Origin of the sequence: Mycobacterium sp. JS623, from assembly GCF_000328565.1 — a bacterium.
Taxonomy (GTDB): domain Bacteria; phylum Actinomycetota; class Actinomycetes; order Mycobacteriales; family Mycobacteriaceae; genus Mycobacterium.
Map to the genome: position 1 here is coordinate 105,870 of NC_019958.1, position 56,966 is coordinate 162,835.

Annotated in this window: 51 protein-coding genes and 2 pseudogenes (2 of these 53 cut by a window edge); 20 read left to right on the forward strand and 33 right to left on the reverse strand. The window is 66.2% G+C overall.

Annotated elements, in window-relative coordinates:
- The 5 genes from MYCSM_RS37965 to MYCSM_RS33730 all read left to right on the forward strand — a co-directional run.
- Window positions 1–2,188, forward strand: partial view of a hypothetical protein gene (locus MYCSM_RS37965; RefSeq protein WP_015298021.1) — the 3' portion only. Its footprint begins 329 nt before the window's first position; 2,188 of the gene's 2,517 nt are visible here — the last part of the coding sequence; its start codon lies off the left edge, out of view; the stop codon is at window positions 2,186–2,188.
- Window positions 2,189–2,224: 36 nt separating this feature from the next.
- A complete protein-coding gene (locus tag MYCSM_RS33715; RefSeq protein ID WP_015298022.1) occupies window positions 2,225–2,839 on the forward strand; it encodes a hypothetical protein in 615 nt (204 codons plus the stop codon).
- A 37-nt stretch (window positions 2,840–2,876) separates the two neighbouring features.
- A complete protein-coding gene (locus tag MYCSM_RS33720) occupies window positions 2,877–3,209 on the forward strand; it encodes a nucleotidyltransferase family protein (protein WP_015298023.1) in 333 nt (110 codons plus the stop codon).
- Window positions 3,206–3,523: a HepT-like ribonuclease domain-containing protein gene (locus MYCSM_RS33725; RefSeq protein WP_015298024.1), complete on the forward strand. Its 318-nt coding sequence runs from the start codon at window positions 3,206–3,208 to the stop codon at window positions 3,521–3,523. The genes MYCSM_RS33720 and MYCSM_RS33725 overlap by 4 nt, the downstream gene beginning before the upstream one ends.
- A 215-nt stretch (window positions 3,524–3,738) precedes the next feature.
- Complete coding sequence (locus MYCSM_RS33730; RefSeq protein ID WP_015298025.1) at window positions 3,739–5,358, forward strand: hypothetical protein; 1,620 nt, start codon at window positions 3,739–3,741, stop codon at window positions 5,356–5,358.
- Window positions 5,359–5,397: 39 nt separating this feature from the next.
- Here the strand turns inward: MYCSM_RS33730 and MYCSM_RS36580 are convergent, their stop codons facing one another.
- Window positions 5,398–5,556, reverse strand: coding sequence for a HigA family addiction module antitoxin (locus MYCSM_RS36580; RefSeq protein ID WP_083906459.1), 159 nt, complete (start codon window positions 5,554–5,556; stop codon window positions 5,398–5,400).
- Window positions 5,557–5,849: 293 nt separating this feature from the next.
- On the opposite strand from MYCSM_RS36580, the gene MYCSM_RS33740 reads away from it, so the two are divergent.
- From MYCSM_RS33740 to MYCSM_RS33750, 3 genes are all read left to right on the forward strand, one after another.
- On the forward strand, window positions 5,850–7,193 hold the full coding sequence (locus tag MYCSM_RS33740; RefSeq protein ID WP_015298027.1) for an AAA family ATPase: 1,344 nt from the start codon (window positions 5,850–5,852) through the stop codon (window positions 7,191–7,193).
- Between the two features lie 85 nt (window positions 7,194–7,278).
- On the forward strand, window positions 7,279–7,599 hold the full coding sequence (locus MYCSM_RS33745; protein ID WP_015298028.1) for a hypothetical protein: 321 nt from the start codon (window positions 7,279–7,281) through the stop codon (window positions 7,597–7,599).
- Window positions 7,600–7,837: 238 nt separating this feature from the next.
- Window positions 7,838–8,092 carry a hypothetical protein gene (locus tag MYCSM_RS33750; RefSeq protein WP_041316013.1) on the forward strand — a complete coding sequence of 85 codons (255 nt, stop codon included), beginning with the start codon at window positions 7,838–7,840 and terminating at the stop codon, window positions 8,090–8,092.
- A gap of 263 nt (window positions 8,093–8,355) precedes the next feature.
- On the opposite strand, the gene MYCSM_RS33755 is transcribed toward MYCSM_RS33750, so the two are convergent.
- The 7 genes from MYCSM_RS33755 to MYCSM_RS33780 all read right to left on the reverse strand — a co-directional run bounded on the left by MYCSM_RS33755 (window position 8,356) and on the right by MYCSM_RS33780 (window position 12,159).
- Complete coding sequence (locus tag MYCSM_RS33755; RefSeq protein WP_015298030.1) at window positions 8,356–8,550, reverse strand: hypothetical protein; 195 nt, start codon at window positions 8,548–8,550, stop codon at window positions 8,356–8,358.
- A gap of 25 nt (window positions 8,551–8,575) precedes the next feature.
- On the reverse strand, window positions 8,576–8,926 hold the full coding sequence (locus MYCSM_RS33760) for a DUF2580 domain-containing protein (RefSeq protein ID WP_015298031.1): 351 nt from the start codon (window positions 8,924–8,926) through the stop codon (window positions 8,576–8,578).
- A 34-nt stretch (window positions 8,927–8,960) separates the two neighbouring features.
- Window positions 8,961–9,293, reverse strand: coding sequence for a hypothetical protein (locus tag MYCSM_RS33765; RefSeq protein WP_015298032.1), 333 nt, complete (start codon window positions 9,291–9,293; stop codon window positions 8,961–8,963).
- A 62-nt stretch (window positions 9,294–9,355) separates the two neighbouring features.
- Window positions 9,356–10,576, reverse strand: a complete 1,221-nt coding sequence (locus MYCSM_RS33770) for a PPE family protein (protein ID WP_015298033.1) — start codon at window positions 10,574–10,576, stop codon at window positions 9,356–9,358.
- Window positions 10,573–10,725 carry a hypothetical protein gene (locus MYCSM_RS38650; protein WP_232425888.1) on the reverse strand — a complete coding sequence of 51 codons (153 nt, stop codon included), beginning with the start codon at window positions 10,723–10,725 and terminating at the stop codon, window positions 10,573–10,575. Before MYCSM_RS38650 ends, MYCSM_RS33770 begins: the two co-directional genes overlap by 4 nt.
- Before the next feature lie 96 nt (window positions 10,726–10,821).
- Entirely contained in the window at window positions 10,822–11,124 is a 303-nt protein-coding gene (locus MYCSM_RS33775) for a hypothetical protein (protein WP_015298034.1), read from the reverse strand.
- A gap of 117 nt (window positions 11,125–11,241) precedes the next feature.
- Complete coding sequence (locus MYCSM_RS33780) at window positions 11,242–12,159, reverse strand: ESX secretion-associated protein EspG (RefSeq protein ID WP_015298035.1); 918 nt, start codon at window positions 12,157–12,159, stop codon at window positions 11,242–11,244.
- A gap of 99 nt (window positions 12,160–12,258) precedes the next feature.
- Here MYCSM_RS33780 and MYCSM_RS33785 point away from each other — a divergent pair, with 99 nt between their 5' ends.
- From MYCSM_RS33785 to MYCSM_RS38815, 3 genes are read left to right on the forward strand one after another with little or no spacing between them, the layout of a single operon-like run.
- A complete protein-coding gene (locus MYCSM_RS33785; RefSeq protein WP_041316016.1) occupies window positions 12,259–12,990 on the forward strand; it encodes a hypothetical protein in 732 nt (243 codons plus the stop codon).
- 26 nt (window positions 12,991–13,016) lie between these two features.
- Window positions 13,017–13,274 (forward strand): DUF6247 family protein, encoded by a 258-nt coding sequence (locus MYCSM_RS33790; RefSeq protein WP_051074014.1) that lies wholly within the window; start codon window positions 13,017–13,019, stop codon window positions 13,272–13,274.
- 16 nt (window positions 13,275–13,290) lie between these two features.
- Window positions 13,291–13,425, forward strand: a complete 135-nt coding sequence (locus tag MYCSM_RS38815; protein WP_257720774.1) for a hypothetical protein — start codon at window positions 13,291–13,293, stop codon at window positions 13,423–13,425.
- A gap of 155 nt (window positions 13,426–13,580) precedes the next feature.
- Here MYCSM_RS38815 and MYCSM_RS33795 read toward each other — a convergent pair whose 3' ends face one another.
- The 10 genes from MYCSM_RS33795 to MYCSM_RS33840 form a co-directional block, all read right to left on the reverse strand.
- The gene (locus tag MYCSM_RS33795) at window positions 13,581–14,543 is read right to left on the reverse strand and encodes an MPT63 family protein (protein WP_015298038.1); all 963 of its coding nucleotides are present in this window, start codon (window positions 14,541–14,543) and stop codon (window positions 13,581–13,583) included.
- Between the two features lie 53 nt (window positions 14,544–14,596).
- Complete coding sequence (gene eccE / locus MYCSM_RS33800; protein WP_015298039.1) at window positions 14,597–16,351, reverse strand: type VII secretion protein EccE; 1,755 nt, start codon at window positions 16,349–16,351, stop codon at window positions 14,597–14,599.
- Between the two features lie 76 nt (window positions 16,352–16,427).
- Window positions 16,428–17,816 (reverse strand): type VII secretion-associated serine protease mycosin, encoded by a 1,389-nt coding sequence (gene mycP, locus MYCSM_RS33805; protein WP_015298040.1) that lies wholly within the window; start codon window positions 17,814–17,816, stop codon window positions 16,428–16,430.
- Window positions 17,816–19,300, reverse strand: a complete 1,485-nt coding sequence (gene eccD / locus MYCSM_RS33810; protein WP_015298041.1) for a type VII secretion integral membrane protein EccD — start codon at window positions 19,298–19,300, stop codon at window positions 17,816–17,818. Before eccD ends, mycP begins: the two co-directional genes overlap by 1 nt.
- A 69-nt stretch (window positions 19,301–19,369) precedes the next feature.
- Entirely contained in the window at window positions 19,370–19,684 is a 315-nt protein-coding gene (locus MYCSM_RS33815) for a hypothetical protein (protein ID WP_015298042.1), read from the reverse strand.
- Between the two features lie 66 nt (window positions 19,685–19,750).
- Complete coding sequence (locus MYCSM_RS33820) at window positions 19,751–21,451, reverse strand: nucleotide-binding protein (RefSeq protein WP_015298043.1); 1,701 nt, start codon at window positions 21,449–21,451, stop codon at window positions 19,751–19,753.
- 70 nt (window positions 21,452–21,521) lie between these two features.
- Complete coding sequence (locus MYCSM_RS33825; protein ID WP_015298044.1) at window positions 21,522–23,717, reverse strand: hypothetical protein; 2,196 nt, start codon at window positions 23,715–23,717, stop codon at window positions 21,522–21,524.
- 5 nt (window positions 23,718–23,722) lie between these two features.
- Window positions 23,723–26,542: an ATP-binding protein gene (locus MYCSM_RS33830; protein WP_015298045.1), complete on the reverse strand. Its 2,820-nt coding sequence runs from the start codon at window positions 26,540–26,542 to the stop codon at window positions 23,723–23,725.
- 6 nt (window positions 26,543–26,548) lie between these two features.
- Window positions 26,549–26,857: a hypothetical protein gene (locus MYCSM_RS33835; RefSeq protein WP_015298046.1), complete on the reverse strand. Its 309-nt coding sequence runs from the start codon at window positions 26,855–26,857 to the stop codon at window positions 26,549–26,551.
- 45 nt (window positions 26,858–26,902) lie between these two features.
- Window positions 26,903–27,223, reverse strand: a complete 321-nt coding sequence (locus tag MYCSM_RS33840; RefSeq protein ID WP_015298047.1) for a hypothetical protein — start codon at window positions 27,221–27,223, stop codon at window positions 26,903–26,905.
- A gap of 1,001 nt (window positions 27,224–28,224) precedes the next feature.
- Between MYCSM_RS33840 and MYCSM_RS33845 the strand changes: the two genes are divergently transcribed.
- Entirely contained in the window at window positions 28,225–28,944 is a 720-nt protein-coding gene (locus MYCSM_RS33845) for a hypothetical protein (protein WP_041316021.1), read from the forward strand.
- A 568-nt stretch (window positions 28,945–29,512) separates the two neighbouring features.
- Here the strand turns inward: MYCSM_RS33845 and MYCSM_RS33855 are convergent.
- Window positions 29,513–30,349, reverse strand: a complete 837-nt coding sequence (locus tag MYCSM_RS33855) for a transposase (RefSeq protein ID WP_232425890.1) — start codon at window positions 30,347–30,349, stop codon at window positions 29,513–29,515.
- 76 nt (window positions 30,350–30,425) lie between these two features.
- Between MYCSM_RS33855 and tnpA the strand changes: the two are divergent.
- Window positions 30,426–30,631, forward strand: a pseudogene (tnpA, locus tag MYCSM_RS38655) (IS200/IS605 family transposase); the annotation flags it as partial.
- Between the two features lie 427 nt (window positions 30,632–31,058).
- On the opposite strand, the gene MYCSM_RS33860 reads toward tnpA, so the two are convergent.
- The 4 genes from MYCSM_RS33860 to MYCSM_RS35595 form a co-directional block, all read right to left on the reverse strand.
- Entirely contained in the window at window positions 31,059–35,234 is a 4,176-nt protein-coding gene (locus tag MYCSM_RS33860; protein WP_015298050.1) for an FtsK/SpoIIIE domain-containing protein, read from the reverse strand.
- Window positions 35,235–35,305: 71 nt separating this feature from the next.
- Window positions 35,306–36,832, reverse strand: coding sequence for a type VII secretion protein EccB (gene eccB / locus MYCSM_RS33865; protein ID WP_015298051.1), 1,527 nt, complete (start codon window positions 36,830–36,832; stop codon window positions 35,306–35,308).
- Entirely contained in the window at window positions 36,817–38,694 is a 1,878-nt protein-coding gene (gene eccA / locus MYCSM_RS33870; protein ID WP_015298052.1) for a type VII secretion AAA-ATPase EccA, read from the reverse strand. The genes eccB and eccA overlap by 16 nt, the downstream gene beginning before the upstream one ends.
- A gap of 64 nt (window positions 38,695–38,758) precedes the next feature.
- On the reverse strand, window positions 38,759–40,027 hold the full coding sequence (locus tag MYCSM_RS35595; RefSeq protein WP_015298053.1) for a hypothetical protein: 1,269 nt from the start codon (window positions 40,025–40,027) through the stop codon (window positions 38,759–38,761).
- Window positions 40,028–40,081: 54 nt separating this feature from the next.
- Here MYCSM_RS35595 and MYCSM_RS33880 point away from each other — a divergent pair, with 54 nt between their 5' ends.
- A complete protein-coding gene (locus MYCSM_RS33880; RefSeq protein WP_041316023.1) occupies window positions 40,082–41,011 on the forward strand; it encodes a conjugal transfer protein in 930 nt (309 codons plus the stop codon).
- A 139-nt stretch (window positions 41,012–41,150) separates the two neighbouring features.
- On the opposite strand, the gene MYCSM_RS33885 is transcribed toward MYCSM_RS33880, so the two are convergent.
- From MYCSM_RS33885 to MYCSM_RS33905, 5 genes are all read right to left on the reverse strand, one after another.
- Window positions 41,151–41,969: a hypothetical protein gene (locus tag MYCSM_RS33885; protein WP_015298055.1), complete on the reverse strand. Its 819-nt coding sequence runs from the start codon at window positions 41,967–41,969 to the stop codon at window positions 41,151–41,153.
- A 113-nt stretch (window positions 41,970–42,082) separates the two neighbouring features.
- Window positions 42,083–43,090 (reverse strand): transglycosylase SLT domain-containing protein, encoded by a 1,008-nt coding sequence (locus tag MYCSM_RS35600; RefSeq protein WP_015298056.1) that lies wholly within the window; start codon window positions 43,088–43,090, stop codon window positions 42,083–42,085.
- A gap of 39 nt (window positions 43,091–43,129) precedes the next feature.
- Window positions 43,130–45,547, reverse strand: a complete 2,418-nt coding sequence (locus MYCSM_RS33895) for a hypothetical protein (RefSeq protein WP_157681623.1) — start codon at window positions 45,545–45,547, stop codon at window positions 43,130–43,132.
- Between the two features lie 21 nt (window positions 45,548–45,568).
- A complete protein-coding gene (locus MYCSM_RS33900) occupies window positions 45,569–46,600 on the reverse strand; it encodes a hypothetical protein (protein WP_015298058.1) in 1,032 nt (343 codons plus the stop codon).
- A complete protein-coding gene (locus MYCSM_RS33905) occupies window positions 46,600–46,908 on the reverse strand; it encodes a hypothetical protein (protein ID WP_015298059.1) in 309 nt (102 codons plus the stop codon). Before MYCSM_RS33905 ends, MYCSM_RS33900 begins: the two co-directional genes overlap by 1 nt.
- Window positions 46,909–47,169: 261 nt before the next feature.
- Here MYCSM_RS33905 and MYCSM_RS33910 point away from each other — a divergent pair, with 261 nt between their 5' ends.
- The 3 genes from MYCSM_RS33910 to MYCSM_RS33920 all read left to right on the forward strand — a co-directional run bounded on the left by MYCSM_RS33910 (window position 47,170) and on the right by MYCSM_RS33920 (window position 48,402).
- Window positions 47,170–47,481: a hypothetical protein gene (locus MYCSM_RS33910; RefSeq protein ID WP_015298060.1), complete on the forward strand. Its 312-nt coding sequence runs from the start codon at window positions 47,170–47,172 to the stop codon at window positions 47,479–47,481.
- 47 nt (window positions 47,482–47,528) lie between these two features.
- Entirely contained in the window at window positions 47,529–47,822 is a 294-nt protein-coding gene (locus MYCSM_RS33915; RefSeq protein WP_015298061.1) for a hypothetical protein, read from the forward strand.
- A gap of 223 nt (window positions 47,823–48,045) precedes the next feature.
- The gene (locus tag MYCSM_RS33920; RefSeq protein WP_015298062.1) at window positions 48,046–48,402 is read left to right on the forward strand and encodes a hypothetical protein; all 357 of its coding nucleotides are present in this window, start codon (window positions 48,046–48,048) and stop codon (window positions 48,400–48,402) included.
- Window positions 48,403–48,570: 168 nt separating this feature from the next.
- Here the strand turns inward: MYCSM_RS33920 and MYCSM_RS35605 are convergent, their stop codons facing one another.
- The 5 genes from MYCSM_RS35605 to MYCSM_RS35615 all read right to left on the reverse strand — a co-directional run bounded on the left by MYCSM_RS35605 (window position 48,571) and on the right by MYCSM_RS35615 (window position 53,728).
- Window positions 48,571–49,452: a DUF2637 domain-containing protein gene (locus MYCSM_RS35605; protein ID WP_051074007.1), complete on the reverse strand. Its 882-nt coding sequence runs from the start codon at window positions 49,450–49,452 to the stop codon at window positions 48,571–48,573.
- 125 nt (window positions 49,453–49,577) lie between these two features.
- Window positions 49,578–49,973, reverse strand: coding sequence for a hypothetical protein (locus MYCSM_RS33930; RefSeq protein ID WP_015298064.1), 396 nt, complete (start codon window positions 49,971–49,973; stop codon window positions 49,578–49,580).
- Between the two features lie 8 nt (window positions 49,974–49,981).
- Window positions 49,982–50,776 (reverse strand): ParA family protein, encoded by a 795-nt coding sequence (locus MYCSM_RS33935; RefSeq protein ID WP_015298065.1) that lies wholly within the window; start codon window positions 50,774–50,776, stop codon window positions 49,982–49,984.
- An 808-nt stretch (window positions 50,777–51,584) separates the two neighbouring features.
- Window positions 51,585–52,454 carry a helix-turn-helix domain-containing protein gene (locus MYCSM_RS35610; RefSeq protein ID WP_015298066.1) on the reverse strand — a complete coding sequence of 290 codons (870 nt, stop codon included), beginning with the start codon at window positions 52,452–52,454 and terminating at the stop codon, window positions 51,585–51,587.
- Entirely contained in the window at window positions 52,451–53,728 is a 1,278-nt protein-coding gene (locus tag MYCSM_RS35615; RefSeq protein ID WP_157681624.1) for a helix-turn-helix transcriptional regulator, read from the reverse strand. Before MYCSM_RS35615 ends, MYCSM_RS35610 begins: the two co-directional genes overlap by 4 nt.
- 937 nt (window positions 53,729–54,665) lie before the next feature.
- On the opposite strand from MYCSM_RS35615, the pseudogene MYCSM_RS37620 reads away from it, so the two are divergent.
- The 3 genes and pseudogenes from MYCSM_RS37620 to MYCSM_RS33965 form a co-directional block, all read left to right on the forward strand.
- Window positions 54,666–54,884: pseudogene (locus tag MYCSM_RS37620) on the forward strand (WhiB family transcriptional regulator); the annotation flags it as partial.
- 1,182 nt (window positions 54,885–56,066) lie between these two features.
- A complete protein-coding gene (locus MYCSM_RS33960; protein ID WP_015298071.1) occupies window positions 56,067–56,420 on the forward strand; it encodes a DUF4031 domain-containing protein in 354 nt (117 codons plus the stop codon).
- Window positions 56,417–56,966: the 5' portion of a hypothetical protein gene (locus tag MYCSM_RS33965; RefSeq protein ID WP_015298072.1), read on the forward strand. It continues 29 nt past the right edge of the window; the window shows 550 of its 579 coding nt (coding positions 1–550); its start codon is at window positions 56,417–56,419; its stop codon lies beyond the right edge, outside the window. The genes MYCSM_RS33960 and MYCSM_RS33965 overlap by 4 nt, the downstream gene beginning before the upstream one ends.

Genomic DNA, 56,966 nt, shown 5'->3' on the forward strand with positions numbered 1-56,966 from the left:
CCAGTCTCACCAGGCGATTCACGACATGCCGACCATCTCCGCGACCGCTGCGTCGAAGGGCGCTAAGGGCGCGACGCAGAAGGCCAAGGACGCCGACCTGGAGGAGAAGCAGAATCTCGTCGCCGACGCCAAAGGGTCAATGGACAGCGCCCTGGACGCCGCCGACCGTGCGGTCCAGGCCGACTCGATTCCCACACCTTTCGGCGGAACCCCCGCCATCCCCGACGACACAGGTGCAACCCGAACCCAGGACCAAGGCTCAGGCACCGGACGGCCTTCCGACTTCCCGGGCGCGTCCGTACCTGGTGGTGCCGGGGCACCATCTGCGGGCGCTGGTGCTGGTGGGGGTGGTGCGGAGGCGCCCGCTGCGCCGGCGTTGCCTCCGTCGGTCTTCGCCGCGCCGGCGGCCCCGCCCGCCGCGGCGGCCGGTGGTGATCCTGCGGCGGCGCTCGGGTCGTCGCCGGCGGCTGCGTCCGCTGGTGAGGGCGCTGCGGGGGCCGGGTCGGGTATGGGTTCTGGGATGGGCGGCATGCCGATGGGTGGCTCCCCCATGGGCATGGGTCAGATGCCGATGCAGCCGCCGCAGATGCCCCAGGGCGGCGGTGCCGGTGCTGGTGGTGGGCCGGTGGGTGAGGTGGCCAAGCCGGTGTCGGACATGGTGAGCAAGTTGGCCGGTAAGGACGGCGGCGCGGGCGGCGGTGGTGTTCCGGTGTCGGAGCAGACGTTGGACAAGCTGCTGGCCGCTCAGGGCGGCGAGGGTGGCGCTGGTGGTGACCAGCTGGCCCCCTCCGATGACGGTTCGGGTGACGGCAAGGGCGGGGACGGTAAGGGCGATCATCTTGACGGCGACCCGAAGAAGGCCGCAGCCGCGGGGACTCACGATCAGGTGACGGGTGTGCGGGCCCCGACGGATCCGTATTCGGCGTCGAACACGAACCCGGCGTTGAACAATCCGGCTGCCTCGCACGGCGCGCCGTCGCCGGCTGCGCCCGTGGTGACGGCTCCTCCGGTGGCGGTGTCGGCGCCGATGACGGAGCTGTCGGCTGATGACAATGCGCCGGCGGCGCCGGTGCAGCATGCGTCGGCTCAGGTGCAGCCGCCGACGGTGGAGAACGCTGGGCTGCACACGCATACCGCGGCGGCGGGGATCACGGGACCGGGTGCTCCTGCCCCGGTTTCGCCGACGCCAAATCCTCAGGCCCAGGGCGGGCTTCTGGGTGCCTACCCGGCGCCGGGTGGTATGCCGGGGCCGACACCTCCGATGGGTGGAATGCCGATGATGCCCCCGATGGGCGGTATGGGCGCCGGTGGTGGCGGCGGTGGCGGTTCGGTGTCGCCGGTGCTGGCAGCTGTGCCCGCCGCGATCGGCGGCGCGGTCGTGGCGCGCGATTCGCATCGGGAGCCGCAGGGCGATGCGCCGGTGGAGCGGATCTTGGCGTTGCCGCCCGAGCACGGCACGGCGGAGAACCATTTGGCCGGGTTGGCGAAGGTGTTTCGGACGCGCGGGTGGGAGTCGGAGCGGATCGCTGTCGGTGTGTTCATGGATGGCACGGTGTTGCAGCCGCGGTTGCGGTACATCGTTGCGACCAGTGACGGCTTGTCGTTGATTCCTTTGGGTATCGCGACGCCTGCGGGTGTGGAGTTGTTGTCGCAGCAGCGGGTGCGCTCGAGCTTCGTCTCGGATTGGAGTGGCAACGATCATCCGGGGCGGAAGTTGGCGGCGCTGGCCAATGAGTACTCGCAAGAGGTTGGGCGGCTGGTCTATTTGGTGTCGACCGATTCTGATGCGGCGCAATCGCCGGGGCGTAGCGGCGAGGTGACCGAGATGTACCAGACCGCGGCGGAGACGACCGGGCTGATTCGGGACAATCGGGCTACCTCGGCGGTCGCGCCGCGCACAGAAATCGTGCGGCGCTTGCCGATTCGCGAAGAGCAAGCGCAGGAGGCGTTGGCGGCGTTCGGTGCCGCGTGGGGCTTCCATGACGCCACCGCTGACGATTTGAACTCGTCGAGGGCGATGTTGTGGGCGGCGCGGTGGGGTCGCGCGCGATCGCGCAGCGATGACTACCCGGCGTTGTTGGCGACATACCTGTACGTGGAGGGGTTGGAGGCGTTGCGCGCCGGGCGGCTCGACGAGGCGGCGTACTCGGCGTCGTCGATGTTGTCGGTCGAACCGCTCGACGCCTGAATCATTGTTGGCTAGCAACGGGTTTGGGTTGCGACGATGATCGACGAGTTGGTCGACTACGCGTATCGCGGGGCGTTCGCTGAGGTCCCGGTGGAGAGTCCGGATGTGATGCCGCTGCTGCGGCGTCGGGCGGCAGTGGCTCGGTCGTGGTTGTTGCTTCCGGTGTTGTGGAAGGCGCGGCTGGGGACTCTGTCGGCTGGGTGGCGTGATGAGTTGCCGCGACCCGAGGGGCCGTTGGCGTGGGACGCTGCTGGCGCGGTGGATGAGTTACGTCGGATGCCGATCGAGCCGTGGGAGCCTGGGCCGGTCGTCGGTGATGAGGATCCGGCGCGGGTGTGGTTCCTAGAGATGTCGGCGGCCGCGGCCGGTGTGTGCGGGCACGCCGAGGGGGCTTTCGCGTACCGGTTGGTGAATCCTCGCGATCGGGTCGCGCGGCAGCCGGAGTTCGACATGTGGCGGTTGTCGCGGCTGGCCGGCGGCGCAGTGGCCGCCGCGGCGTACGAGTCAGCCGGTGGATTGTTCACGCTCAGCGACCTGGCCGGATTGGATGGTGCCGATCCCGATCCGATGACTCTTGGGCCTGACGTGCGGGCGCTGATCTACGCGCCACGGCCGAGTTACTGGGGTGTCGCCCCGGTCGTTGACAGGTAACAGTTGGTGCAGCGGACGTCAGGGAACCGCGGCTAGCATGGTTACCGTGAGCGTTGCCGAGAGCAGCTTTCAACCCACGTCACCCCTGGGCTACCGGCTCCAGGAGTACCGGGAGGCTGTTTTGTCGTGCGCGCAAGAGCACGGGGTGAAGAACGTCCGGGTTTTCGGAAGTGTGCGGCGGGGCACCGACTCCACCACGTCGGACGTCGACCTGCTCGTCGATCTTCCACCCGAGATGGGCCTCTTCTCGCTGGCGCGGTTCGAACGTGAGCTCGCTGAGCTTCTTGGGATCCCCGTTGATGTCGTCCCCGCGGCTTCACTCAAGCCGCACTTAGCTGCCAAGGTGTTGAGCGACGCGGTCCCACTGTGAGGACTGACGCCGAGTTGGCTCGCGAGGCCCTGGCCCACCTCGACATTCTCCGCGCGCACCTCGACCGTGGGGATTACTCGGACGTGCTGATTTCCGATGCGGTGAACATGCGCCTCGCTGCGGCAATTGAGGTAATCGAACGGACTTCGGATGACTTTCGCGAGCGTGCTTTTGGTGATCGGTGGAAGGACATCTGGTCTACGCGAAACAGGATCGCTCACGGATACGCCGCCGTCGACGGGACGATACTGCGCGCCACAATCGAGAACGATCTTCCCGCCTTCGAAAGCGCTTTGCGCATACTCCTGACGTAGTGAGACTGTGGTTCGTTGTGTGCGACGGGGGCGCGTCGGGCGAATCAGTGGGTCGTTTCCCATAAGCGGCCCCTGGATCGGTCACGCCGCCTTGACTCCATTGGCACTCAGACCGGACGTTTGTTGAGCGCCGCGGCACGGTCAACTATAAGAGTTGTCACGCTGGCCCGTGACAGACGGTCCCGCTAATGCGTGACAGCTGGTAGGGTGCTGACATGCGCTTGTTGGGTCGCCATCCGAAGCGACTAGCCTCGGGGATCTCGTCGGAACCGATTGCAGACGACCAGTATTGGCGTGAGGTCTCGGGGTGGTGGCGACGGGATCGCGACCTCACCAGCGAACGCTTCGCTGAACTGCTGGGCGTGAAGGTCGACGCGCTCCGGCAGTACCGTTCCCGGGAGAAAGACTTCCCGGCACCGGTCGGTCATATTGGTCGCCCCTGTTTCGCTCCGGCGGACGTGTACCCGTGGATCGACGCGGCACGACCGAAGCGCCGCATGATGATTCCGCGTTTGTTTCACGCTGGCGACAACCTGCAACCCGCGGTCTTTGTAGCGAGCGAAACCATGGAGCTTCCCGCCGATGGCGGCCGCCCGCAGACATGGGTCATCCACCTCTGGCAGCCCGCTGATGCGCGCGGGATTGTCGCGGTGGCCTACGGCGAGCACCACACGGCGGATTCAGAGACCCGGGCCGCTGAGCTCTTGGAGCGCCTGCCCAACGTGAGTGCGGTCTCGGTCGTTACCGATGCGTTGCGCCATTTCGCTGCCGCTGATTCGGTCGACGAGTCGTTTCAGCCCGAGATCGCTGTCGCTGAGCGCCACGTCGGCACCTATCGCCGCGGCTGGTTCGCTCTGGCCGCGCTGCTCCGCGTGAATCTGCCGTGGTGGCCGGCGGGGCTGCGGCGGTCCGGCGACATTGCCGCGTGGCGGCCAGGGGCGAGTCCACAGGCAATCCGGCCGACCATTCCCGGCCGTTTCGACGACTCGGTGCTCGGCGATCTGCTCAAAGAGAGTGAGCCGCAACAGGCTTCGCAGTGTGCGTCGCTCGTCCACTCACTGAATCGGCGGATAGAGGGCGAGATCTACCGGACACCGCCAGTAGGCGCGGATGTCCCCGGATGCGTCGAACGGCCTGGACTCGTGCTGGCTGCGCGGCCGTTCTACTCCATCACCGAGTCTCCTCAGCCGCTGCGCTGGTTCGAGACTGTGGAGCTGCTCGGATTGTCGGGCGCCGCGCACGCCACCCGGGCTGCAGCACGCGACCTTTTGCGTGGCCGCCCGGAGATGGAAGCCGCTGTGTCCTACACGATCAGAGCGAGGACGACTGATGGCCCGCTGGCGCAGGAGTGGATCTCACGGCTTGAGCCGTGTGAGGATCCGCAGACGCTCGGGTCCGCGTTCGCTGAGATGATGATGACCGACGAGCAGCGCGCGCAGCCGCGGACGTGGTGGAAGGACCCCGAGGACGGCAACTGCTGGATCGTGGAAACCCTCGACGGCACCTATCACGCTACGGTGGCTAGCCGGAGTGGGGCGGCGCATGGGCGGTTGACCGAGTTCGAGCTCGCCCAGAGCTGCACGGCGGCGTTCTTCCGTGCGGATGGTCGGGTGTGGCCGATGCCGGTTCCGGCGATGGGCGGCTACTACACCTGCGGGTACGAGGGCAGAGGACCATCTGAGCTAGCCCGAACTGTTGCGCTGCTTCGAATTTCGGCGGATGCCGACCTGCGCGAGGCGTCCTTACCAGTGGGGGCGCCGCCAGAGTTGGTGCGTTACATCGAGTCCCATCAAGCGCCGCTCAGCGTTTTCGCTGACGATATCGCTGGGTTGTAGCCGGGCCGCGGCCAGCTCAGCTTGTGCCGAGGCGGTGTCTCATCCGTTGTCGTCGATCGCGAGGTCGTAGCGGCCTTGCATGTCGATCCACATTTCGGCTGTGGCGCTGAAGAATTGGGACAGCAGAAGTGCCGTTTCGGCGGTGACCGCGCGTTGGCCGTGGACGAGGAGGTTGGCGCGCCGCGGGGAGACGCCGATCGCGCGAAGCGAGCCGGTTCTCGCTGATGCCCTGCGGTTTCATGTAATCGTTGGTCAGGACGATTCCGGGGTGTGGGGCGTCTGCGAGCGATTGGCCGAGATCCGACACCTCTCAACTGTAGCGCCCCGCGCCATAGAGGAGGCCGCGATCATGGGGACTGCATGCGGGTCAGTGCCGGCAGCGCTGGCGGGAGAGAATGACGCCCCCGACACCAAAATGTGGTGGGCGGGGCGGCCGGTGGGTGTCATTCTGATGGGCCTGTCCTGGTTCCTTCGACACCACCGCGATCGAGATGACTGATACTTCTGAGAGAGTTGTTGCGCCCGACGTCGACGCGTGGCTAGGCGGTCTTGAGCCGTCTGCCCGGGCGGCGTTGGTCGCGCTCGGCGAGTTGTTGGCCGGCGGGCCGAGGGCGGCGGGCCCGGAGAACGCGGAGCAGTTCACCGCTCGGTGCCTGGGGGTCGCCAGTGCTGCGTCGTTGGTCGATGAGAACCGTGAGTTGAATCCCGTTGCGCGCCTCACGGTTCCGTTGGCTCTGGCCGAGCTGATCGAGGCTCATGGTGGGCGGTGTGAGGTGGGGCCCGGTGAGCGGGCGTTGGCGCCGATGTGGACGCAGACCGATGTTGGGGATGTCCGGTTTCGGCACCCGATGTGTTTGCGTGTGCACTTTCCGGCCGGCACTGTCCTGGAGTCGGCTGATTGCGTGGTGCACGTCGAGGCGCGGGAGACCGTGATGCGGACGGCGCAGGTGAGTGTGTTTGTGATGCCTGAGCACCAGGAGCTGGCGCGTGGTGTTCTCGATCGGCTGCAGGAGCGGGGCGGCGCGTTGAATCCGTTTCGCGGTCGGGTGGTGCGTGCACTGTATGACGGTGGTCTTCGGTTGGAGGCGTTCGATTTGCCGGCTGGGCTGACCCGATCGAACGTCATCGTGCCCGAGTCTGTGTGGACGGAGATGGATCTTGGAGTCGCGTCCGTGCGGGACCACCACGCGCGGTTGAAGGCGCTGGCCCTGGGGACGCGCCGCGGGGTTCTGCTGTGCGGGCCACCTGGGACTGGCAAGTCGGCCGTGTGTGCAGTCGTCGCACGCGAGGTCGCCGGCGTCTTCACGGTCATCTACGTCGAGGCGCGTGCGGGGGTGGCGGTGCTCTCTGATGTGGTTGAGGAGGCTCAGCGGGTCGGGGGGCCGGTGCTGCTGGTTCTCGAGGATGTCGACCTGTGGTGCTTGGCTCGGCGAGCCGGTGGGATGGGTTTGTCGGAGTTGTTGCAGGCCATGGATATTGGTTCGGATGCGCGGATTCTGACGGTGGCGAGCACGAACGACGCGACCACGATGGACCGGGCGGCGATCCGTACGGGTCGGTTCGATTCGGTCGTCGAGGTGGGCTTCCCGGATGCCGTGCAGGCGGGGCGGATCCTGGCGGCGTTACTGCAGGACGTACCGGGCGGTGATGGAGTCGACGTCGCCGCGGTCGCGGCCGCACTGCCGGCGTCGACGAGCGGTAGCGATCTACGGGAGATCGTGCGACGCGCGGTGTTGGTGGCCGGCGACGATCCGGTGTCGACGGAGCAGTTGTTGGGCGAGGTGGGCAGCGGCCGTTACCAAGCGAAGCCGCCGGACGGCGGGATGTATCTATAAACGGGCGTTGACACTGCAGGGTTCGCGGGTGCGACGGTACGGGGCTGGTAGACAGGTAGCAAGACAGATGGTTAGGGGGCGTGGCGTGGTTGATGTGTTGTCATGGCTGACGGGTTTGGCTGGGTTCGTCGCGGCCGTAGCGACGGTCCGGACCGCGATGTCAGTCGAGGACGCAGCAGCTCAGCGGCGGCGAGCGATGATCGTGGCCGCCGGCGTGGTGGTCTTGCTGGCGGCCACCACGGTGGCGATGGCGGCTACCGGACAGCAACCGACGATGTGGGCGCTGGCGGCGATGGTGGTCGGTCTATGCGCTGAGGCTGCGGCCGTCATCGGAGTGGACGTTTTGAACCGCCGCGCGATGCGGTTTGCAGATTCCTCGACGACTCCCCCGAACACGTCGGACTAAATCGAGGTGCCGTAAACGTGTCGCGCGCAACAGATAACGGCGCGCCAGGCTACCTTGGGGCTCTCCTTCCTTGGAGACTCGGTTGGGACCGGAGAGACTGGTCGACACGCACTATAGGGCCTGGCAGGGCCTGCGTGTCGTCCAGTCTCTTTTTTGTGTCAATCACGTGCTCGGGCGCAGCCCCCACTTTGTCGTAGTTGATGCCGGGAGGCCTGCGCCGCGCACTTAGGGTGGGAGCATGTCTTCTGATCAGCCATGCCGGCCAGCGCTGCGGCTTATCAAAAGTTCAGCGTCGGAGTCGGCCGCCGTGTTCACTGTCAAGGACGTAGCGGACGCCTGCGGTCTACCGCAACCCGTTGTCGCGCAGGTGGTTCCGCGGACGTGGACCGCGGAGGGATGGATGTACACCGGGGAGCAGGTTGAGGCCGCGATGTCGATCGCCGAGGAGTTTCGGGCGCAGTCGGACGGCGGCGGGGAGGCTCCGTCGTCATAAGACGGACCACAGTAGTGCTGGTGAGGTCGAGCCTTCTTGGAGTGCGGGTTGGGGGTGCGGCATCTCGACCACATTCCATCTGGCTGATTCGTCACGTGACTGTTGCGTTACCCGCTAGGTCTGCTTGCTTCTCTATCGCTGCTAGCCACCTTATGGCCGCTATTGATGCTATACACGCTTTACGGGTGTGCCGACGCGGCATGCAGGCCCGTGCGGCGGTTGGGCGGGGGCGAATCGATCCCTGACGGGCTGACCGTAGCTGGTTAGCGCGGTGCCGAACCGAGGCCGTTCGGGGCGACGCTGGCCACGATGTCGTCGGCGACGGCCACCAGCTCATTCAGGAGGAGCCAGAGTCGGCTTTCGTCGGAGTCGGATAAGTGCGGCTTGGCGCGCAAGTCGTGCAGTTGGCCGCGTTGTTCGAACCAGTTGACGAGTAGGTTCGTTGGCACGTTCGCCATGACGGTGCAGCCCTTGCCGTTGAGGCTATTTCGCGTTGATGTTGGTGATGCGCTGACCGTGGCCCTGGTCGGTGCCCTCCAGCTGGTCGGCCAGCTTCAGGAGGGCTTCGGCGTCGCCGGCGATGTTTTGGTGGAGCTGCCCGACATTGGCGCCGACCTTCTGGGTGACCTGCGCGAGCGAGGCGAGGAGCGGTGAGAACACCGGGGCCGGTCCGCCGTCGACGGTGTTGGTCGAGGCTTCCTTCAGCGCGGAGGCGTGGATGTCCTTGATGTCGGGGCCCAGGGCCTCGACGTCCTGGGCGACGCTCTTGAGCTGCGCGGCCACCGATCGCAGGTTGTCGATGTCGGCCTTGATGTTGGTGTTGGCGTCGGCCATGTGCGGTTCCCCTTTGTCGCAGTTCAGTCGGTGGTCAAGGTCGCGGCGGCAGAGGCGGAGCAGGGCTCCCCGTGCCCTCTGCGGTGCTGGCGGGAGGGTTGAAGAGCTCGAGGTAGCTGATCCAGCGTGTCGCCGCGGCGATCACGAGCACCAGCCCGAACAGTGATGTCAGCGTGTGGCCGTCGACCCCGACCGCCGGGTAGGCCAGCGGTAGGACGGTCAGGTGCGGGTGGCCTGCCGGAGTCAGGAGGTTGAGCCACACCCAGAGGTTGGACACCGGTGACAGGTACGCGCCCAGGAACCACGCCAGGACGGTGAGCGTGGTGGCGATGAGCCACCAGCGTCTCGCTTTGCGGGTCGGGTCCATGCAACGATTCTAGCTGCGGCACAGGTCAATCTGGGTGATGCGGCTGGTTGGCCCTGCCAGTTTCAGGCGCCGCGTTCGTCGGCCGGTGCCGCATCGGGTGTCGCGAAGATCGTGTCCCCCGACCGGGATTTGGTACCCGATGAACCGCCCGCTCCAGCTCCATGCCCCATCATCGGGGACATACCACCGCCACCGCCGCTGCCACTGGGGCCCATCGATCCGACTGTCTCGATGGTCGGCCTGGCGGACACACCGGAGAACACTTGCTGGCTCTTCACCGGGCCTCCGGAGGCGCCCATGTAGGTCTGTCCGAGCATTCCGCCGCCGAGGCCACCACCGACGAAACCGCCGCCGGCGCCCGCGCCGCCAGCGTCGCCGCCGGCGCCCGATCCAGCCGATGCGGCGATGCCGGTAAACGGGCTCGGCGCGCCGGGGCCCATGCCGAAACTGGCGGCGTCGGTGGTGCTGCCCCCCATGTTGCCGAAGAGCGATTGCAGGGGTTCCATGAGCGATTGGAGAGGCTGGGTCAGCGTACTGGGATTGGCGGCCTGTAGCAGTTGGCCTGGGGCGCTTGCGAATTGGCCGACGCTGCTCATCATGCTTTGCGGGATTTCGCTGGCCGTTGAGCCGGCTTGGGTGGCGCCTTGTCCGGTCTGGCCGGCTGCCTGCATGGCCGCGTCAGTGCCGTTGCCGATGGCTGATTCGGCTGCGGAGCGCGCGGCGGATTCGCCCACCTGGCCCATGGCGCCTGCGGCGTTGGCGAGCGGTGGTGGGGGGGTTACAGGTTTGGGCACGGTGGCGGCCTGCACTGCTCCGTCGTAGGTCATCATCGAGCCGCCGTTGTTGCCCCAGAATTCGCCGTACTGGGTGTTGAGGGCGAGGATGACGCCGCTGTTGACGCCGAGGAAGTTGGTGGCCTCAGCGATCGCCTCGCTGATGCGGTTCATGTTGACCACGGGGGTGGGGATCATGGTGCCAGTGGAGATGGCGAAGGCTTCGGCGACGGCCAGGCAGGAGAGTGCGTTGGCTGCGGCGTTGGCTTCCATGGTGGCTAGCCAGGTCATGAAGGGGACGACTGCTGCCCCCATTGCGGTGGGGGCGAGGCCTTGCCAGTTGATTCCGAGTGCGGCCAGCTCGGCGGTCATGGCGGCCATCGCCTCGCCGACGAGGGCGGCGAAGTCGGTCCACATGGTGGCAGAGGCGAGCCAGGTTGCTGGGCCGGCTCCGGTTTCTTGCCGGCCGGCGTTGATCTCGGGGATGTAGCCGCCCCACGGCTCGGTCATCGCTGCACCTGATCGTGTTGGTCCGCTGATGCGGTTATCGGTGTCGGCTCAGAGCGGGTGGTGCGGTCTGCGGCGGCGGCGGCGTGTGGGTCGAGCAGCGTCCGGACAGAATTTATCTCGGGCGGGCAGTGCTCCCAGGATGCAGTCACCGTGCTTCTCCCTTATCCCCTTGGCGTCGACACCGGGCCAGCATCGCGCTCGTGCCCAGCCCTGCGGGATCGGGGCACGGCGCGGTGAGACGAGCCCTAGATGGCGCGCGCGCTGCCGAGGTCGGTGGCCACGGTGGTGGCGGAGGCGGCCTGGATGGTGGTACTCAGCTCCAGCATCTGCTCGATGCCGGCGTTGAAAGCGGCGGCGAACTGGGCCGCGTTCAACTGCTGCTTGGCCATGGCCAGTGCCGAGGCGCCCTCATTGCCTGCGGGGACGACGCTGGCTGCGACACCGCTGTTGGCTGCGCCCATCGCGGCGAGCTGGGCTTGGATGCCCTGCAGCACTGCGACGGATCCGGCCATCGCTGGCACACTGCCGATTCCGACAATTCCGCTCATTGTGGATTCACCTTTCCCCGAGGCTGAACAGCAAACTTGAGTTCAAGAATAGCGGATCGTAGGAGCGGTGCCACCCGCAAGTTTCGCGTGGTCGGCGTTTCGTTTCTCACGGGTTTTTCACCGCAGCGTGATGTCGTCGGGGTTGGCTCTTGCGAGTCCGCGTCGCAGGGCAGCTACCGCCTCGGTCATGGCCTCCGGGGTGGCCGGTTCGTAGTTGATCCACTGACGGCCGTCCAGACCGCGGGACGGGTAACTGACCACGACTCCGCCAGGCTCGCCGACGAAGAACATGACACCCATGGAGTTCTGATACACGGTCTGTTTGCCCTGGGGGGCGCGGCGGGAGATGGTGATCTGCGAGACAGCGACATTGTCTTGGGCCAGCAGCTCGGCAAGCCCCCTCACGGTGGTACGGGCCATCCCAGCGTCGCGCAGGCCGTCGCGAGTGGTTTCGAGGACGTCCTCGGTGTCGTCGGTGCGGTCGCGCTTGAGCGCTTCGGCGGCGGTGGCCGGGATGGAGATCCGTTCCATCGGGTAGGGCTTCCACTGCTTCTGCGGGTCGAGGATGGCCATGATGATCTGCCCGACCGCCTCGTTGCGGTGCTCGTCGGTGTTGCTCCGTGCGCGGTCGGTCGCCAAAGCAAGTTGCCCCGCCGCCAGTGTCGCAGTGGTGAAGGTGCCTTCGCGGTACCCGATGAGAAAACTGACGCGGGGCACGTCTCTGATCGCGTACTGGACCCCGTACTGCAGGAATTCGTCGGGGAGATCGGAGACGATTTCCCTGCGCTGGTTGTAGAGCAGCACGATGCCCCACACGGCCCACTCGTAGCCGACGAGGCCAGCGAAGTACTCCTGGGCCGGTTCGGTCAGTTCGTTGGTGGACGGGTCCACGATGTTCCAGCGCTTGAGATCCTCGTCGACGCTGGGTCCGAGATCGAAGACCGGCATGGGGCCCAGCTCGATCGGCAACTCGTTGATGAGACCCCGCTGATACAGGGCGATGAGGTGACGTTGGTCGAACACGTCGGCTACCACGTCGACCTCCCCTCGAAACGCACGGTCGCCGCCCCGGAATCACGGCCAACACGACGCGCACAAACCCGCCTAATGTACGGCGAAGTTTACCGTTGAGCGATGGAAACTTCGCTCATCCGCGTGGCACGCGCTGGTGTTTCTGCCGCCAGACGCGGCGTGCCCGCAGCAGTGGTGGCCATGATGAAGTCCCGCCGCGGGGCTGCGCGGCGCCGATGGCTGCTCCTGGCCGCGGCGGCGGTGGTCGGTGCCGGATTCCTGGTAGCTGGGGCGCTCGCTCAGTTCCCCATCACCGTCGCCGATACCGCCACGACGTGGATCTTCGGCGGGCGGGGCGGGGATGGCCAACCGCAGGTTCCGGCGATCTGCGCCACTCCCCCGACCCCGACAGCCGCACAGGTTGCCGACAGCGCATCGGCGCCGGGGACCGACGAAACAGCGCCTGCCCCGGCGCCACCGCCGCCGGCGCTGGATGCCGACGGAAGGCCCACGCCCGAAGCACAAGCCGTGATCGAGCGCATCCCCGCCGGCGCCGACGTCACCGTCGCTCAAGGCTGGATACTGTTCGGGCTCGCTCACCCCAACGACGCCAGCATCGACTTTCCGTCCTTCGCGCAACGATTCGAGCAGACCGCAGGGACGCTAAGTGCTCAGGCCACGGCCTTGGACACCGTGACGACCATGGACCCCGCCGCCGACTACTCCCCCTACCTGCTGTTCTCCCAGGCCGGCGCGTACCAGATGATGCGGCAGGGCTCAGTGTCGGCCACCGCTGAACAGCGCGACGAATTGATCGAAGCTGTCGGTGTTACGTGCGAGAGTCGGGGCAGATGACCGGTGTGCCACCAAGGGGTGAGTCGATGCCGGAATACGTTCGCGTCGAGCGCAGCGGGCCGGCCATTCGCGCCGCGTTAGCCGAAGCCTCGCCTGATGAACTCCCGGAATTCGAGGCCGAGTTCCGGATCGCGCTCGCTGAGGCCGATGACGACTTCGATTTATCCCGCGTGACTGCGGTGCTCGACCGGTGGTGGGGACGCGCACATCTTCGCCTGAACCCTCTACTCCCGAAGAGAAGGCTGTCATCGAGCAGGTCGCTCGCGGTGACTTCCATGGGCTGAGGTCGACGCCGATCTGATGTACGCGCCGATCTGGCTGGAGATCGCGAGCCGGCAGCGCGCTGATCTGTCGCCCGATCTCCGACGGGCCTTCGATGCGAAGCTCGCGCTGATCCTTGACGATCCCGAAGCACGTACGCGACAAGCAGACTGATCAGTGGACCGCGGAGTTCGCCGGGGCGAGGCCTTGTCACTACGCCATGAACGATCAGCACGTGAAGGTGATAGTCCTTCGCATCATTGACTTTTCGTGATTCTCGACACTCTTCACAGCCTGGGCGTTAACCGCGGCTGGCGCTCAATTCGACGCTATCGCTGCTCGCCGGCGGGAGGTGCGGTGATGGTTGTCGATGGCGCTGTAAGCGGGGTTTGCGCCGCGGCGGTCGAACTCCCGACTGCTGGAGTGCCGGAGCTGCCCGTGGGCGCTGCGCCGGGACTCGCCGCGGGTGTAACTGTGGCCGGCGCCGGACCTGTCTCGGGGCCCGGGGGTGGGGTGGCTGCGGCCGATGGGGCCGGTGTACCTGCGCTGCCGGGGATGGGGGTGCCTTGGCTTCCTGGGCCGACGGGTGTGCCGCTGCTGCCCGGGTTGACGGGGGTCCCCTGGCTTCCGGGGACGACGGGTGTGCCAGCGGCGGCGGGGGCTGCGGCGGGTGTACCGACTGGGGTCGGCTCGGCGGGCGTGGCCTCAGCTGTCGGGGCAGCGGGGCCTCCACCAGCCGACGACGATCTCGTGGGCGATCCTGCGTCGTACTGCGTGGGTCGCGGCGACGAGTTGGATGGCTGCTGGACCCATACCGCGAGATCGGGGCCACCGGCGTTGTAGAGCACGCTGTCCGGGGTGTCTCCGGTGATGTCGAAGTACACCTTGCCGGTGGTCTGTTCCCCTTCGGCCAGCGGCGCCGGGTTGACCCCTTGGGGTGTGGCGACGCCGAACAGCACCCGGTAGGTCTGTCCGCTGCGGGCCCGGGCGTTGAGATTGGATACGACTGGCTGGACGGTGCCGCGCACTGCGGTGTCTGTAGCCGTTGCCTCCCAGAGGGTTCCGGCCACGGGGTAGGCGATGGTGTCTGTGCTGGGTTTGAGGTCTCTGACGGTCCAGGCCTGCACGATGTCGCCATTCACCAAGTGGGCTGGGCTGCCGAGGGAGTGGATCACCGGCTCGTCGGCGGACGCGGCGGGCGCGAGTAGGGTGCCGAGCCACATTGTCGTGGCTGCAGCGGTGATGGCGGCTTTTGTGGCTGTGTTCACGGTCGTCCTCATCGTCATGTTCATGCAGGCTTGGGGTTCCAGCGGATGTAGCTCAAAGGCAAACTGTGGCTTCGTTTTTAGCGTTGCGGCGGTCGCGGTGTGGGTGTTGCGTGTCTACCGCCGGTCGGCGGCTCGGGCCGCGGCGGCGGCGGTGGCAGCCGGCGGGTTGGTCGTTCGGAAGCCCTGGGCAACTCTGGACGCTTGGGCGCCTCTGCCCGCAGTGACGGTGTTGCGCCGACTGGGGTGCGTTTGGCGGGCTCGCGACGTTGAGGCCGTGCCACGGTGAAGAAGGACTCCTCGGCTGTGGACACCGACCAGCGGTAGCGGATCTGCCCGGTGGGAGTGTGCAGGATGCATTCCTCTGGGCCGGCGACGATCGCGTAACCCGGCGCAGCGTCGGGTGCTGTGGTCGACCAGACGAGGCGCACCTGGTGGGCGTGGGTGGGATCGGTGTAGGAGTTGTTGTCGCTGACGATGATGTCCGCGTCGCGATGGGTGCCGTAGGTGGCTCCGATGCGTGAGGCGAAGAGTTTCCATTCGTCGCCCGGCAGCGTGATGTCGATGCTGCGGCCACTGGTGGAGAGCCAGACGAGGAGCTGCTGGCACATCACCGCAGGGCCGAATACGTAGAAGGGTTCGGAGCCCACGGTGAAGTTGACGAAGACCTGTGCGCGGTTCGCGGTGTGCCCGATGAAGGTGCCGATGCCGCCGGGAGCTAGCGGGATCGGGAACGAGGTGTCCTCGGCCAGCGTCTTGCCTGCGACGGCGGTGGTGCGGACCGTTTTAGCCAAAGGTAATGCTGCGCTGAAGATGTCGCCCTGTTGGCCGTGTTCGCGTCGAAGGCCGAGAGCGGTGACGGTGGACAGCGCGCTGGGATCGGCGGTGAGGAATCCGACGTACATTTCGGCATGGTCGCGGCCGCTGCGTAGCCGTTCGAGCCGGACGATGTGCACCTGGCGGTGGGTGTTGAGTCGGCACCACTCGCGGTAGTTGCCGGTGGTCCATGCGTTTGCCGCGGGCGTAAACGCGATGGCGCGCATGGAGTTTGGCCCGCAGGAGGACCAGTGTTCCTGAGCCAGTGCGGTGGTGAACTGCGGGGCGAGGTCGGCGTGGAGTTCCTGGAGGGCGATCTTGGCGAGGATTTGGGTGTTCCAGCCGGCGTGGGCAACGCGGCGGCGGATGCGTTCGGCGGCGATTTTGACGGTGCGGCTGATCCCGGCGGGGATGTCGTCGGAGCCGCGGCGGGCGTAGACGCTGTCGAGCGAATCTGACAAGTTGACGCCGACTTCGATGAAGGTTCTTCCGTAGAGCAGGGCGTCGACTGGTCCGATGGCGGCTTGTAGGGCGGTCGCTGCTTGGCTCGGACGCTCATAGTTGTATCCGACGGTGACCGCGGTGACGGCGTCGCAGTGAATGTCGAACTGTACAAGTTCTTCTCGGATGTCGTCCATGGGGAGAGCGCGGATGACGGTTTCGCGGTCGGTTCCGATCACGGTGGTGGCGTATGCCTGCGGGAGGACCTCGATGTAGGCGGCGGCGCGGTCGCCGTCCCAGGTGAATCCGACGCCGTCTGCTTCGTAGATGGCGATGGTGTTGCGTGGGCTGCGGCGCAGGGTCAGACGTCGGTGGATCCAGCCGATCAGGGTGCGGGATCGGTAGGTGAGCACTCCGATCAGAAGGGTGACGAGCGCGACTACGGCCCAGACTTCCCATAGGACAGGAGGTTTGAGGTCGAGCAGGGCTGTCGTCAGTACGGCGGCGATGCCGACGATGACGAGGAACATGATGTTGGGCGGGCCGAGTTCGACGCCGATTCGGCGGTCGTTTTTCATCGCGAGGTCCTCGTGGTCGGTGCGTACCGGCGACCGGGCGCCGTGGCCGCTGGCGGAGTGTGATGGTCGTTGGTGGTCACGCGGGTTTCTTTCGGAAGGCGAAGATGGCCAGGGCAACGGTGATGAGGACGGCTGCGCCGGCGGCTAGTGCGATGAAGGCGACGTTGCGCGCGGTGTGATCGGGGGTGGGTGGCGGTGTTGGGGTGGGGGCGTGGACGCTGGGCACGCCGGCGGCGATCGGGTCGCCGGGGGCGATTTGTGCGGTCAGCGCGGCGACTGGGTCGATGACGCCTGCTCCGAGCGTGTTGTTGAGGCCGTCGGCGGGGGTGTGTGCCGACGCGAGGATGCGGTTGATGACCTGGTGTGCGGTGAGTTCTGGGTGCTTTTCGCGGATCAGGGCTGCCAGGCCGGAGACGTAGGCGGTGGCGAAGGAGGTTCCGTTGACCGGGGTGGGCACGCTTTTGACGATCGCGGCGTTGGTGAGCGCTCCGGGAGTGGGCTCGGTCGGGTCGAGGGAGACGATGTTCATTGCCGGTGCTGCGACTCCGACCCAGGGGCCTGGCATGGTGTTGACGTAGGGGTCACCGGTCAACGTTGTTCCGGCTACGGACAAGACGAGGTCGGAGAAGTACGAGGGTAGTGAGACGCTGCGTACGCCTTCCCAGTTGCGGGGGTCCGCGGGGTTGGCGGGGTCGTAGCCGGGGTTGGGTTGGCAGGTCTGGCCGCCGATGTTGCCGGCGGCGGAGACGACCACGACGTTCTTGACTACGGCGGCGTAGTAGAGGGCGCCGGCGAGCTCGCGGAGGTCGACGGGGCTGCCCGCGTCGACGCAGGCAGTGACGGACAGGTTGATGACGGTGGCGCCGAGGTTGGCTGCGTGGACGATGGAGCGGGCCAGTGCGGAGAGGTTCGCTGCGGAGCGGTCGGCTTCTGACCAGCCTTGGGGTGGGTTGTCTTCGCTGTAGGCGGCGCTGGTTTGGCGGATGGACAAGATTTCGGCGCCGGGGGCGACGCCGACGAATCCGTCGTTGGGTGAGGGCGCCGAAGCGATGATTCCGGCGACCAGGGTGCCGTGGTGGTCGCAGTCGGAGAGGCCGTCGCCTCGAGCGATATAGTCGCCGCCTCCCCTTAGTCGCGGGAGGCGAGATACTGGTTGGACGCCGGAGTCGATGACGGCCACGACCTGGCCGTCGCCGCGGGCGAAGTTGTGTAGCCCTTCGACGTCGAATACCGCGCTGGCGGGGATGGTTCGGAATTGCGACTCGGCCAAGACAGCGGACGTCGCGCATACGGATGTCTGTTTCATGGGTACGGCGGGCCCGGGATCGCCGTCGGGTGGGGCGATGTCGACGGCGGGATCGATTTGGGGTGCGGGGATCGCGGCCGCTTGGGGTGCCAGCCCGATCCCGACGGGGATCAGGAGGGTCGCGGTGATCGCCGCCGCCCGCTGCAGTGCGCGCAGCATCAGCGCGCTCGGGCCTTCTGGAAGAGGTCCATGGCGAGAACCACGTAGACCAGCGGTGCGGCGTAGAGCAGCCATTCGACGCGTTCCAGGAGTCGGTTGACGACAGGGCTGACTATGCGGCGTTGCTGGATTGAGTAGACGGTGGCTATGAGCGTGCCGAGGACCAGGATGCCGATCACGATGGCGGCGCGCAGCTGATTGTCTGCGTAGGCCGGGGATGCCAGCAGGCCTGCGCCGAAGGCCGCGAGCAGGAGGGCTGTGGCTATCAAGGTGATGCCTTGCAGTCGGGCGTCGTCGTAGCTCTTGCCGCGGTAGAGGAGCGCCAGCGCGGTGGTGAGCACGGCCGCGAAGATGATCCATTGGTGGTTGTCCATGGCTCGTCCTGCGAAAAAGCCAGTGGCGCAGAGTGTTACGAGGGCGCCGGTCAGGATGCCGACGATGCAGTCGTAGGCGGTGAGTGTCTGCTGTTCCTGGTTGAGGATGGATTCGTTGGCGCGGCCATCGCGGGGCAGGTCGCCGGCGTCGAGATCGCCGGCTCGGTCGTTGCCTTTGACGTAGCTCTCACCGGTGGCCGGGACGTAGGGCAAGGAGATGCGTGCCAGTGCCAGGGAGATTCGGCCGCTGACCAAGATGGTGAGGAAGCACAGGGCGATCAGCTGGACGCCGAGGACGGCGGTGGGGCTGCGGTAGGCCATGTTCAGTGCGGCGATGATGGTGACGGCGGCTGCAGCAGAGGCTATTCCGTAGTGCAGGCGGGCGTTGGCTCGGGTGATGACGGCCAGGGATACCGACAGGGTGAATAGGACGGCGCCGGCGGCGACGAGTTGGTAGATGCCTAGTGGCCGTGGGGTGATCAGAAGCGCGGCGGTGCCGGCGAGGAGGTAGGTGATGGTGAGGAATGGCGCCACGATGGGCGTGTAACTGTCTTTGTCTGTTCGTACGACCACGATTGAAATGGCTGCTGCCAGTACGGCTCCGATGACCATGAGCGTGCAGACGACCAGTCGGGCGGTGAAGTTGGGTGTGGCGGTGGAGGTCCAGAAGATCGCGAGCGCGCATACGAACGCGACGACGGCGGGTGTGACGACGAGGGTGACGCGTTGGGAGACGCGGCCGTCCCAGGAGGGGAAGTGTTCGCGTAGCCAGTAGGTGATTGCTTCGGCGACGTCGTCGATGAGGGGCGGGTACTTCTCCCCTGGGTCGAGTTTGACGAGCAGTAGGCGGGATCCGTCGCGGACCTTCTCGGCGTCGAGTGTTTTCTCGGGATCTAGCGGTTGGGTGTGGAAGGGGCGGCGAAGTGTCCAGTGGGCATCGGGGTCGGCGAGCCAGCTGGCGTCTTTGCCGACGCGTTCAAGTTCGTTGCGCAGGAACGGGATCAGTTCTGCCAGGCTGTCCCCGATGAGCATGTAGTTCGACATGGGCACGTCGATGACGTGCCCGGGGACGGTGATCTGGACCCGCGCTTCGGCTTGTGTAGTGGCCATGGAGTGGTGCTCGCTTCCCCCGGGAAAGTGATTGGTGTGGTTTGGTCGACGCGGCGTGGCGAAGAGGGCCTAGCTGTTGTCGCCGTTGTCGTGCGGTGTGGCGTCGTTGGCGCTGTGGCGCTTGCTGCGGCCGGTGGTCGTTCGCCGCTTGGGGGCTTCGTGGCCCTGGGCGGCGAGGCCTTGCGGGGTGGCCCAGCCGGTGGCGAGCACTTCGTTGATCTTGTTGGCGTAGACCTCGCCGGCGTGGGTTTCTGCTTCCTGCGCCTCGGACACCCGGCGCTGGGCGTCCTCGAAGTTGTTGCGCAGCTGGTCGAGTTCGTTGAGGCCGGCGTTGACGGTGTCGGCGATGCGCTGGCGGTCGGTGATCACGTTGGTTTCGGTCATGGTGGAACTCCCCTCGTAGGCGGTGTGCGATGTGGTGACGTCGGGCTATCGGTGGGTCGGTGGTTTTCAGGTGGGCGGCAAGCTGTCGACGAGCATGGCGGCGACCTTGACGAACTGGCGGCGGGTCGTCTTGTTGAGCAGATCGAGGTTGATCGGTCCGGCCTCGGCGAGGTGCTCGTCCCACGGGATCTCGAGCACCTCGTGTTGCTCGCTGTTGCGGAAGTGCGACACGGTGGCGTCGAGGTCCAGGTGCGGCTTGGCCGGGCTCTGATGATTGATCAACACCACTGTGCGCGTGAGCAATTCGTTGAGTTTGCGGGCTCGCAGCCAGTCCATGATGTCCTGGCTGGCTTCGGCGCTGTCGAGCGATGTTGCGGTGACCACGACGAGGGCGTCGAGGCTGCGCATGACGGTCTCATAGGCCGGTGAGGCTGCCGAGTGGTCCATGTCGACGATGGTGAATAAGTGCCCGGCCTGCAGGACCTCCAGTGCCCGCAGGTATTCCTCGGGGGTCAAGGCGGTGGCCAACGGTTCGCGGCTGGAGCCCAGCACCGACAGGCGGTGGTGATTGGACTGCATGTGGGCCTTGACGTCGTTGGTTGAGTACAGCTGCTCGTCGGCGACGAAGCGCTTGATGTCGCTGATCTGGTCGCCGCGCACGCGACGGGCCAGGGATCCACTGTGATCGGTGTCCAGGGCGACGACCTCGCCCTTCTGCCGGTGGGCGGCGATGGTGGAGGCGATGCTCATCGCGCAGACCGTCTTGCCGACACCGCCCTTGAGTGCGGCGAAACCGATGGCTTTCGGGTAGCGCAGGACCTTGTTGATCTTGGAGATGTCGAGGTCGTACTCGGCTTCGGCCGCGCTCTTGCCGACCGGGATGTGCATGCGGTGCAGCTTGGCGCGCCATCCCTGCTGAGGGCCTTCTTTGCGTTGGCTTTGCAGGGTGAAGGATCGGTCGACGCCGCGGTCACCTGCCGGGGTGAACGGCGCGGGCTGGCGTGGGGTGGCGGTGAACCCTCCGCGAGGCGGCTGGCCGTAGCCGGCGTCGGGGCCGGGTCCGGGAGGCTGCGACGGGTAGCCGCCGTAGCCCTCTTGCGGGGGCGCGGCCGGCGTCTGCGGCGGACGGGGCCAGTCACTGCCCGGTCCGGGGTAGACGTCGCGGCGCTGCACGACCTCGGTGCGCTCGACGTCAGGGTGGGATTGGGCGCCGAAGCCTGCCGGTCGCTGCGGCCAGCTCGGAGGAGGCGGCGGGGTGAACTGCTGTGTGGGCCGTTGCGGTGAGACCGGTGAGAGTGCCGGGTTGGGAGGCTGCGGTGGTCCGTAGTGCGTCGGCCGCGGCGGCAATCCCGGCGCCGGTGGCGGGGCGGGCTGCGGGGGGTTGCCAGCGGCGGGCGTGTCGGGAGTTGCGTGGCGTGGCGCGTCGGGGGTCGGGTGGTAGAGCGGCGGCACCGCGGTGCGGTTGGCCGGCGGCGCGGGGTCGGCGTTCGGTTCGGGTTCGAGCGCGGCCGCCGGAGTCTGGGTGTCGGGGTATTCCGGTGCAGCGGGGTTGTGCGCTGGCGGTGGCGGTTCGTTGTCGGGGGCCGCCTGTGATTCCAGTGCCTGTCCCAGCGAGGGCGCTGCCTGTCCGGTGTCGGGCTGGTCGGGGGCGGCGGGCGGTGCGGGCGGTTGGCTGCCTGGTTCGGCGGACCGGTTCTCGTTGGCGAAACGATCCTGGGCGGCGCGCAGCGCGGCGCTGTCGAGTTCGCTGCTGTTGTATTTGGTCATTGTCCCTGTCCCCCGGCTGGCGCGGCGTCGATTCTTACGGCGAAGTTTACAGTTGTTTGGCGGGTGGCTGTCATATCCAGTCCCCGAAACCACGATCATTTTTCCGCTCGATGCGGATCAGCCCTGATGTGTCCTCTGCAAACACTAGGCGGTCTATGTCCTCCTCGTCCGCAGGAACTTGCGGGATGGCCTCGACACCCCGGGCGAGCAGCACGTTGCGGGCATGATTGAACTTCTGGGTCCACTGGGCCGCCGACACCACCGACCGCAGCCCTGGCAAGTCGGTTCTGTGGGGCGGTTCAGCGGGTGAGGTCGGCGTGGGACGGTAACTCCGGAATAGTGCGGTGGTGCGCGCAATGGCGTCGTCAGGTGACAATTGCGGCGTCGTCTGGCCGTGAAGTTGTGCGGCTTCAGCGCGTACGGAGTCCAGACGGCGGGCTCGCTGCGTGTTTGCTGCCGCTGGTGGGACGGTTGCCACGTCCTGCTCGGTCGCGCCTGCCGTGACCGACTGTGCGTCCTGTTCCGCGGTGGCGGCGATCGCTGGGATCACGTGGTCGCGTGGCGGCACGAGCTGCGGTATTCCACTGCGGAACCAGACCGGCGGCACGTCGGTCGCGGGCAGTGGGGCGCTGCCGATCGGGGCCGGCATGGCGGGCAGGAGGGCCCCTGCGGGTCCAAGCACTGCTACCGGTGCGGCCGTCTCAGCAGTGCTAGCGCCCTGATCATCGGCCGTAGCGATGTTGCCGAGGCCGGAGACGACGACGGTGTCGGTGGGCTTGTCGGCGAGTTTGATGCGCTCTGTGGCGGCGATGAATTCCGGTGTGTCCGGCAGGATCGACGTCGGCATGCTCGCGCTCCCTTCCTGGCTTGCACCCCATGCGGTGGCTGTGTCTTTGAGTTTGCTCCACTGATTGGTGGTGCGCTCACGTAGCTGCTGGTAGTTGCGTTTGGCCCAGGCTGTGGGTTGGTCGAGGGCGCCGCCGAGCGCGGTGGACGTGACCGTGGCTGGGGGGTTCGGCGGATACAGGTTGAGCCAGGTTTTGGATGCGGTGACCTTCGACTTGAAGAGGCTGAACAGCGAGGTCTTCTTCTCCATGAGGAACAGGATGAACTTCCCGGAGAGGTAGTAGCCGCCGGCGGCCAGGAGAACCTGAATGAGGGTGGGAAGGAACGACAGAACCGAGGTGATGAGCTGCAGGAAGAGCGTGGGTCCGGTAGCGGAGACGAACAGGACGGCGATCGCGAGCAGGAAGTGCACGGCGCCACGGCTGGCTGCGGTGGCCAGCGGGTCGTAGGGGCGGCGGTTCCCGAGGGTGAGGGCGGCGACCCAGGTCGCGCCGATGAAGTAGCCGACGGCCAGGGAGAGGTGTTTGAAAAATTCGAGGGCGACGATGATGCTGAAGCTGAGGAAGCCCCAGGCGATGACCACGGCCGCTGCGGCGATGAGCACCGTCCACAGGTCGGGGTCGGCGCCCGTCGCTTGGTTGGGGGTCAAGCAGGCGGGGTTGGCACCGCCGACGTTGATGCTGAGCGACCACAGGCGGGCGCACGCCGGGTCAAGGAATTCGCGGTAGTTCACCAGGAAGGTGACCGACCGGATCATGTCGTTGTGGGCGGTGGTGACGTAGTTCGTGGTCGCGTCGGCGTCGCCACCGGTGAAGGACAGCGTCGAAGACAGGGCCAAGACCGCGTTGATGATCTCCTGAATGATCTTGAACGGATTGGCGGCCAGCACGACGACGACGGCCATCATGACCAGCCCGGATCCGAGGCGTTGCCATTGTGCTTTGGCGATTTGCGTGTTCGAGGGCAGCCATTGATCGAACAGCGGCGGTGCCGCGGTAGCCGGGCGGCCCGGGGGGCCAGCTGGCTTGGGGCCGGAGCGTACGACGAAGACGCTGAGCAGCAGGATGGCGAAGGTGCCGACCATGATCGCTGTGGGTGGGAGCACGGCGTAGACCCGGGAGGTGATCCCGTTGTAGAAGTTGGTCAGCGGGTCGAGCCACAGGTTCGGGTCGAGGATGAGTTTCATCAGGGCGGCCGCGTACGAGGCCCCGAGAAGATAGATGCTGTAGAAGGTCTCGGCTGCGCCGCTGTAGACCGTCCGGTGCAGGATGTCGAAGAATTTCGGTTCCAGCAACAGGCGGTAGTGGGCGATCTGGCCACCGTCGCTGTCGGACAGGTTGAGCCAGTCGAGGAACGGATTGGCCGGCTGGGTGGCGGGGATGTCTGGGCCGGGCAGCGGCGGCGGCGCGGCGGGCAGCATCGTGGTCACGACGCGACCCCGTCTGCCGCAGACCCTGTCGGCATCGGCGCGGCCGACGACGTCGCGATGAGGTCGCGGGCCCGGATGCGCTTGGACGAGGTGGTGTCGCTGTAGCGGCGTCGCTGCGGCAGGAGATGTCCGATGGTGCGGACACGGGCGATGTTGCCGCTGTCGTTGTACCAGCCTTCGCCGGCGCGGTTGGCGAGGGGTTGCTTGGTCTCGGGGTCAGTGGGCGAGGTGTCCTCAACGCTGCGGGTGACCAGGCGCTGCGTGGGTGGGACGTCGGCCCAGCGCAGGCTCGCGGCGGCGTTGTCCCTGGTTTTCTGGCGCATGACGAGTTTGCGTTCGATGAGTGCGGTGTGTTCGTCGGCGTCGGCTGCGAGCTGGAAGGCGATGAGGACGAAGTTGCCGGCTTTACGGCCCATCCGGTCGGGTTGTTCGACGAGGCGTTGCATCACCTTGGAGCCCTTGAGCAGTTTCAGTTCGTCGGCGACGAACGCGCACGCGCCTGGGATCGCGGCGAACCGTTCCGCGGTGAGGTGAGCGATCGCGGTGTAGGCCATCGCGGCGAATTTCTGCGAATCCTCTGCCTCAGAGGCAGACTCGCCCGGCTTGGGGCGATGCACCGACAGTTTGTGGGTCCGGAAGACCACGGTTTGCGCTCGCGGCGTGAAGCCGGGGTAGGTGATGCGTTCGCCGTTGATGACCGGGTCGATGAACGCGTGGGTGTAGGGAAGCCGCGCCCATGAGGACAGCGCGAGGTTGAGGTTGCGTGAGACTTGTCCCACGATGGTCGGCAGGTGCTCGATCAGGTCGCGGGTGGAGGCGATGCGCATCGCTTGCCGGTAGTCGGGGGCCAGCACGTTGGCCAGCAGGGCCACCTCCTCGCTGCGGCGGTCGAAGCCGAGCAGCGGCAGCCACAGGTCGAGGAAGATCCGGGCAGCCTCCGCAGGCGGGAAGCACTTGAGAATGTCGAGCGACAGGCCGCCGCCGAGCTCGGCGGTCGGGTCGGTGACGTCGATGATCTCGGGTCGGGTCAGCGATTGCGCGAACACGACGTATTCACCGGCGGGGTCCTGGTCGATGATGTGGCACGGTCGACGCAAGTCGTGCATCCATCCGATCAGGCTTTTGACGAATTCGGACTTGCCGGCGCCTTGAGCGCCGTTGGCGGCGGTGGAGGCGTTGCCCTTGTCGGTGGCGTTGAGGATGTCCCAGTGAACGATCTGCCCGAGGGCGTTCTCTTCGTTGATCATCACGGGGATGCCGACCGGGTCACCGACGACGGTGCGCCGGATGGGCATGAATCCGCTGAACAAACCGACCGTGGTTGCTTGCTTGAGGTCTTCGACCACTGCCGGGCAGGGTGCGCCGGGGATCATGGCCTGCCACAAGTCGAACTGGCCGCCCACGGGGGTCAACGGGGTGAAGCCGTGGTCGGTGAAGTGCTGGGTGATCGCCCCGACCCGCTCGTCGAGCGTTTCGAGGTGTTGGTGGGCGAAGGAAAAGATCGCTGCGACGCGCATGCCGCGGGGACCGGATTCGTCTTTGACGTGGCGGCGGAAATCGCGCTGCTCGCCGCGCTGATCGGCGTAATCCTCGGCGTCAAATTCGTCTTGGGTGTTGGCGGCGTCTTCGGCGTCGAGTTCTCGGCGTGCGCGGCGCATCCCGGTCTTGCTGATCAGTGCTTGGGAGAAGTCGAAGCGCAACGCGAAGTCGGCGTCGACGTCGATCTCCTGGTCGACGAGATAGGTGAAGGTGTTGATGTCGAAGCTGTCGACCGACGGGTACCTCGAGATGGCGATCTGGGTTTGATAGCTGGTGTAGCCGTCGGGGAACTCCGGGGATCGCGTCTCGACGTTGTGCACGGCCAGAGCCTGAGACCATCGCGTGGACTTGAAGTTCTGGCGCAAGGTGTTGCGGGCGTTCTGGGAGGAGCTTTTGACGATGACGCTGCCCACCACGACTGCGGCGATCGCCAGCGCCGTGAGCGCGATGCCGACCCAGCGATAGGTGGTCAACGTGGCCGCGGCGGCCGCCGCGGCCAGGCATGCGACGCTCAGGGCCGCGGTGGGCAGACCGCGGCCCCCGCGCTCGGTGACTGCCGGGTTGTCGTCTTTGACCTTTTGGATGAAGTCCTCGTAGAGCGAGTCGGTGTCGGCGGCCTTGTTGATGTGGACCTCGGGGAAGCTGCGCGGGTTGCGCACGGCAGCGCGGGTGACGGTGGCATCAGGGAAGTCTGGGACGGTGATGCCGCGCAGCCGGATCCGGTCGAACATCCACGCGGTGTGTTCCTCGGTGGCGCGGATCGGGAGGAACTCACGCGGCAGTGCGCGGAAGTACTGGTTCTCCAGCTCGGTGATAGTGCGTCGTGAGACGTTGCGGTGCGGGTCGATCACGGCTACCGATGACAGCAATGACTCGACGATCGAGCGGCTGACGGGGAACCCGATCGCCAGCAGGTAGATGCGTTGGTACTCGGCGAGTTCACCAGTTTTGGCGACCTTGGTGTAGAGCGCGTTGAACTGGTCGTCGAGCTCGGGATAGTTCTCCTTGGTGAAGTTCGGGATGCCGGCCGCGCACCGGGCCATGATCGTGGCGGCGGGGGTCTTGGCTTTGGCGCCCATCAGGAGGAAGTCCGTGGCGCGCAGCTTCGACAATTGGGTGAACAGCCGGTCGTGTGCGGCTTGGCAAGCGTCGATCTTGTCGACGTCGTAGGGGTTGGTGTTGATACCCCGCAGGAGGTACACGGCCCAGACGGTGCCGTCGGCGGTGTAGAGGATGTTGCCGTCTTGCTTCTTGAGGGCCGGGAAGTAGTCACCCATGGAGCGTCAGCGCCTTCCGGTGTTGGTGATGTAGGGGTTGCGGGCCGCACGCCACAGCAGGGCCAGTTGGGTGGTCTCCCCCAAGGCGCCGTCGGGATCCATCCGGTTGAGGTTCCAGTTGGCGGCGACCGTCGCTGCGGCCGCGACAGCGGTCGCCGCCAGGCCGACCCAGGCGTTGGCGAGCAACGCAACCGCGACGCCGCCGGCCATGCTGACAACCATCAGACTCATCGTGGGTAGCCGGTAGCGCTGCCCGAGGATCGTCCACTCCACGGCGACTCGGTCGACGCCGTTGAAGATTCTCGATACGCGCATTGCAGCTGCCTTCTCCCGTGGGGTGGTGTCCGTTAACGGCTTGAACTAGCTCGCCGCGCCGCCGAAGACGTTCTGGGCGAGTTCGGCGATCACCCAGATGACACCGAGGAATCCCTCCAACAACGCGAAGGCCTTCGCCTCGTCGATCAGCTTCTTGGTCTTACCGGGGTCCTTTTCCATGTAGACCCGTAGCGCGTGAACCCCGAAGGCTCCGCCGCCGATGACGGCGACGGCCAGGATCACCCGACGCACGATGCTCATGATGGCCCCGTTGGAGGTGCCGTCACTGGAGATGTCGGCCAGGATGTGCACGGTCTGTCCGTGGGCGGCCAGTGCGGTCACCGCCGGTTCGATGAGGTCCAGCATCAGGACTCCTCTGCAGTCGTTGGCCATGTCCCGCCGATCAGGTGGCGCGGTTCGTGGTCCGGTGGTTCGGGGTGAACGGACCGCGGTGGCGGGCCGTTCATGCGGGGAACCTAACAACGCCCCTTGAGGCCGGCGCGACACGACACTTCTACGGGGCACAAAGTTTCTTCGGCGCCATATCCCCTGCGGCGTCTCGTTTTTCGAGTCTCGGTGACACCGTGACGGCCGTCGAATGCGTCGCCGGCGCGCTGACCGAGATGACGTCACTCGACGCTGCACCCCGTGTGTGGTGGTCGATATCGCCGTCGCTGTGCCCGGGCACAGTGTTCGGCTCCGACGGCGGGGTGTCCGCCTCACAGCCAGCGCGGGAGATTCACGCGGTGCTACTCGTGAGAGGACTTGGCTGCCGGAAGAGCAGCGATGAACCAGTTTCAGGAATCCGGGTGCGAGCAAAGCCCGATCGCCGTCGCCCCAGCCGGAGTCGCCGCCAGGCGTGGGTGCTGCGTAGAGCGGTCCGCGCGCCGGCCTTCGGGGCGGGTGATGATCGACGCACATGGTCTGATCGCGATGAAAAGCGCTGCCCGGTCGGGTTTCAGCCGAACACGGCGGTTTAGAGGGCTGTCGTGCGGCTGCACTCCCAGTGGCCCCAGATGGTCCCCATGCGGTCGGTCGCACCCCGATCTCCTCGCCGTCAGGACCTGGCGACACCTCCCTATGGGGTGCAATGCAGACAATGCTTGCGCGTAAAGCGTCGATAGCGTGGAACACACACGTTTTCCCAGGTGCCGTGTCTGCCTCAGTGTGTATTTCGGTGAGTGCAGGGGGTGCAGTGCATGCGTGTATAGCACCGCTTCGGTCCGAGTCCGCCTCCCCGTCCGGCCCCTGGACCCTTCTACTTCGCCTCGGCTGTTCCCCGAGCCTTTCCCCAAATGCTCCCTAAACATGCCCCGACACGCCCCTGCCTCCACCCTGCCGCTGGTGAGGCCATTACCGTGCGCGTCATGAAGGCCTACATCTACGCCAGTCCTGCCGGAGCGGCGGCGCATGTGCTGTCTCAATGCTTCAGCGACTTCGCCGAGCTGTACCGGCACGGCTTCCTGCGGGACGACTCGATCGTGTGGGCCAATGCCGAAGCGCCGGACGCAAGTTTCTGGGCGCTCACGGATCGGAGCCAGTACGTCTACGTCCATCGCGCCACTGAGCCCGGCTATGTTCGGCTAACTTCGGGGCGGCTGCGCTGGGGGCGCAGTTTCGATGGCACGCTCGAGAAATTCGAGGTGGATATCGACACTCGCAACATCGCAGGCGAGCCCGACAAGCACCTGACGTTGATCGTCAAACACCGCGCGCCGGGGCGGCTGGTGAAGGTCATCGACGGTTCACGTTTGGTCAATCTCGTCGACGGTTCCTACACCCGACCCGAGGCCACCGTCATCGATTTGGCCGCCTACAGGCCGCCGGCAGAGCTGACCGGCACCGGTGAATTCGAGGTCAACCACGCCCGTTATCACGGCGTAAATCACATGATGTCGAGCCTGAACGCCGACAACGCCGAGCTGATTCGCAGCCATCTCGGCCTCTTCGCGTTCGACATATCCGCCGAACAGATCGCCGCGATCAACGAGCATCTGCACGTGGTGGAGACGTTCGCAGACGGGTTCGCCGAGGCGTTGTACGACCGCCTCGCGCGGGCGCACTCAGGCCCTGCTGCGCCTGACTGATCTCATGACTGCCGCGCAGTTTCGGTCACGCGCGAGGCGAACGACTGAGGGTGATTCGTTCACCGGGAGCCAGCCCCGAGCGTCGAGTTCGACGTTCCAACGCGGCATCTGATTCATCGTCGCCAGATCCGCGTTGCGGGTGTGCTCGGATTGACCCGAGGGAACGCCAAACGCGCCGCACTCGAGGCTCTCAACGACCACCTGGCCGCCATGACCGAGCATGGCTTGGTGCTTGGTGCACCCATGAAGGGCATGTACCGGGATGGTCGCCCGCGCCGAGGAAGTTAGGTTCGATGTGGTCTTACCCGAGCCTGACGCCGCCGTGTTTGGCAGGGGTGCGGTGACCGGCGGCCATGGTTGGGCACCGGGTCGACGCCTGGTGCGCTCCACCGGGCGCTACAAAGACGAGCAGGTCTGCAAACTACTCCAGCGCTATGACCGGGCCTTTGTGGAAGTGATCTGAGGTGGGTATTCCGCGCCGGACTGTGCGCATACCCGACGTGCCCCGAGTGGGATGCGGGACACTTGACGTGCTCCCCCACCATGAAGGACGGGGATTCCCGCGCGGCTACGCCGCGGTTGGGGTGCTTCCTGCTTCATCGCCTCTCGCCTCCCGATGAGCGGGAGGACTTACCGGGGCTCCACAGGCGTTTAGTCTCTCCGCCCGACCGGCGGCGAGGATGATTCTGGCGGCGTTGTGGTCTCGATCGTGAACCACCTCGCACAAGGGGCACATCCACTGCCGGATCTGTAGCGGGAGTTCGTCGAGGCGGTGCCCACACCCAGGTGTGGAGCACGTTTTGCTCGATGCCAGCCACCGCGACACCGTGTGTACGGTGCGCCCGTAGCGCTCGGCTTTCTCGCCGATGATCCGCACGAACTGGCCCCATCCCGCGTCCGAAATCGCGCGGGCCAGGCGGCGGTTCTTGACCATCCCAGCGATGTTGAGGTCTTCGACGTGGATCACTTGGTTGTCGCGAACCAACGCCAAAGCCTGCTTGTGGTGATAGTCCCGCCGAGCACGGGTGACCTCGTTGTGCGCGACGGTCACTTTGCGCCGCGATTTGTCTCTGTTGGTTGATCCTTTCTGCCGGCGAGACTTCTCCCGCTCCAGGCGTGCCAGTTTGCGCATCTTGCGCCCCAAGTGCTTCGGATTGGCGATATCGGACCGCCCGCCATCGGTGGCGGCGGTCGAAGCCAGCCGGGCGATGCCCAGATCAACCCCGACCTCTCGTTCCACCGCCGGCAACGGTGAGGCCGGCACGTCGACGACGAAACTGGCGTAGAACCGGCCGTCAGGTTCGCGGATGATCGTGACACTCGACGGCACCGACGGCAGATCGCGAGACCAACGCACCCGCACTTCGCCGACCTTGGCCACGAACAACCGGCCGTTGGGCTTCACGCTGAAACCGTTGCGGGTGAGCCGGAACGACTGCCGGTGATCCTTGTCCCGACCCTAAAGGCCGCCTACGACAACCCTGACCTACCGCCGCGCCTGGCACAGCGTGTCGCTGCTGCACGCCCACCCGGTGTTCGTGACGAAGTACCGCCGGCAGGTGTTCACCGACGCCATGCTCACCTACTGCCAGAGCACAATGCGTAGGTCTGCGCCACCCTCGATGCCGAACTCGTCGAGTTCAACGGCGAGACCGACCACGTCCACTTGCTCGTCGCTTACCCGCCCAACCCTCGCACTTGGAGGAGCGCACCGTGTCCCCGTACCGGCATGTTCGCGGCGGTCGGGATGAAGCGGATCGGTCGGCCGGAGCCGACGCCCTTCATCATCCGCCGTGACGGCACGCTGGTCGATCGTGAGTCGGCGGCACCCATCGGCCGCGTCTATCTCGATCGCATATTGGGCTGGGTGGCCAGCAGTGATCACGGAGAGTTTCCTGGGACACGGGCGTGCGCGAGGTGGAGCTGCGCACCGCGCTTGGCAGGACTGGCGCCAACGGTCGCACAGGGTAGGTAGGCCGCGCCTGCGGGACGCCGCCGTTTGAGGGTGCGCAGAGACGCATCCGGCGCTGCACTCCGGGAACGAAGTTCCGAAGTACAGCGCCGGACTTGAGTGTCGCGCGTTGCTCTCCCGGCACTGACCGCCGGGCGCTGCCCTACTGCTCCCAGGGGCGAGCGTGCGCGGTTTGGATGACTTCGGGCACCATGGTCTCGGCGTCGACGAGCATCGCCTGACCAGCTCGACGGGGCGCGAATTTGATGCCTGTTCCGGGCCACAACGTTCCCTCGGCGACCGGCCCGCTGAGCAGAAGCGTTGCTGACTGCGCGCCCGCGAGGGCCTTGTAGATGCGTGAACTCATCCGGGTGGTGGCGAAGCCCTGCGCCGGGCCGGTGATGTAAACGTGCAAGCCCAGGTCGTTGCGGCCCTCGACGAGGCCGGCGATCGGGTCGATCGGGTTCTCCTGCCCGAACATGGCTGTCGATCCGCCGAAGGCTTGGACGCCGTCGACCAAGACGAAGATCTCGGGGCCGCTGTACCAGGAGCGGTCTCGGATCATGGCCGCGGTGAGCTGTTGGTCCATGCTCGGGTTGCGGCGCTCGATTTCGGTCTTGACTTTCGCGACGATCTCACTGCTGGTCGTCTTGTCGCTGGAATAGCCCATGAGGTAACCGCGTTTGGCCAGTTCCTCTTGTTCGGTGAGGAACTCGTACTTGGTCTCCAAGATGACGATCTGAGCCTGCTCGGGCGTGAACTGCTGGACGATCGAATTGATGATGCTGCGCAGCAGCGATGTCCGCCCTGACTTCGGCTCGCCCACCGCTACGAGGTGCGGAGAAGTCACGTCGGGAATGGTGACGATGCGCAGATCCTCTGTGCTGACACCGATGGGCAAGTGCTTGTCGATGGGGCGTTGTCCGCTCCACCACTCGGCGAACTCCGTCGGCGCCGGGGCGTGCCCGAGCTTGCGCTGGCACGTCTGCACACGATGGCGGTCGTAGACGTCCCACACCACGCTGTAGTCGATGACCGGAGGTGCCGGGTCGACGCGCGGTGCGCGGATGACCTCGCCTTGGGCGTCGATGTGCAGCTGCTGCATGGTTGCGACGAACCGTTGAATGCCTGCGCTGTAGTCGGCGTGCGGGTCGTAGACCGGGTTGCCTTCCTCCTCCCCCACTGGCTGCACCGGGTCGAACATGGGGATGACCACACGGGCCGCCAGGCTGCGCTCGACGTCGACGCAGCGTCCGGGTTGCTGCGCGGGAATTGCGCGCAGCAGTGCTTTCTGACGCTGGTCGTAGCCGAGGGACGAGGCAGGGTCTTCGACGGCCAGCTGCACGGTCGTGCCGAAGAAGTCGTTGAGTTTGAGTGGAATGCGGTTCTGCGATTCGCCGGAGACCACGAGGTGTACTCCGAGTCGGCCGCCGTCGTTGAGGAGCCGCAGGAACGTCTCCTTGACTTCGGGCTTCTCGTCGACGTAGCTGGGGAACCCGTCGATGACGAGGAAGTAGTGACCGTAGGGATCGTCCTCGACGGGGTCGGCGGCACGGGAGGCGAAGTACTGGTCCAGTGAGACCACGCCGGCCCGCTTACCGAATTCGCGTTCGCGAATGTCGATGAGGCGGAAGGTCTCACCGATGAGGCGGGAGACTTTGTCAGTGTCGGACTTGCGGGCGTAGCCGCCGACGTTGGGCATCTGTTCCATCTCGCCGAGCTTGGCGCCGGCGTAGTCGACGAGGTAGAACGAGCAGAACGCTGGGGAGTAGGCGCGGCACGCGCCGGCGATGATCGCTTCGATTGCCGTTGTGCGGCCTGAGGAGCCGCGGCCGATCACGCGGATGTGGGCCTTGCCGCCCTCGGGGGCGATGACATAGGGCAGGCGGGTGTGCAGGCGGGGCGCGTCGGTGTCTCCGATACGGATTTCCAGCCGTTGGGAGCTGGCTGGTGCGACGTCGATGTCGGCGTAGCTGATTGGGGCGCGCAGTGAGGGCTTCCACAGTTCGAGGGCTTTGACGTCGTCGAAGTGGGAGAGGTGATCGATCAGCGCGTCCCGCATGGTCGGGTATTCGATGTTGGTGTGCGCGGGCGCATCCGACGTGGTTTCCTCAGGGGCCGCTTGCTCGTAGCTGTTGGCCAGTGTGAAGCGGTGTAGGCGGCCTCCTGCTCCGGGCTTGTCCTTCGTCGCGGTCTTCGCGGTGGCCGCGGCGGTGCGGGCGGCGATGTAGGGGGCTTCGACGTCGAAGCTGATGGCGTTGGTGAGTCGTTCACCGGTGTCGCGGCGCAGGATGAAGGCGCCGCGGCCCATGGGCAGGTCCTTGGCGGCGTCGGTGTCCTTGAGGACGGCGCGGGAGCGTTGTCCGGTCTGGGTCTTCAGCGAGATGCCGAAGGTGAAGTGCTCCATGAGGTCCTGCAGCAACGACTGGTCGATGTACTGCGAGCAGGGGATGATGTGCATGCCGAGGCCGCGGCCGACTGCGCCGGTGCGGGTTAGCAGCTTCAGGTAGCCCTTTTCCTTGTGGGTTTCCATGAATTCGCGGAACTCGTCGACGATGATGAACAACTCTGGGAGGGCGGGGTACTCGTTTGGCTTGGCGGCGCGCATCTTTCGGTAGGCGACGATGTCTTTTGCCTTGTAGTCGCGCAGAAAATTCTCGCGGCGGTAGATCTCGCCTTCGATGACCTCGTAGGCGCGCTCGACGAGTTCTTCCTCTTTGACGAGGTTGGTGATGTTGGCGACGGTGTGGGGCAGTTTTTCGAAGCCGGCGAAGGTGGAGCCGCCCTTGAAGTCCATCAGGATGAGGTTGAGCTTGTCGGGGCCGAACAGTACGCAGAGGGCGAGCACCATGCCGTTGAGCAGGTAGCTCTTGCCTGAACCGGTGATGCCCTGAATTGCTCCGTGCAGGCCGCTGCCCTGGACGGACGCTTCGCCGAAGTCGAGGGTGACCAGCTCGTTGGTTCGTTCGTATTTCTCGGTTGAGCGGTAGCCAATGGGCACTTCGAAGTGCGAGTCGGTGGCGTTGCGGTGCCACTGTGATCGCGGGTCGAAGGTTTCGAGGTTGGTGATGCCCAGCGAGGTCAGGAAGTCCAGAGCTGCGGCCTCGACGGCCGTCTCGGTGTGGCTGACGCCGTCCCAGTTGGGCGGGCGGTACCGGCTCATCTTTTGGGCGATGAGCCGGGCTTGCATGACGCTGATCGAGTCGGCGTGCGCGAAGTTCTTCTGTGTCGGGGTGGACAGTTCGCGGTTTGCGGTGACCCTGAGTCGTCCGGCGGTTTCGGTCAGCGATTCGCTGATGGCCCGCAGGATGACGAATGTGGTGTTGTTGGTCGACGCGCCGGGGGGTAGAGCGACGTCGGAGTCGGGGGTGTCGACGAAGACGACGGTGTGGCTGGTGTCCTCGCCGGGGCGGTCGCGGGTGTCGTTGACGAATTCCGATACCGATCGCCATGCCAGGCGCGCGGTGCCGGATCGGTCGGTGCTGAAGCGGTTTTGGGTGTGCGGCAACCATTTAAGCCAGTCCCAGTCGTCGCGGCTGGGGTTGTCGCAGATCAGTCCGATGGTCAGATCGCGCGGCGAGGAGTTGTAGGCGAGGGAGACGATTACGGCGCGGGCCAGTGCCATGACGGCCTCTGGGTCACCGCGGAACGCGTAGGCGGGCAGTTCGCGCAGGCTCACACCCAGAGGGCAGTTGGTGACGAATTGCTGGGTTCGCAGGAACCGTCGGTAGGCGGCGTAGGTGAACGGCTCCTGCTGTTCGTCGACGGGCTCTTGATCGCGGGCCTTGATGCGTGGGAAGACTCGGGTTATGCCGACGCCGATGCGTGCGGTCAGCCATGGGTGCGTTGCTTCGGGCTCGTCGTCGGCGTCGTCGAGGGCGGGGGTCTCCGGGCGTACGGTCCACATGGTGGGGCGGCCTACGCGGGTGAAGAGGAGGTCTGGGTGTGGGTATACCAGCGATTGCAGGGCGTGGATTTGGCGGCCGTGTTGGTGGGCGAGTTTGCGCTTCTCCCTCAGCGCAAGCAGGTAGTTCTTGCGCTTGATGTTCAGTTCGCCCATCGAGCCGCCGCCGGCGCCGCCGACGCCGAGGTAGGCCAGCGCGCCGACGGCCATACCCATTGGGGCCATCATCATCATGGGGGAGATCACGCGGGTTCCGGTGAAGATCATCATGCCGAAGAAGCTGATCATGATGACACCGATGAAGACGGGGATCAGCCGCATGTACCAGGGGCCGGGGGCCTGTTCCTCGAGGATCTCGGGGTCGGGGACCACGACGGGCTGGTTGTCGATCGGCGGTGACACCCGCGGCGGTGAGACGAAGGCTTCAGTGGCCATGTGAACGTATCCCCCTGTGACAGTTGGCGATTAGTCGGGTCAGAAATGAGTGGCGCTGTGTCGACACTTGGTCAGCCCGGCGGTGCGGCGGCCTGGTCGGCCTGTTGCGGATTGGGGGGAATGGCCTTCTGGTTGAGGTCATCTGGCAGCAGGCCGTGAACGGTGAGCGCGTTGGCGCGCGACAGGGTGGAGCCCGGTGCGTACAGCTTGGCGATCGACCACGGGATGGGCAGCGGGTCGCGGGTTCCCAACCCGAGCGCCTTTACGACCTCGTCGTACTGGCCGGAGGAATCGGGCCCGATCATGTAGCGGATCCCGGTGTCGTCGATGTACATGAGTTGTTCGGCGGCGTGGGAATCTGGTGCGGCGCCGGTGATTCGAACGAACCACCCATGGCCGGGGTCGGTGAAGCTGGCGTTGGCTGTGGCGTTCGGATCGGTGGACTTGAGCAGCGGAACGACCTTGCTGAGGTCCTCCGGGCCGATGGGAAGGGACTCGCCAGTCGAGATGGTCGTGGTGGCGCGCTGATCTCGCGCGCCTTTCTCCCATGACCAGCACAGAACGTGCGGTGTGCGGAAGGTCGGAACGCGGTCGGGGTAGTGATTGACGTCGATGTCGTTGGCCTGGGGCTGTTTGGCCAGGTCGGACGGATCGATGGTGGTGACCTGGCTACTTCCGGTGTTGATCAGCAGTTGGGCGACGAATTCGGGTACCAGCTGCAAGCCATCGGAGAGGGCGACGCGGTATTGGCGCTGCCCGTCGGCGTCGCTGGTGGTGATGACGTCGCCGTTTCGGACCGCGGCCAGACCGGGGTTCACTTGGCCTCGGTCAGCGATGTAGGGCGTGGTGAGTGTCGGCGCGGCCGGGATGGCGTTGAACAGACCCAGCGAGATGGGGATGGCGTCGGCGATCACCTTCGGGTTGAGCGCGAGTGCGGCGCGGGTGGCCATGTCCTGGGGGGCGATCAGCGTGCGCTCCCCCTTGTAGACCATCCAAAGTTGATCGGGCGCGGATTCGAGTTTGACGAGGATGGCGTCGGTGTTGCGCAGCGGGCTGACGGCGGGGCTGACGGCGTCGGTGCCGGCGAGCAAGGTGGTCGACAGTGCGTCGGTCTTGGTGAGCGACAGATCGGTGGTGTCGGTGTGTTTGTCGCAGACGGTCCAGTCAGCGGTGTCGTCGGTGCGCTGGGAAAGGTTGTTGGGGGCGGAGGGAATGCCCATCAGCTGGCCGCGCGGTTGGCCGGTCAGGGTGTCGTCCTTGACGACCTTGGGGGTGTCGGCCTTGCCGACGATCAGTCGCGCGGAGGCCAGGTTGGTGACGGGGTGCAGAGCCCCGTCGAACATGACGTAGTAGCCGCCGGACTTGGTGATGACCATGCTGGCGCCGTTCTGGTCGGCGCGCGAGGCGAAGACCGACATCAGTAGCCCGATGGCGGGGATCATGGCGGCGAGGAAGATTCCCACGGCGAAGGCGACAGTTTGTGGCGAGAAGGGGCTGGTGTTGAGGCTGGTGTCGCGGCGGGTGATGCCCTGTTCGATGCGGCGGACGCCGAGGCGGTAGCCGGACAGTTGGACCTTGGTTGTCAGTTGCCGTGCCACGTGTGTTCTCCCCCTGGGTTGTCGGCGCCGGTGTGCGGTGTGGTCGGTGGTGTCGGGCTGTGCCGGCCCAGGAGCGGATCGATCTTGTCGCGCAGCGCCAGGGCGACGTCTTCGGGCATGAGGGAGAAGAATTCCTCGTCGGATAGTGCTTGCATGTTGCTCGCGCCGACTCGGGTGCTGCGGTACTCCTCGGCGGCTTCGAGGACGTTGCGCACGAAGCGGCCATTGCCGGCGACGTCGATCAGACGCCGGCCGGCGTGGTCCTGCACGAGCAGTAGCGAGCGTGTCTCTTCGACGATGAGGTCCCGCGATGCCGGGGGCAGTATCGAATTGCGTTGTTGGGCCAGCACATCGGCGATCGCACCGATCTCGTCGGGGCTGTAGGAGGAGAAGTTGATCCGGCGGGCGATACGTCCGCTGAGGCCGTCGTTGGCGTCGAGGAGGCGTTGGATGTCCTCGGGGTAGCCGGCGACGATGACGACGAGCCGGTCTCGTTCGTTTTCCATCCGCGCGAGGATGGTGTCGATGGCGATCTTGCCGAAGTCGTTCTTGGTCTCGGCCACGACCAGCGTGTAGGCCTCGTCGATGAACAGCACGCCGTCGAGGGCGCTGTCGATGACGGCGTTGGTCTTTGCTTCCGTCTCACCGATGTGCTGCCCGACCAGCTCGGCGCGGCGCACCTCTTTGAGGTTGTTGGTCTTGATCATCCCCAGCCCGCACAACATCTTGGCCACGACGCGGGCGACGGTCGTCTTGCCGGTTCCTGGCGGCCCGGTGAACGCCATGTGCAGTGACTTCGCTTGGGTTCCGCGGCCGCGGCGTTGGGCTTCGACAGCGTAGGCGACGTCGCTCTTGAACCGGCGGACCTGCTCCTTGACGTCGGTCATGCCTATCTGGCGGCTGAGTTCTGCGTCGGCTTCGGCGAGCAGGGTGTTTTGGGTTTCTGCCCGTTGGGCCTCACGGACCTCGCTGAGGTCGGTTTCCGTGCTGGGATCCCAGTACGATCCGCGTTGCCGAATGAGTTCTGCGGTGGTCTGTTTCAGGGTGATCGTCGGATTTGCCAGCGCGGCGTCCAGTTTGTCGGTGCGCGCATAGGCCATTCCGCTGTTCCAGAGGATCGCCGCGGCGTCCTCGTCGCCTTTGGCGCGGGCGATCAGGCCGAGGTAGTAGCACGATTCGGCGCCGACGTTGATGTAGTGCGCGAGCTCGGCCTTCTTGAGGCGTTCCTCGGCGACGATGAAGTTACCCAGGTGGGCGTAGGCGATGCCGCTGTACAGGTAGGCCGCGGACTGCAGGAGGGTGTCGGTCTCGCCGGCGTCGCGCTCATAGGCATCGAACTTGTGGGGCGAGAGGACGTCTTGGGTGAGGTCGATGACGTCTTGCCAGCGTTCGGCGCGGAAATGGATGTAGGCCTTCATCAGGGTCACGGGGGGCAGCGGTGACGGGGCGGCGTCGAGGACGTCGTAGGCGTCGGCGAAGCGGGACTGCCCGGCCAGGATAGCTGCGTAGCCGAGGTGGGCGATGGTGCGGGTGCGCAGGGTGTAGGTCAGCTCGAGTTCTGGGATGAGGCTGACCTTGGTATAGAGGACGTCCTCACGAAGCCGCTGGCCGTTCTCGATCACCTGGCCGAGCAGCTTTCCCCAGGTGGGCAGCGTTCGATAGATGTTCTCCACGACCGTGGGTGCCGCGGAGCGATCCCCGTCGAGGATGGCCAGGGCGCGGTAGAGGTCGCACTGATCGGGGTCGAGCTGCTGGATGCACCACTGGAAGTGTTCGCGCGCTGAGGCGGCGTTCTTGTGGACGATCCCGGCGGTCAGACCGGTGCTGAAGTAGGTGACGAGGTCGTTGGTGCTTTGGGTCATGGTGTGGTCCCCAGGGGTGAGGCGGTCGAGGAAGGCCGCGGTGTGATGATCATGGTTGCGGCGTTCAGGCTGTGCCGCCAGCGGGGCGGCCGATGATGCTGAGGTGGCCGACGGCGAACGATCCGTCGACTTGCCCCGCGTCGGGGCCGCCCAGGATGCCGGGCAGCGAGCCGCCCTGGTTGGGGACCGCTGGTGGGCGCTCTGTCTTCTGGATTGTCGCGGTGATGATCTGGGTGGCGATGTTGGGAATGGTGAGGGTGGCGCCGCCGCGGGTCGGGTTGATCTTCTGCACTATCTGCGTCCCTCCGATGCGCCACAGGATCTGGGTGACCAAGCGGTGTTCGTTCCAGTGGTCTTCGCCGTTGGGTTCGACGTAGTCGAAACCGGGCACGATGGTGATCGCCGAGACGACCACGGGTTCTTTGAATTCGATCGTCAATACGCCGTTGTCGACGCCGTATATGCGGGTGCAGATCCAGGCCTGCGACTTGTCTGATCCGAAGATCAGTCCCGGGTTGTCGGAACTGCCGGCGGGGCAATCGGCGGTCACGTTCTGCGGCAACAGTGGGGTGTCGGCGGGGGCTGTGGTCGGCGGGGGCGGCGCTTCGGCCGTCAGCGGTGGTGCGTCGAGCGGGGCGGAGTCGTGGCCGCCGCCGATGACGAGCGCGCCGGCCAGCGCTGTCACCAGGACCGCGGCGACCGGTGCGGCGATGCGGGCCCACCCCGGCAACGAACCCCACATTGTTGCCAGTGAGCGGCCGCGCTGGCGGGCGGGTTGGACGTCCCACGGAGCGGTCGCGGGGATGGGTTCCCCCAACGGGGCGGTGGGCGTCGGCGGGGTTGGCAGTGGGTCGTTGACGGGGGCGATATCGGCGACATCGTCGGGCACGGTGAGTTCGTCGGGCTGCGGTGGGTGCCACAACGCGTACCGGTCCTCGTCGACTGTTGCGGGTACGCCGGCGCCATCGTCGTCGGGCAGCCATACCGGCGGGTCGGGGAAGGCTGGAGTGACTTTGCCGCCGCCTCCCTCGGCGCCGCCCACGGGTGTCCACGGCGCCGCGACACTGGCCTGCGGGCTCGGCTCGGTCTGGGCTGGGCGCGGATCGTCGCGTGCCCAGTCCTCCAGCTCGGGTGCAGGTCGTTCGATCGGTGGCGGCGGTGGGGGCGCCGGGGCGGGCAGAACCTCGTTGAGCAGCGAGTTCATGGCTGCGTACTCGTCCTCAGGTGACAGGGTTCGGTCGGTGAGGAACTGATCGACCTGCGAATGGATGCGCTTGGCGTGCGCGGTTGTGATGTCTGCCGGGTCAAGCGGTAGGTCCCCCTTTTGTGCCACGTCCGCTCGCGCCTCCGGTCCGATGTTTCAACTTGACTTTATGATAGCGGCGAGTTGCCAACCGCCTGGAAAGACACCTTCATCATGCCGTCACTGTCCGAAATCCAGTTCACCCCGAGCGCGACACGGCGCCTTTTTTTCGCAACCGCCGCCGCCGCGTGGACAGCTCTTCTGGTCGTGATCGCCCTGATCGTCTGGCTCATTCGCATCGAGTCCGCACAGAAGCCAGTGGACGTCATGGGTGAGATCAACGCCTACGTCGGCGCGGAGTTCTTCGCCCGAAACTTCCTGCTGGTCTGGCTGGGGGGCAGCCCCCACGAGGCGGAAAAATTGGCGACGATGACGGCAATGCCCGGCCAACCTCAGCTCAATGCCGACCCGTTCACCGTGCTCGACATCAACGCGGTGCCACCGGTGACGCGCACGGCTGCCGGCAAGGAGACCGAATGGGGTTTGACTCTCGCCGCGACCCTGATCTCACCCGGATCAGGCACCAACGCGCGCAATTACTTTCGTGTCACCTTCGTGGAGGCCGGTGGAACGTACAAGGCGTTGATGTGGCCGCGGCCGGTCAACAACACTGCCCGGGCGGTGCAGATCAGTTCGTATTACACCAACGGCATCGCCGCCAACACTCCGTTGGGCACACAGGTTGGCGCATTCTTGACCGCGTTCTACACCGGTAACAACGCCGGTTCGCTGGGCAGCTACGTGTCCTCGGAATTCACCGACAGCGCCATCAAGGCCTCGCCGTACACGTCGGTGCAGATCACGTCGATCATGGCGGCCAAGGACTCCCCTGACACCGCTACGGCGCAGCCGGGCACCACGGTGCACGTGTTGGCGACGGCCAAGGCGGCAGTGAGCACGACGACGTTCAACACCATCGACGCCCCGCTGCGGCTGACGCTGAGCAACAACAAGCAGTGGCTGGTCGACGGGTTCGATGAGCCGGTTCATTTCGGGGACGTCAACTACAAGTAGCGCACCGTCGTCTGCCAGGCGCCGAAAGGGCCGCGGGTAGGTCGGCGGCGCCTGGGGCTGGGCACCGAGCCACTTCGAGTGGGCGGGCGCCGGCTAAGGAGCCGGAGGGCACTCCCCCAGTTGGCTTGTGTCCGACCCCTTACGGGGTGGGTGTCGCCGGCGACGATCCAGTGGTGGTGGGCGTGCCCGCCGGCGGCGCTGGTGGTGCCGGGGCGGTCAGGGTCCAGCCTCCGGCCGCGGTGCGTGAGAGCAGCGCGCCGGGCCCGTGGTCGGCGCCGAGTTGGGTCGCGGCCGCCAGGACGTCAGGCGGTTGTGCTGCGGTCACGTCGACGTCGACGTCGTTGACCGAGTAGTGGCTGATGTCGGAGGCGTTGGTGATGGTCGCCGAATTGGCTCCGGCGGTGTAGCGGCTGCCGTCCAGGCGCGCGGCTGGCGTCGGCGCGAGCGCAGCCGTCCACTTCGCCGGCGGGTAGAACAGCTTGCCTTGCAGCAGATCACCGATGTTGACCCATCCCGGTGGGGGCGGTGGCGTACCGGCGACACCGAGGGCCGACCAGAAGTCGGTGTCTCCGCGGAGGTAGACCGTGCCCTGGTCGAGCAGGGCGTCGCCGCGGGTGCCCCCGGCGGTCACCACACCGGATCCGGCGGTGTTGTCGTCAAGGTAGGTCAGCTGTACGCCGAAGGTGTGCCCGTTGACGACGATCGTCCCGGACGCCTTGTGCGCACCGGAGCGCTGTCGAGCCAGCAGCGTGGTGATGCCGGCGATCTCCAGCTGGCTGAGAGGGTGCTCGGTGGGCAGGGTTGGCGGCGGAGGCGGAGGCGGTGGGTCAGTGCGGGTCAGGACCCAGGTCACGCCCGCCGTGGCGGCGACGAGGGCGACGAGCAAAATGGGAATGATGACCTTGCGCCACTGGAACGCCTTCGGGGCACGCCAGTTGGCGTTGCCTGCGGTGGTCATCACGGGGCCTTCACCGTCGTCGGGTACATAAACCGGAGTTTACGGTTCAGGTAGGGGGTGAAGCGCGGCGACACCGGCTGAGAGGCCGGAATCAGGGGCTCGAGCGTGAGCGGTCAGTAGCCGCTATACCCGGCGGCGACCCGGCGGGCATGGAACTGCTGGAGGCCGGCTCCGTCGGCGCCGACCTTGTAGTGGCCCATCATGTAGGCAACGCCTGCTGACCCGCTGGCTACGGGGTCGAACATGTTCCTCGACGTGCCAGCGACGTGGTAGGCGGCGAAGGTGGACGGTTTCATCTGCGCAATTCCGCGGGTCGCCTCTGCGGGGGCGCCGTCGCTGCGGGCCGGACCGGGAATCTGGGCGTTGCTGTCGGTCCGGTTGACCGCGTCGGGGACGTAGCTGCTTTCCTTCCACCACTGGTTGAGCAGGATTTCACGCCAGCGCGCTCTCACCTCGGGGTTGGTGCTCACGCCGTTGTTGTCCAGCGACCGCTCGATGACCTCCATGACCTGCGGTCGGGTCAGCGTCAGCCCGGTTGGGTCGGTGATGATTTCGTTGTTGCGCAGCGGTTCCCGGCCACCTGGCGCGCGGGCAGCCGAGGTGCTACCAGAAAGCGATTCCGATCCCTCGGCGCCGGCGAGGAGCTTGGCGAGGGCAGCGGGGGCAACGTTGAACATTCCCGGTGCGGCCATGGGCATTTGGGGAGCCATGGCGGGCATCGGAGGTGGTGGTGCAGGCATCGGCGCGGGTGCGGGCATCATCGGTGTTGAGTTGGCGAACGGATTGGAGGAACCAGCGGGGCGGGACAGGGCATCCCGCAGGGCGGCCAGTCCCCCGGGTTCCGTTGCGCGGCTGGTGCGTTCGGCGCTTCCCTTATCAGTGTCATCGAGAGAGTTCGCCGCGCCCTTACCCTTGCTCAGTGACGTGTCGGCATCGTCGATGTTGCCCTTCGTCTTATCGTTGTGATCTTTCAGTGCTTGGGAGATCGCCGGATCCTCCAAGCCGTGCCCGCTAGGGTCGGGCACACCGCCGCGGTGGTCCCGTAGCGCCGCCTGCGACTGACTGTAGGTCTGCTCGGCCGTGGGTTGATCGACGGCGATCTGATTGGGTTCCGGTGCCATGGTTGAGGATGCCTGCCAGGTCCAATATTGCTGCGCTGGTTAGTTATTCGGCGGGACGGTGCGCGGGTTGAGCCCTTGCACGCCCGTGCTCTGCCCTGGGATTACACCAGGATCGGTGGCCCCTGTGGTCGGCGGCAATTGCGTGGGCGGCGCCGCGGGCGGCGCGACGGGCGGTGCCGGTGGGGGTGCTGCGCCGGTGTCGGCCACGGGTTGCGCCACTGGCGTCGCCGGGGCGCCGTCGTCGGCGAGGCGGAAGAAACCCTGGTGGGGTCCGTCGAACTGCGCGATGTCCGACAGAGGAACCACCTTGCCGGCCTCGTTGATCGCCATCGCCTGGTTGTCGACGACCCCGAGAAAAACCCCGTTGTGGTTGTTGGTTCCCATGACGACGTCACCTGGCTTGAGCTGGTTGACCGGCACGTTCTGGCCGATGTCCTGTCCGGGGGGCGGCATCTTGAACCCAGCCTCTTCGGCGGCCTGGTAGATGCTCTTGTGCCCTGGCCCGTCGGTGCCCGTGAGCCCGTGAGCGAGGTTTGCGAGCTTGGGATTATCGAACGTCCACTTACGGCCGCCGATCTCGGTGGTATTCGACGCAGGGTTCACCGGCGGTGCGCCCTGCGGCCCGTTGTCGCCGTGCCCGGCGGGCGTCGCCTTGACCGCGGCGGGCCCGGTCACCGCGGGGGCGACCGGAGGCGTGTGATCGCCGGGACCGTTGTCTCCGGGGGCCTTCTTGGCGTCGTCGCCGTCCTTGTTCTTGAGGCGGTCGTCGAGAGCTTTCTGCAGCGACGCCTTGTCGATGGGCTTGTCGGCCAAGTCCATCGGTTTCGGTCCGCCGGCACCGAGGCCGGGGATCTGCGGCATGCCGCCCATACCCGGCACCTGTGGCATCCCACCCATGCCGGGCATGGGCATACCACCGGCAGGCATGTTGTTGCGCAGCAGCGATGCCAAGTCTTTAGCCGGGTTGTCGGCCGCCTTGGGCTCAGAGGCCGCGGGTCCACCGAAAGCGGCCGGAGGAGTCGCCGGCAGCGGCGTCACCGGCGCAGGCTCGGCCGGGGCCTCGGACTGCGGTGTGCCACCGGTGCCGCCTGACGGGTCGGCGGTCGACCGATTGGGCTTTACCGCGAAGTTGTCCGCGGCCGCGGTGAGCGACTGCGCGATGCGCTGCATGTCGTCGACGGCGGTCTTGAGTTCACCCGTCGAATCCGACATGTGGGCTTCGTTGACGTGGTTGGCCCTAAACGGGATCAACCCCGACGTCGAGTTGTTGATCTCCTGACGGTTCTTGAGGTTGACCCCGCGGAACGCCTGGTAGGCGTTGTTGGCGCTGTTGGCGCCAGCCATCAGTTGCGAGGCGATGGTCGGCAGCATCGTCGACTGGAAGTCCCCGAGCGCCTCGACGCCGGGCTTGGTGTTCGCCCAGCTCTGCACGACGTAAGGCTCGTTAGTCTGAGACTGGTAGATCGAGGTCACCGAGTCGACGAGGTGGGTCAGTTTCGCGTTGAGCGCGTTGACCTTGTTCGCGACGTCGGCGAAGTTGCTCGTCGTCTCGATGTTGGGTGCGCTGGTGGGCCAGACGTCGTCAGGGTGGTAGCGGAAAGCCGCGTCGTTGGTGCGGCTCATCCCCTGGTCTTTGCCCTCGATGATGCCGTCGCGGTTGCCGTCGTTGGTCAAGGGTAGGAAGTGGGTGCGCGGCGGGGACGGCGGCGCGTCGATCGCCGGCGCCTCGCTGCCCCCACCGAAGACCGACGCGATGAGGTTGTTGAACGCCTTGCGCCCGTCGGTGTCGACCATCCACAGCACGACGGTGAGCGCCGTGCCGAGACCGGGCACCGATAGTGCGCCCAGCCGTAGAAGCGACATCGCGGCCAGTCTGCCGCCCAGAGCAGCTCCGCGCTGCGCCGCGAGCACGGCACCTTCTCGCGCCGCGGCGCCGGCGCCGCGCTCAGCGAAGGCCCGAGCCATCGACCGTTGTGCGGCCTTGGCCGCATCGGCCCCGGCGTCCTTGGCTGCCTGCCGGCCCGCGGTGGCGGTGGCGTCCGATGCCGCGGTGGCCACCGAACCTGCTGGCTTGGGTACCGCGGCGGGGTCGACGGTGGGCTTCGGCGCGCTTGCCGGGGTCTTGACCTCTGCGGTCTTGCCGTCCATCGGACTGGGGGCCGAGTCATTCAGTGAGGTCTGCGGAGCGTCCTGCGCCGGCGGTACAGCTACGTCAGGTGCGGCTTCCGGGGTGCGCCCGGCGAACCGGTTCAGCGTGTCGTTGACGCGGTCGTTTCCCACGACTCGGTTCAAGGCGAAGGCCGCGCCGAACGCGCCCGCGGGATCGAGGCCGGCACGAAGAACGTCACTGAGTACGTCGGACTGGCCACCGGAAACGGGTGGCAACGAGATGAGGTCGGGGGCGAGCATCGGCGATGCGCCTGACCCATTGCCGGGTGTCGGTGTCGGTGTCGTCACGGTTGGCTCATTTCCCCCTCGCTAGCGGTGTCGCTCACCGCGACCCACGATTCCGCTGGTGGCAATATCGGCGTCGATGTCGGCTCCGGTGAGATCGGGATCTCGTCTGATGATAGTTTTTTCGCCCTTTCCCTTCCCGGAGGAAACGCCAGATCCGCCCATTGGTGCCATGGGTGCCATCGGCGCCATCGGCATCCCGCCGCCGGCGCCGGGAGCGCCCGCCCCCAGCGAGGGGGATCCCGAGGCGGGGGCGACGGTGAAGGGGTTGGCGGGCCGACCTGAGACGTCGGCGGCCGTCTGAGCACCGGACAACGTCGGCATCTGCGGGGGCAGCTCGTCAGCCGAGGTGTGTGTCTGGCCGGCGCCGGGTGCGAAGTTCGGGTCCGTCAGCGCTGACGGGGCGCTGCTGTTGCCGTCCGGGCCTGGTTGCAGGGAGTCCAGCAGGGAGGCGACATCGGGGTCAACGGAGTCCTCGGGAACGCCTACCGGGGCCGTCGGGGCGTCCCCGGCGGCAAGCGACCCGGTCATCGGAGCCGTCGGTGGTCGCAGCTGGCTCAGGGTGGACAGTAGGGTCGGCAACACACTCGTCGATCCCAGGGGCGATGACGCAGGGTCGGTGGGCAAATCGGTGGTGGCAGTGTCGAGTTTCTGCGCCGAAGCGGCTTCGCCGGTGGAGAACTTCTCCTGTGCATCCTTCTTCTGGGCCAACAGGTCAGATAGGCGATCGGTGGCGGCCCGAACGTCGTCTGGACTGCCGGTGCCGTCGGCGGCGGCTGATGCGGCGAGGATGACCGCTTCCTGCGCAGCGCGGATCTCGTTGTCGGTCGGCGTTTCGGCGTCGCGGGTGGCCACGAGGTTGGCGCGATCATTGGCGGCCTGCGCGACCGCGCGGGCCGCGTCGCCGATGGCGTCGAGGTGACGTCCGTGTTGAGCCAGGGCGCGGCGCACGGCGTCTGCGGCATCGCCACTGGCGGTGTCGTCGAGGCCGATACCGGCGAGGGTCTCGCGGATCGCGGCCAGGTCGGCGGCCACGTTGTCGGGATCTGTGGGCATTAGAAGGCGGGTCCTGCGGTGACTGTCGGGGGCAGTGCCCTACGGGTGTAATCCATGTGCCAGGCGTTGAAGGCGTTGATCAGTACGGCGTTGATGAGTTGGGCGGCGGTGGGCGGCGGGAGCTGGCAGACCTCGTCGGCGATCTTGAGATCGGCGAGGCGGCCGCGCCAGACCAGGGCCATGACCGACGGCGATACGGGGTCGTCGGAGTAGATGCCGACGGCTTCGGAGAATGCTGAGTCCTGTTGGGCGTCGACGGCCTCGAGAGCGGCGATACTTGCTCGGATGTCTTCGAGTTCCGGGTACATATGTCGGGCCCCCGCCTGTGGTCTGCGCTTGCTCGGATAGTCGTTCCCAGGGTAGGCCGGAGGTAGTGCCGGTGCCGACGTACCGCGCCGCGTGTGGGCGTCTCGTTTGCCAGCGGTATGTTTCAGTCTCGAATTGGTGGGAAACGACGCGCAGATAGCCTTTGCGGGTCCGCCAATCCACGTTTAAACTTGCGGGCACAAGGGGGTGTCCGGGTACTCGAACCCCTCCCACCACATAACGAGGAAAAGGGGTTCACACTCATGCCTGCAGGTGTCATCAAGCTCACGAACGAGGAAATGCTGAACATCGCCCAGCAGGGGCAGTCGCACTGCGACAGCTACTCCGCCCAGACCCGGGCGCTGGTGAACGTGGCCAACGAGTTCGCCACCATGCACATGCGCGGCGCCGCCGGCGTGGCCGTGCTGAACAAGACCACGGAGCTGCAGCAGACCGTGGACCGCATGACGCAGACGTCCAGCGAGAAGTACCAGGGCGTCGGACAGTTCGCGCAGGCCGGGCTGAACTCCACTCAGGAAGCTCAGTCGCGCATCATGGCGATCGCCTCGGCCTGACCACCAGCACACGACCTCACTTCTACGAATTCAAGGGAGCACACACGATGAGCGGCGAAATCAATTACGACCTGGTCGGCATCCAGGGTGGCCTGGCGGCCGTCATGGGCATCCACTCACAGAAGCAGGACATCGGCAATCAGATGGTCCAGCAGTACACCCATCTCGATTCGATCGCATCGGGCCGGGCCACCGACGCCGGCATGGAGTTCTCCAACATGGCGAGCCACGCCCGCACCCAGGAGGCCGAGGTCATCCAGGCGCTGCACCAGGGCGCCTCGCAGGCCTCCGACGACCTGCAGCACGTCGACAGCACCTTCATGGGGATGATGGGCACCTAACCCACGGTCGACGTTGACCCCCTTCGGGATTTGGTAATCAGCCCCCGGCCCAACAGCCGGGGGCTGATTCGTGTCTGGGGCGGGTCATGGCTCACGACTGACGTTCGTTCGACTGCGGCAGAACTTTCCCCACCCCGAAAAGTGTCACGCACGGCGCACCGGGGGCCCGCTGATAACGTTGCAACTTGACTTTAAGAATACGAATTTGCTGGAGGAAACGGTCATGGCGATCCCGGTACTGCTCACCGTCGAATTGTTCCCCTGGGACGACCTGAAGGGGAACGCGTTCGAGGAGTCCGTGCGCGACTTCAACGACGAGGTACGTGAGTACTTCGCCGACAAGGTGGAATTGCTTGACGTTCCGCACGACATGTCCAACCTGACGGGAACCGACACTGTGTACGGGACCGGGACCGAGAACGTTCCCTTCGTCGCAGCGACCATCGTGGTGGGTTTCAAAGGCGTCGAAGTCGAGCAGGCCAAGGAGTTGGCCGGCCAGTTCACCACGAAGAAGTTCAACCACGTCTCGGCCGAGGTGCTCGATCCCGGCAACCTTCCCACCGCTGACGCCCAGACCTAACACCTGACTCTCCCCCGCGCTCGACAGATATGACGCGATCAATGAGGCCGGAGAACCCACCCGCGGGTTCTCCGGCCTCATCGGTTTTCGTCAGGGGTTCAGCGCTCTGTTGTGCGCCCCGATGCGCTGGCAGGTGTAGGCATTAATCGGCGTCGCTTGCCACTACCGCTATGCGGGGCTGGCAACGAGCTCCATCGAGTCCAGCCTTGTTTCGTCACGTGATGTTCCGGCAACGTGCGGCTGCGACTGCGGGCATGACGGGCAGAAGTCCCGCCGCTGCGCGCCGCGGCCATCCGAGCGCCAGCCTCGTCGCCGCCTCGCTTCGGCGTCACGGCGAGGGTCGGCCTCGTCGGCGACCTCGGCGGTGGCGCATCCATCGCATTCGATAATTGTCACGGCATCGTCGTCTGCCGCCTCCACCACAGGGTTCCTGTCCCCCGCTACCCCGGCGCTGCGGTCACCACCCTGAAGTTCGTCCTCAATGAGCGAATTGCCGTCGCCGTCCCCGGATTCGATGGGCACCGGCAGAACGGCGGATGGGTGCGGTTGGCCGTCGTCTCGGGCAGTGCCCGGGGCGGCAGGGTCGCGGCGGGGCAACGCCAGGAGCGCCCACGTGGATTGAGCGATGGACAGATCGATGATGAGCGGCCAGATCCAAGCGAGAGTGCTGCGGATACCCGCAGTCTCGGCCAGAGCGCGCAGCGCATCAAACGACAACGCGAACGCGCCGCAGGCGAGCAAGACGGTCATGACCATCGCCGCCCAGTAGGCGAAACCGGAGCCCCTGCTGGCGCGAGCGAGAGTGCCCAGGCCGTGGATGCCGGCCAACAGGATGATCGGAGGGACGGCTGCGACGGCCGCGGAGACCACCGCGGTGCCGGTCGCGGCGTTCAGGAGGGCGTGGGCGACGTTGCCGCTGACCGAGGCGAGAGTCGCCATGGACAGCACGGTCCAGAAGAACCGCTTGGCCTTGCGGGTGTCGTGGTAGGGCATGGTCGAGTGGGGCACGGGGGTGCCTACACCCGATCGTCGATCGTCGATCGTGATCACGGGTTGTCCATTTCGCGGAGATGGAGAGGGTTGGGCGGCGTGGCGTTGTGGCGCACGAGGCCTTGTCGGGCGGTCGTCGTTGGGCCTGGTCGGGCGCCGGTGAGGCTCTTCGAGCTGCGGATGGTTCAGAGGTCGAACGGTCCGTTGGCATCCAGCCACTCGCGCAGTGCTGTCTCGACGATCTGGTTCTGACTGATCTGTCGGCCCTGGCGGTAGCTGTGCACCAGGCTCGCCTTTTTCAGTTCACCGATCAGGGCGGGGTCGAGGCGGTAGTTGACCTGCTTTTTGGAGGCGTGCTCTTCCGCCGTCTCGGCGGCGAGGGGCGCCCGTGGTGTCGGTGGCGCCGTGGGGGCCGGCGCGGCCGGCGCCGGGGCCGGTGCGGCCGGGGCCGGATCGGGTGAGGCGCCGGTGTCGGTGGGCGGCGGGGCGGTGCCGTCGGCCTGATCGATCAGCCCGATTACGGGGTGCTGTTCGCCGGCGGCTCGCAGAACGCGTTGGCGTGTGATCTTTGTCGTGCTCATGGCGGGGTCTACCTTCCTGCGGTGACGGGCTCGGTGATGGGAAGTTCGAGGAACAGATCGGTGAAGGCCGTGCTCAGCGCGCGGGCGCCGGCGCTCCCCCTCATCGAATGGATCGGCGTGGCGAGGCCGTTGGCGTCCTTCCACGCCGCCCGTTTCGGAATGACGGTCTTGGCCACCAACTCGCCGTAGGCGTCGCGGATCTCCGCCTCTCGGAATTCCTCCTCGCCGTTGTTCTCGCGCTTGGTGATGACGATGCCGGCAATCTCGATGGCGGGGTTCACGCGTTTCTTGACGAAAGAGGTGGTGTCCTGCACGTTCTTGATGCCACCGAGGCTGTCAATGCTGGCTTCGGTGACGTAGATGACCTGGTCGGCGGCGACCAGCGCTCCGACGAGGAGACGGCCCACGCTGGGTGGGCAGTCGAAGAGGACCGCGTCGTAAGCGCTCAGGTCGCACCCTTCGAAAGCTGCCCGGAGGCGGAAGATGACGTCGTTGGCGCCGTCGAGGTCTCGGTTGGCGAGGTCCAGCGTGGCGGGGATGACGTCGATCCCGGGCCAGGGCGTGGCCACGGCGGCATCCAGGGCGGTCCCCTCTTGGAGTTCGAGGAGCAGTTCGTTGGCTGTGGCGGTGTCGTCGCCGAGCTGGCTGACGTCCACGCCGAGCCCGCGAGTCAGGTTTCCCTGCGGGTCGAGGTCGACGGCGAGGATCCTGTGGCCGAGGGCGGTCGCTGCGCTGCATAGACCCAGGACGGTGGCGGTTTTGCCGACGCCGCCCTTCTGGTTGGCGATGGCTGTTTTCTTCATTGGTTGCTCCTCCGTGTCGAGCGCCTAGCAGTGGTCGCGGCGCTTTCGCCGCTATCAGGTCTTCCACTGATTTATGTGATTGCGTTCCTAGGGGTGCTATACATGCGCTGTATAGCACCCCTAGCGGTGCATCGCGATTGTTAGTGTCGCATCGTGGTGCACCCATCCGCAGTACGACGCGGCGTGTCGCACTGTATTTCGACGCATCGTGGCGCTATGCGATATGGTGCACCGTGGTGCGCCACTGTCGGATGCATTCGCATGCAGTTTGATGCGGGCCGCTGCACTCGGCAGTACTGCATCATTATGCGATATGAAGTACTGCGGTGTGGCGCTCTGTGCAGCGATGCTTTCGTAGTACTGCACCGTAACGTGCAGCACTGGGTTGCACAGCTGTCCTGCACATCGCTGAGCGATGCACCGCACAGACCAGCTCTGCAGTGGGTCGCTGAATATAGCGCCGCAGTACCCAGGGGCGCACTCGACAGCGCTGCACTGCGGAACATCGCGGGGCGATCCTTTCCACGCGGGGGAGGTATCCGCACAGCATCGCTCCGCAAGGCACCCCATACAGGGCAAGACACACGTTTGCGATGCGGTTACTTGCTGCGCATTGCGCAGTTTGTCGCAGGTCAGCACACAGAAAGAGGACATCGCTTTACGTCATAGCGGTGCTATACATCGTTGCATGTAACGCGGGAGGCCCCCTGAAAGCGCCGCTTGCAGCGCTATACGCGCTATTGACAAGCTGGAACGGGCGGCGCCGGCGCCGAGTGGTGGGGGAGGGGAGAAGCTGTTGCTTCGCGACCTACCCCGAACCCCACGATCCCAGCTCGGGGAGCTTCAGGGCCGGCCGCGGCTGCACGTTGTCGCGGGCCAGTTTCTCGAACACTTCCCGGGAGGTCGATTCGTCGCGCGCGAGCACGCACCAGCCGGACACCACCGAGTTGTTCGCCGCGACCCCGGTCCACCGGCCGTACAGATACTCTTCGCTGGCGGGTAACCAGAGGAACACGGCCTGACGGCTGCGAGTGCTCCTTCCCGGCGGCCGGTACCAACCGATGAGGACCTCGTTGGAGAAGACGCGCAGCTCGCCTCTCCATGCGTTGTCCAGCAGCAGGGTGTCGCCGGCGCGGAGCGCATCGACGGTGTGCAGGTCGGCCTGGTCGTGGTGGCCGAATCCTCCTTGCCAGGTCGCCCACCATTTCCCGTTGAGTTCGATGGGCCGTGGGTCAACACCGGCGAGGGTGGGCAGGCTGATGTCGAGGGCGGAGCAGATAGCCGCTGCGGCAGCTAGCGACGGCTCTTGATCGCCGGATTCGTACCGCTGGTAGGCCTCCAAGGCCAGCCCTGCGGTGTTTGCAACACGGGTTTGGGTCAGCCCGAGCTCGCGACGACGGGCCTGCATGACCTCGCCGACGACAGAGAGCCCAGGCGTCTCCACTGGGTCCTCGCCGGCGGGTACCTGACCAGCGAGTTCGGCGAGCGACACGTCGAGGGCTTCGGCGATGGCGCGTGCGACGGACAGTGGCGGCTCGCGGTCGCCGGTCTCATACCGCTGGAAGGTGCCCTTTGGAACGCCGGCCAGGCGTGCGAGTTGAGCCTGTGAAATGCCCAGCTGGTCGCGTCGGGCTTGAATGACTGCCGCCCAGGTGGGCGGATTCGTGTTGTCGCTCATGCTGTTATCGCCGTGACGGTCGTGTCCCACTGAGAGAGGCGGTCATCAAGTTCGTGCACGGCGGTGCTGTCAGTCCACTCGTCGAGCATCGTGCGCACTGAGTGAATGCGGCGGCTCAATGTGGCCGAGGACGAGGGTCCCATCTCGTCGAGTGCGGCGGTGAGTAGGGCTGCGGCTTGTTCAGGTTCTCGCCCGACGGCGTGGACGGCGGCCAGGTCGCACAACGTCAGTGCTCGCGTCTTCACATCGTTGGTGGGCAGTTCATTGAGTGCACGATCCAATGCCATCCGGGCATCGGTGAGCCGGCCGGCCGACAACAGTGTGTTGGCTTTGGCTATCGCCATCCGATGTGTGGTGAACCAGTCGAGCCAGGGGGGCTGGCCGTCGGCTCCACGCAAGGACTGCTCGGCGTGTGCGATGAGTGTGGCGGCGTGTCCGTGGTCGCCGGCGCGCGAAGCTATGTCGGCCTCGATGGTGTCCAGCCATGCTTGCAGTCGCTGCGGGTTTCCGCCGCGCCGTGAGAAGGATCGGGCGGATCTGATGAGTTCTCGTGCTTGGGGCAGGTCGCCGCCGTCGTCGTCGCGCGTGGTCGCCAGCGCGAGGTGACCGAGGGCGGCCGCGCCCAGCGACTCGTCTTCGGTCAGGCGGGCGCATTCGAGCGCTTCGGTGAAGCAGGCACGAGAGTCGCCGGGTCGATGTACGTCGAAGAGCAGTACGCGGCCGGCGAGCATCCAGGCCAGGGCAACTGGGGTTGCCAGCTCAGTGGTGTCGGTGCCGGTGGCCGCAAGCAGCGACGCCCCGAGTTCTGCGTGTCGAAAGATGGGCTGCTGCAGCATCTTTGCTGGGACGTGCCAGTACATGTCGCTGTAGAGGGTCGTCATCTGCGCGTACCTGGCGGTGGCCTGAGCGGATCCCATCTCGTGGAAGTGCGGCGGGGGAGTGGGGCTTTCGGGGGCTGGGGGAAGGATCGGGCGAGAGGGTCGACCACCGCGTTCTGCTGCGGACAGTGCCGTGCGCTCCGAGCGGGGCGTGAAGCCCAGATCTGTGATGGGCAGTCCGAACAGCGCCTCGAGCGCGTCGATGTGCGGCCGGTGAGGCCAGCCTGGATTGTCAGACTCCCACCGCCGGACGGTGCGCGTAGTGACCGAGAGCGGGACGAGGCCGAGTTCGGCGGCCTTCGCGGTTAGAGCGCCGACGAAGTCCGCTTGTGAGGTGAGGCCGCGTTCGCGACGGGCGGCGCGTAGCCGGACATTTCCGCCGGGCGGTGCGGTCATGGCCAACATCATACGTCCTGGTCAGCGGCGGACATAGCCCGGCGAGAGGACATAACTCCGGCACGGATAGTCGTTTTTGTCCGCTTATCGCGGCGCGCTGGTGGTGGTCTCCTACCGATTTGGGTGGACGGCACACGAAATGACTCCGTTCAGCTGTTGACGGCGTCTCTATTCGGGGTTTACAGTCAGTCCCATACGGAGACGCCGAGCGATCCCATTCGGAGTCACCAACAACGGAATCGAAGGAGGCGGCCCCACACGCGAACCTCAGAGCGAGCCGGCGAATGGCCACAGACACGCACCCGCGGGTGGTGAAGGGAAGGTCCGGCGCGCGGCCCAGAAATGCGACAGCCCTCGGTGACCGGGGGGTCGTCACCGAGGGCTAGTCCTTGCTATCGCCGATCGAGCCACGAACTGGATCGGCATCCACCCGAAGGGGGAGATCGCTTTGAACGACGTCCAAGAGTTTACCGCAGCACCAGTCACCATCACAGCCACGACACTGCCGCCGCACGACCTCGTGATGGGTGTGGCCAACGTCCTTGACGGTGCACGCACCATTGCGCTGCGCAAATGGGACAAAGACCGCTGCGACCTGTACCACGTGGCCGAGCGTGCCTGGCGCGCACAGGCAATGGTTGTGCCTCTCGCTGCCGTCACGGCGCAACTGCGCCGCGTCGTCCCTGACGGCAAGCTGCTCAGCTATCAGGATCAGGAAGGGCGCACCCGCGCCGACGTCGCGGCCAAGTTCACCGAAGCACGCGAAGCGCTCCTCGCCGGCAACACCTTCCTCGCGCGACAGACCAGCGACATGGAGGCCCCTCACCGCGAAGACTCCACTCGCGCCGAAGCGCCACTCATCGTCGGCGACAACGAGGACGAGCCCCCCACCACCGCAGTCACCAACATTTCCCTAGCCCATCTCCTGGGCTTAGACCTCTCCGACGACCAGTGGCAGCGCAAGAGCTTGTGCGCCCAAACCGACCCGGAGGCCTTCTTCCCCGAAAAGGGCGGATCAACCCGCGACGCAAAGCGCATCTGCCAGCGCTGCCCCGTCATCGGAGATTGCCTCAACGCCGCGCTCGCCAACGACGAACGGTTCGGTATCTGGGGAGGCCTGAGCGAGCGCGAGCGTCGGCGCCTCAAGCGCAATCTCGAGGCCGCCGCTAATGGCGCCGACCCTACCGACGTGGACGCCGACGACTTCGACGAGGACCTCTCCGAGCTCGACGAGGACGGTCTCGACGTCGATGACAACGATGATCTCGACGACGTCGATGACGATGCCCTGAGTCTGGACGACTTCGACCTCGACTCGGTGGACGACTTCGACGACATCAGGAAAGCCGGATGACCGCGGCGGGGCGACCCCCAGTCGGACCGGCGACACGCACACCATCGGCTGCCCGCCAGGCCAACGCCGTATCGGCGGCCGGCAGCCACGTGGGGAAGAAACACGCTTTCGCGCACCGGGTGAGGGGTTCGGTGAGCGGAGGGTCCCGGTGGCGGGGCCGGCACGCGATCGGCGCGGACCCGCGCCGCACCGCCGGTGATCACCATCGCGACGGGCATCAGGCCGTCACGTCACCGGACCGGGGGACGGCGACGAGGGGGCGGCGGTTCTGATGTCTCGTCACAGCTATCCCGGCTCGGGGCGGACGTGGCGTAACGCAGAGTCCCTTGGTGCCGCCAACGAACACCGGCGGCGAGACGCCGCGTCGCGACAATCAGCGCGCGCCCGGGCCGCCCTGGAAGTCCTCACCTCGGTCAACCTCTCCAGGTCGCCGGTCTGGCGACGACGCTGGTTGGAGGTACTGCAGCGGCGCGCCGCAGATGACCAGTCATCTTTGGCCGATCTAGCCGCGAAGATGTCTCCACCGATGACTAAGAGCGCATTCAGTTGCCAGCTCGACCGAGCCTGTCTGTTCGCGGAAGAGCTTGCCGCAGCGGCGAATCGAGCACCGAACGGCAGTTCGTCGACGACGCCGATCGCTGTCCACCCATCCGCTCACGATTCACTGGAAGCCGCCGCAGCGCCAGTTGGTGCGTCGGGCGCCGCGGCCTTGCCAGTCGGAGGCCACCGATGACTACATCGCGATCGAGCGAGTTTCCGCCGTCCACGTCATGCCGGTACGAGCCACACACCGCGGAGGGGCAGCAGATGGCATCTCCTGAGATCTCCGATGCGGTTGGTGACAGGAAATTCGCCATGGCCACCTTCGTGCCGCGGCCGCCTGCCCGATGCTCCATCTGTCGGCATCCAGCCCCCGCTGGGGTTGACACGTGCACGACCTGCCTGGCCGACTACGGCCTACCTCTACCAGGGGTGGCGTAGCGCATGACCGTCTACGTCGACAACATGCGGCTATCGGCACAGGTGGGCACGATCACCGGCAGGTGGTCACACCTGATGGCCGACTCCGACGATGAACTCAATGAGTTCGCCGCTAAGCTCGGCCTCAAGAAGGCCTGGGCGCAGCATCCCGGGACGGCCCTTTCGCACTACGACGTGACCGACTCCAAGCGGCGGCAGGCGATCGCCCTAGGAGCGGTCCCCATCGACTACGGCGGGGACATATCGATAGCCCTCATCCGCCGTAAGGTCACGGATTCACTTGTTCCGCAGCAGCTTTCGTTGACGTTGGAGGCGGACGAAGTTGCCGAGGGGTCGACCTCGGAGGGGCGAACATGACCTCGATATTGGAGCGCGCGCCCGCGGCTCACCCTTTCGTCAGTCAAGCCGTGCGTGTCGGTGAACAATGCGTTGACCTCACGGCGCAACGCACGACCTGCCCCGATTTGGTCATCACCCCGCGCATCGACGCGTCTGAGTTGGGTTCACTGCGCCTTGTCGACGGACTGGCCCTGGTTCATCGCTGCACCGGGACGATGATTGCGGCGGGACGGGCTGAGGTCCTTCACGACCTTGCTGAGCGCCTCAGCACCGTCGATTGGGACTCCGTTGGTGGCGACGTTGTCGACCACGCGCGTCGGCTCTTTTCAGACCTGACACCTGCGCAGGGAGTTCCGTCGGAGCTGGTGGGCGTGGTCTTCTGCGATATGGCCCTGATCGAGTATCGGTCACCTGCACAGGCAGAACTACCCGGATCAGTCCCCGCCGGCGCCATGCGGTCCGACCGCACTCAGCTGCATCCCCACGCCCACACCTCAACGCGCACAGGACCGGGCGCTCCCGCGGCGACGCCGGGACACCTGCCGAACGGTGACGATGACTACG

Coding starts and splice junctions, on each gene's coding strand:
- MYCSM_RS33715 (WP_015298022.1), top strand. CDS start 2,225: ATGATCGACGAGTTGGTCGACTACGCGTATCGCGGGGCGTTCGCTGAG.
- MYCSM_RS33720 (WP_015298023.1), top strand. CDS start 2,877: ATGGTTACCGTGAGCGTTGCCGAGAGCAGCTTTCAACCCACGTCACCC.
- MYCSM_RS33730 (WP_015298025.1), top strand. CDS start 3,739: ATGCGCTTGTTGGGTCGCCATCCGAAGCGACTAGCCTCGGGGATCTCG.
- MYCSM_RS33740 (WP_015298027.1), top strand. CDS start 5,850: ATGACTGATACTTCTGAGAGAGTTGTTGCGCCCGACGTCGACGCGTGG.
- MYCSM_RS33750 (WP_041316013.1), top strand. CDS start 7,838: ATGTCTTCTGATCAGCCATGCCGGCCAGCGCTGCGGCTTATCAAAAGT.
- MYCSM_RS33755 (WP_015298030.1), bottom strand. CDS start 8,550: ATGGCGAACGTGCCAACGAACCTACTCGTCAACTGGTTCGAACAACGC.
- MYCSM_RS33760 (WP_015298031.1), bottom strand. CDS start 8,926: ATGGCCGACGCCAACACCAACATCAAGGCCGACATCGACAACCTGCGA.
- MYCSM_RS33765 (WP_015298032.1), bottom strand. CDS start 9,293: ATGGACCCGACCCGCAAAGCGAGACGCTGGTGGCTCATCGCCACCACG.
- MYCSM_RS33770 (WP_015298033.1), bottom strand. CDS start 10,576: ATGACCGAGCCGTGGGGCGGCTACATCCCCGAGATCAACGCCGGCCGG.
- MYCSM_RS33775 (WP_015298034.1), bottom strand. CDS start 11,124: ATGAGCGGAATTGTCGGAATCGGCAGTGTGCCAGCGATGGCCGGATCC.
- MYCSM_RS33785 (WP_041316016.1), top strand. CDS start 12,259: ATGGAAACTTCGCTCATCCGCGTGGCACGCGCTGGTGTTTCTGCCGCC.
- MYCSM_RS33790 (WP_051074014.1), top strand. CDS start 13,017: ATGCCGGAATACGTTCGCGTCGAGCGCAGCGGGCCGGCCATTCGCGCC.
- MYCSM_RS38815 (WP_257720774.1), top strand. CDS start 13,291: ATGTACGCGCCGATCTGGCTGGAGATCGCGAGCCGGCAGCGCGCTGAT.
- MYCSM_RS33795 (WP_015298038.1), bottom strand. CDS start 14,543: ATGAACATGACGATGAGGACGACCGTGAACACAGCCACAAAAGCCGCC.
- eccE (WP_015298039.1), bottom strand. CDS start 16,351: ATGAAAAACGACCGCCGAATCGGCGTCGAACTCGGCCCGCCCAACATC.
- mycP (WP_015298040.1), bottom strand. CDS start 17,816: ATGCTGCGCGCACTGCAGCGGGCGGCGGCGATCACCGCGACCCTCCTG.
- eccD (WP_015298041.1), bottom strand. CDS start 19,300: ATGGCCACTACACAAGCCGAAGCGCGGGTCCAGATCACCGTCCCCGGG.
- MYCSM_RS33815 (WP_015298042.1), bottom strand. CDS start 19,684: ATGACCGAAACCAACGTGATCACCGACCGCCAGCGCATCGCCGACACC.
- MYCSM_RS33820 (WP_015298043.1), bottom strand. CDS start 21,451: ATGACCAAATACAACAGCAGCGAACTCGACAGCGCCGCGCTGCGCGCC.
- MYCSM_RS33825 (WP_015298044.1), bottom strand. CDS start 23,717: ATGCTGCCCGCCGCGCCGCCGCCGCTGCCCGGCCCAGACATCCCCGCC.
- MYCSM_RS33830 (WP_015298045.1), bottom strand. CDS start 26,542: ATGGGTGACTACTTCCCGGCCCTCAAGAAGCAAGACGGCAACATCCTC.
- MYCSM_RS33835 (WP_015298046.1), bottom strand. CDS start 26,857: ATGCGCGTATCGAGAATCTTCAACGGCGTCGACCGAGTCGCCGTGGAG.
- MYCSM_RS33840 (WP_015298047.1), bottom strand. CDS start 27,223: ATGCTGGACCTCATCGAACCGGCGGTGACCGCACTGGCCGCCCACGGA.
- MYCSM_RS33845 (WP_041316021.1), top strand. CDS start 28,225: ATGAAGGCCTACATCTACGCCAGTCCTGCCGGAGCGGCGGCGCATGTG.
- MYCSM_RS33860 (WP_015298050.1), bottom strand. CDS start 35,234: ATGGCCACTGAAGCCTTCGTCTCACCGCCGCGGGTGTCACCGCCGATC.
- eccA (WP_015298052.1), bottom strand. CDS start 38,694: ATGACCCAAAGCACCAACGACCTCGTCACCTACTTCAGCACCGGTCTG.
- MYCSM_RS33885 (WP_015298055.1), bottom strand. CDS start 41,969: ATGACCACCGCAGGCAACGCCAACTGGCGTGCCCCGAAGGCGTTCCAG.
- MYCSM_RS35600 (WP_015298056.1), bottom strand. CDS start 43,090: ATGGCACCGGAACCCAATCAGATCGCCGTCGATCAACCCACGGCCGAG.
- MYCSM_RS33900 (WP_015298058.1), bottom strand. CDS start 46,600: ATGCCCACAGATCCCGACAACGTGGCCGCCGACCTGGCCGCGATCCGC.
- MYCSM_RS33905 (WP_015298059.1), bottom strand. CDS start 46,908: ATGTACCCGGAACTCGAAGACATCCGAGCAAGTATCGCCGCTCTCGAG.
- MYCSM_RS33910 (WP_015298060.1), top strand. CDS start 47,170: ATGCCTGCAGGTGTCATCAAGCTCACGAACGAGGAAATGCTGAACATC.
- MYCSM_RS33915 (WP_015298061.1), top strand. CDS start 47,529: ATGAGCGGCGAAATCAATTACGACCTGGTCGGCATCCAGGGTGGCCTG.
- MYCSM_RS33920 (WP_015298062.1), top strand. CDS start 48,046: ATGGCGATCCCGGTACTGCTCACCGTCGAATTGTTCCCCTGGGACGAC.
- MYCSM_RS33930 (WP_015298064.1), bottom strand. CDS start 49,973: ATGAGCACGACAAAGATCACACGCCAACGCGTTCTGCGAGCCGCCGGC.
- MYCSM_RS33935 (WP_015298065.1), bottom strand. CDS start 50,776: ATGAAGAAAACAGCCATCGCCAACCAGAAGGGCGGCGTCGGCAAAACC.
- MYCSM_RS35610 (WP_015298066.1), bottom strand. CDS start 52,454: ATGAGCGACAACACGAATCCGCCCACCTGGGCGGCAGTCATTCAAGCC.
- MYCSM_RS35615 (WP_157681624.1), bottom strand. CDS start 53,728: ATGACCGCACCGCCCGGCGGAAATGTCCGGCTACGCGCCGCCCGTCGC.
- MYCSM_RS33960 (WP_015298071.1), top strand. CDS start 56,067: ATGACCGTCTACGTCGACAACATGCGGCTATCGGCACAGGTGGGCACG.